Below are 57,671 nucleotides of genomic sequence, written 5' to 3' on the forward strand. Positions count from 1 at the left end.
GCTACACCAAGCTGTCGGGTGAGCTTGACGTTCAGAACCTGATCGAGTTCGGCGATAACATAAGGCTACACCAAGCTGTCGGGTGAGCTTGACGTTCAGAACCTGATCGAGTTCGGCGATAACATAAGGGCTATCCAGAACTACAATAGGGCCATGAATGCGGCCGTTCCGGCAACACCGTCCTTGTCCGCGTCGCGAATGGTCACGTTCAATTCGCCTGACGCATCCAGCGTCGTGCGGGTTTCGCCCTGCTTGTCCTTCTTCTCATAGGAGAAGCCGATGGAGTTCAGCCCGCCGCCGCTCATGCCGATAGAACCGCCGACATTCTTGTATTGGTCGGTGTCCTTCAAGTCAGCCACAGTCAGCGTCTCGGTATCGAGGCTGATATCGCCGTCGGTTGCCTGAAGCAGCGCACCGATCAGCGTCGTATCTTCACCGACCTTGATATCGATGCCCTGGGCCGCAATGATCCCCGAACCGGAAGACCATGCCTTCCAGCCGTCTTCTTTAGACCCGCGAACGCTCCAGTCGGCCGGGTTCACACCAATGGTCAGGCCGAAGGAGAAACCATCACGCCAGCCCTGTGCCTGCGGCGAGACGATGGTGAGATCGCGGCCGACATCGAGGTCTACCGTCCTGCCGATGATGTTGCCACCCAGAAGCGCCGTGTCACGACCGGACGTCAGCGAGACGTTTCCAGCCGCGGTGATAGACGCATTCGTCAGCGTCTCGTCATAACCCTTCGACTTGGCGATATCGAACCCGATTGAGGACAGGGAGAGCTGCAGGCCAAAGGAGGATGACTTGTCCTTCGCGTAGTCGACAAGGGCGGCCAGGAGAATATCGCGACCGGCATCGATGGCGACATCGCCACCGGAGACCATCCGCGTACCCTGGTCAAGGATGACATCCAGCCCGGCCTTCATGACGATATCGCCACCAGCCGTCAGCTCGGATATCTGGCTCTCGGACCAGCGTTGCTCGTTCTTCCAGACGGACAGGTTGATGCCAAAATTCTTGGCCGAGAAGTTGCCGTTTTCATCGGTGAACTGCGACAGCGGGTTGAGACGATCGTTTAGTGCATTTTTGAAGGCATCGGTTGAGATTTGCGTGTCGCCACCGCCACCGGCTTTCGCCGCACCGCCAAAGATTGACGCACCAGTAGTCGCCAGATTGACCACCGCCAGCCCTGCCGCAAGCCCATTATCCGCATTGGCAAGAGCCGCGAGTTTCGCCGTTATCGGATTGATACCAGCAAGACCGGACAGTATCTGGCCACCGGAGCCGCCTCTCAAGGCGGCATCTATGCCCGCAGAACCCGGGAAGCTCAGGCCAATATTGAAACCTTTTTCCGTGAAATAAAGCGCATCCTGCGCCGCCTGCAGCCGGATCGTGTCATCGGTCTTCATCAGAAGGTCGTTGACCGCGGCGATCTTTACGCCCGTGCCGGTGATCGGACCCTTGGCATTGAGCGAGACGTCATTGCCGGAAAGCCGGGTGACGGAGGTATCGACATCGTTCCACGCCTGCTTGACCGAACCCCAGCTTAAGCCGCTGAAGCCCCATTTCTTGTATCTGTTCTCAACTTCCTTGCTGACGGTCCCCATGTCGATCTTGCCGGTGGCGTCGATCGAGAGCTTGTCAAAGGCGCTCACCATTGCACCGTTCAGAATGACATCGCCAGGAGCCGTTCCTTTCGCACACAGGCTGCCACCGTCGCAGACGCCGTATCCCGCAAGGATCGAGACATCGCCAACCAGCGACTGGGCGCTGGCCTCGGCGGTGGTAATCTCGTTGCGCAGAACCGTGATGCCGGAGAAGAAGCCACGCTGCTTGTAATCTTCGGCAACAAAACGGTCTTTCAGCGTCTCGAACGTCACATCCCGCCCGGCGGCCAGCAGCATGTCGGTGACGGATCCCAGCGTGCCGCCGCTATTGACGATATCCCGATCCGCGATGATGGTCAGATCACGCCCGGCCGTGATGGAGGCGATATTATAGTCCGTGCGCAGCGTCCCGCAGGCCTTGCCCACACATCCGTCCTGGGAATCGACGGTACGAATATAACGTTCCGTCTCGTTAATCAGCGAACCGCCGATCCGGAGATCGATATCGCCCGCCGATGCAAGGGTACCGCCGCGGTTCAGGAGATCGCCATCGGTCGCCATGAACAGGGTGCCTGCAGAAATCAGGCCGCTATCCCCGCGCCCGCCCACAAGGGCACGATCTCGTGTATCGAGATCGATCAGGCGTTGGTTGAGGATTGAGGAGGCGGAAATCGAGGCAAGCCCGGAGGCGACGATCGCGCCACTATTGTTGAGCCTCCCCCCAATATCGACAAGGAGATCGTCGGCGGCGATCAGGCCGGCACCGCGTCCGCCCCGCAGAAGCTCATCCTGCGAGGGCAGATAGAGCCTCGGCACCAGCACGGGCTTGCCATCGATGATCCGGGTTTCGTGCCAGACCATCGGCTTTTCGAGCGCTGCACGCTGCGCCTCGGTCAGCGCTACGCCATATTGCGCGCCGGTGCTTGCGGCGAATTCCGCCGCATTGCGGTAAAGTTCTTCGCGCTGCTCTTCCGGAGAAAGTGAGGGATCAACGACCAGATGGGTGCCGGCCTGCTGGCGAGCAGCGTCGGCCAGAGCCTTCGCTTCCGCAACCGGATCCGCAAAGAAGGTAAGCGCCGCGCCGTCGATGCGCGCCGATCCCAGCAGGCGCGCAGCTTCCGCGGAGCCGGTAACACGCACGAGATTGCCAAAATCGGAAGCGTTGACGCTGTAAAGCTTGCGCGCTTCGAAAGCCCCGAGATCGAGAGGTGGAACAGAGACATCGTCCAGCACGAAATTTACGGTGCCCAATTGGCCCGTGGCGGCGCCGATGGCGGAACCCGCATTGCCATTCACACCGCCAGGCAGCGTACCGCTGTAATGGCCGAACCCGGAACCATCGATGCCGCCGGGGGTCCCGAGACCGTTCTGCAACTCGCCCGCCTCGATGGATACAAGGCTACCCGAGAGCGTACCACGATTGGTGATAACGGTACCGCCATCGATCATCAGCGCGGCGCCGGACTTTATCATCGAGCCGACGCCGACAGCGGCTGTTCCGATATATGTCTTGGTATGATTGCCGTAGGGAGCGCTCTCGATGTCGGCCATGCGGTTGCCGATCATGATCACGTCGGGAATATTGTTCGGATCGATCCCAAGGGCGGCCAGATCAAGCAGACTTGCCGCGTCGGCGTACTCAATTAGCTGGACGGCACCGCCGTTGATGACGCCATCCTTGTATCTTTGATTGCCGGAATAGGTGATCGTCACCGGCGACTTACCCTTGGAGATGACGATCATCCGGTTGCCGCCTTCAGCCCGCTCCGCAAGACCGGCATCCTTGAAGACAGCAGCGTTGAACGACGTCACGAGCCATCGCGGATCGGCGCCAACCGGCGCATGGAACTTGCCGGATCCATTGTCCTGGAAATTGCGACCACCGCTCCATTGCACGCGGTAATGATCGACATTGCTGGTGACCATATCGTTGAGGATACGGTTCATGTCTATGGAGAGGTCTTTGACCGCAAGAATGCGACCCTCCCGGTTTTCCAGGGTGTCGCCGGAAATCGCCATATTAGCGCCGGCGCGGATCGTGCCGGGCAATCGAACCCGAACGATTCCGGAAAATTCGTCGCGGGTGGCACTCATCGTACCCCAATATCGGGCAGGCCCACTGGTACGCTGTGTGGCATAGAGAATGCTGAGTTCCCCAAGCTGATAATAGTCCTGCGCACTCTCCGTTCCGTCCAGAGCGGTATTGACCAGTGTCGTAGCCTTGATCTGCATATCGGCACCGCTTTCAATGCGGGCCGACGCATTGATCAGGGTCGCCAGGACCTCGATAGCAAGATTTCCGCCAGCAAATATGCGGCCGCGGCTGTTATCGAGATTGCCGCCAATATCGAGGATCATGTTGCCGCTGGACTTGATTGCGGCATTGCTTCCGGCATTGGCAAGCGATGCGGCCTTGACCTTCAAGCCTGTCCCGGCATGAATCAGTGCTTCGTTTGCAAATAGACCACTCACCACGACATCAAGTGTTCCGGGCGTGAGGATCGAGCCGAGATTATGCAGCTTGCCGGTGACGCTGGCCTCTATCGCGCCGGCTTCGATTTTGCCGGCGGAAGCGTTGACCAGATCGCCCTTGATATCGAGGCCGAGCTTGCCGGCGACGGCAAGCAGACCGGCATTGGTGAAGGAAGAACCCAGGATGAGATCGAGATTGCGCGCCGCGAGACGCGCCGATGGCGATCCTGGAACGTAGGCATAGGTCTGGAGACGCAAATCCCCGCCCGCCTCGATCGAACCACTGTTATCAATCCTTCCCGTCGCTGCGAGCAGGGCGCGGTTGGCCGAAATGATCTGACCAAGATTGGAAAGATTTCCCGAGATAGTTAACGACAGTTCGCCAACGGGAATTGTGCCATTCTCCGTTTGTCGTATCGAACCGGCGTGAATCCGCCCGCCCTGCTGGTTATCGAGCGCCTGCGCCGAAAGAGAGAACCCTTCGGTCCCCTGCAGCAGACCGAAATTCGACAGGGCGATATCTGCGGAAAGCGTAAGTGCCCGCCTGGACAGGATTGTACTCGCCTCGTTGGCAATGCTGCGCGATGCATGAATAACCGTGTTGCCATCGCTTGCGATACTCGAAAGGGCACCGCTATTGACCAGATCCGCCACAGTCAGTTCCAGATCACCTGCGGCATGAATATAGCCGCTATTGGCAAGAAGGCCGGAAACGGTTGCACTTAACGTCGTCTTGGAAAGGAGTTTGCCGAGATTGGCAAGATCGCCAACAATCCTTGCCTCGATTGCCCCAGCAGCAATTTCACCGTTTGCGGCATTTCGGATACCCTGCCCCGCTTGCAAGGTCAGTTCGCCGGTCGCGGCAATCAGACCTGCATTGTGCAACGAGCCCGACAGGATGATGTCTGCCTTTGCTGCGACCAGTTCCGCAGCAGGAGAATTTGAAACGTAGGAAACCGCCTCCAGATGAAGCGTGGATGACCTCGCCTGGACGACACCATCGTTGGTAACATTACCCGAAGAGAGAATGCCGATCGTATCGCCACTTATCATCCGCCCCAGATTGGTGAGATCTCCCGCGTTCAGCTTGATGTCGATCCGTCCGGCCTCAATCCAGCCGGCCTCGATATTGGTCATCGACGCTGCTTTAATTGCCAGGTCGGAACGGCTCAGGAGAAGCCCGGCATTATCAAGGGCTCCCGATGCAGCAATCTCGAAACTGCCGTTGGCCTGGAGGGTACCAAGCACGTTGGAGAGGCTGCGAGCCGTGATCGAAAGATCGGTATTGGCCCCGATCAATGCCTGCGCGCCCGCATTGACAAGATCGCCCGCCACGAGAGTCAGGCTTTCATTGGAACTGATCCTTCCGCTGTTGATAACTGCGTCGCCAGCCCTGATGCTTGCGGTCCCAAGTATGTTGATCATGCCGTTATTGCGAAGATCACCGCCGAGGATCAACTCGGCCTTACCGGCGGCTATTTGAGCGGCGCTGGAACCTGCGACATAGCTCAGTGCATCGAGTTGGACTTGATCCAGCGCGGCAATTTTTCCGTCGTTCGTGATCTTGGCGTCCGATAGCAACCGAAGCGTCGTTTCAGAAAGGAGCCTGCCCAGATTGGTGAGGTCGCTCTTCGTCGTTACGCTGAGTGTGCCGGCCTTGATAACACCGGTGACATCGTTGAACACCTGCACTGCATTGATCGCCAGCTGGCCGCTTGAAAGCAGCACACCGGCATTTCTGAAGTTGCGGACATCAAACTGGTCATTAATCGTCGTGAATTGACCGGTCTCCGAAATGGCCAGATCCCGGAAAACCATGAAAAGCTTGGAATATTCCCCCGTGTCGATCCGGGTGCCGATGGTCAGTTCTTCGGCCGCGTTGATAAAGACCGGAGAGGTCTTTTTGAACTGGGTGCCCGCACCTATCTCGACATTCGTTGCCGTGATCGAGCCCTGCTTTTCCGGTTCGAACCAGGTCGCCGTGAGCGCCACGTCCCTTGCCTTGAGATCGATGTTTGGCGCGACCAGGGTCGTAGTGTCGGCTGCAAGTTTGTTTGCTGCACGCAGGCTCATATCGCCGGCGCTGGCGACAATACCGGACAGAGAGGCGTTGTTGCCCGCATCCACTTTCATCCCGCCACCGGATTTGAGCACAGCGGCTGAAACGATGTCGGCGCTCGCGACGACGGAAAGGCCAAGACCGCCTTCCAGACTTGCCGTACCGAGCAACGACACATCACGCGCGGTGATGGATATTTCGCCTCGGGCCGCAAGATCGCGTGATATCTCAAGCGCAGTTGCCGCACGCAGTTCGGCGTTGCCGGCCACCCCGCCCGATGTGAGTTTGATGTCACCAGAGGATACGAGCGACAGCGCGCCTGGCACGATGGCGCCACTGGCGTCGAGCATGCCCAGAGCCTGCAGGTTACCGGCCAGCGAAATACCCGTATTGAGGTCGCTGGAAAGTGCTGCAATCGATCCAGCGCGCACAACACCGGCTGCGCTCGAAACAATACCCTGCCCAACGGGGTCACCGGCGATAGCGGTCGTCTTGCCTGTAGAACCATCAGTGCGCTTGGAACCGGCCTTAAGGTCGATACGGCCGCGGGCATCTATCAGGCCATCGATCCGGATTGACTTTGCATCGAGACGGATCTCATCCGGCAACTGGCCATTGGCGGCGGATACGCCAGAGCCGGAGATAGTGATGTCGCCTGATCTGGTCTCCAGCCCCACCGTACCCGCATTATAGTCGATGAGCGGTGTTCCGGTGGTCAAAGTCGCGCTGCCGGTGTTGATAAAACCGCAGCCCATGCAATCAATGCCATTGGGATTGGCCACGATGACGTCGGCTTTTGAGCCGAATACTTCCGTCACGCCATTGAGGTTGGAACGCCTGCTACCCGTTACCTCGTTGACGATGATCCTGGCGGAGCGACCACCCCCCAGATTGGGATTGGCTTCAACGTTACCGCCGATGATTGATGTTCCGCCTAGTCCTGAATTGTTCAGGATCAGGCCACGCGTGTCGATATTGTACTCGCGCAACTTGTTATGGCTGACGCCGCCGCTGGAAGGTGTGACGATATTGAGCGTCGGTGTTCCGTTGCCCGAAGACGTTACATTTGGACGAAATTCAATCGGTGCGGTCGGATCTGTGATGACCTGCGCGCTGGCAGGCGCAAACGAACCGGCGATCGTCGTCAGCACAAGGCTGACCGACGTCACCAATGCGGTCGTTTTCTTCACCAACTCGCCCGGTCTGGACTTGTCGATCAGTACTTTGACCATCATCGTTTTCATTCGGGTACTCCCACCAGCAAGGGCAATTGAATTCGTGTTCGCTTGAGACCGGTTCGTCAGCAGTTCTTTATGAGGACAGTCCAGATGTATTGTGTGGTCCAGCCCGGATGACGGTAAACCGGACGGGATGTTTCGCTCATGTCAGCAATGGTCGCCCCCTGCCGGCATTTTTCGAGCACAGCCTTTTTGCAGGACTGCTCCGTCGGCGTGACGATCGAATTGGTACAGGTCGCCGACATGATCTTTTCGCCGTTCAGCGTCGCCACCGGCTGCGGATCGGTCGGCCGGCACCCGGCAGCAAGGACCAATGAAAGAAGAATGGGAACGAAACGCGTCGCCTTCGAATAAGCCATTATTTTATTCCCTGTGCTTGCCGTGCGTGCCGAAAGGCAGTAACCGCCTCCAGGAACGCGCGCGAACGCGACACTTCGCCGGCGATGTCCTCATCGAAACCGCGGACCAGCAATTTGCGATAGATATCCGAGGCATCCCGGTCATTTTTCACCGAGGCAGGCAACGCTGCCTTATGGGCTCGACCGTAGGCCGCCACATCCCGTAAATTGTCGAAGAACCCGGTATATTGGTTCCTGACCGCCGGGCTGTAACCCACCAGGGTGCCGTTCCGCCTGAAATAGGCGCAATCGTCGTTCTCAGGCAGCATTTGCCGGCGCGCGCTTGTCACTCGATTAGCTTCATCAATCATCGCGCAAAATGCCTGCGCGTTGCGCAGATTGGCTTGTTCTATCTTTTCCCGCCTAGCTGCCTGCTCAGCAGACGGGGCAGTGCCTTGACATCCGACAATCCCAACCAAGCTGAATACGATCAATGCCTTGCAGGCCAATGTAACACGCATGGCTCACCTCGCGCCCGAAGCGAGATATTGCTGACCGCGACCCGTTGCTGTCGCCGCGTGAGAGAAAACCGCCGTGTCCGCGACGGCGGCGACCTCGGTTTCCTTGAAACCGCGAAGAACCATCTTCCGGTAAACAATGGCTCCATCATCGGATTTCAGATGAGCCGGTACTTGAGCTTTCTTGGCTCGTTCCTCATTGGTTGCCTTTTCGGCCGCCTGGGCGAGTGCAACGACGCCGCCGATCGGCACGGGGATTCCATTGAAAGCAAAGTTCGGCAATGGCGTCGGACGGCCGTCGAAACCGACGAGCGTGTTGTTCTTGCGCATATAAGCGCAGTCGGGAGCACGTAAGGGGCTCTCCTCCGCCTTGGTTCTGCGCTGATTGAGCAAATCAACCAGTGCGCAATCTGCCTTGGCGACACGATCATTCTCGCGATCATATTCGTCTTTTTTTGCTTGCTCTGCCGGAGAAAGCGGCTTCGTCGTCTGGCAGCCAGCCAACAGCAGTGCTGCCCCCGCAGCAATAACAATAGTCCTGATCTTCATGGTCCCTCTCTAAGTTCGATGTAATTGCTTAATTGGCTTCCGCAGCCTGCGCAGGTTTCCAGTTACGGGCACGCGCCTGCGCATCTTCGATCTCTGCCGATGTCATGTTCGCAGTCAGGCGTTCAAGGGCAGCGCGCGCACCGGGATGCCCGCGTTCATTGGCCAAATTGTAATAAAGGTGAGCACGAACCGGGTCGGCAGCAGCGCCTTCGCCCTTTTCCAGCATCTCTGCAAAACCGTAGAGCGAGACAGGGTTTCCAAGCGATGCGCCCTGTTCGAAAAGCTTCACCGCCTTGGCCGCATCCTGTTCGGTTCCGGTGCCTGTGCGAAGAAGCGCGGCCTCCATATTGCGCCCGCCCGTATGACCACTTTGCGAGGCCTTTTGGTAGTAACCAAAGGCGATCGCGGGATCCTTGGCACGGCCGAGCCCGTCGAGAGCGAGGCCCGCACAATTGAACTGGGCTTCCATGTTGCCCAGATCGGCAGCCTTGCAGATCAGCTCAGAAGCGGCCGCAAAATCCTGACGCACGTTCTCACCGCGCAGATGCATGAGCCCGAGGCGGTTCATTGCCGCCGCCGAACCTCTTTCCGCCGCAGCGATATAGAGGGCTCGCGCTTTCACGGGGTCCGGCGTGAAACCAACACCAAGCTCGACCATGCGTGCCAGATGGAAGCCGGCCTCTCCGTCACCCTTATCGAAACCATCGGCGAACGTTCTTGCCGCATTGGCAAAGTCCTTCTTTTCCAGAAGCGCCTTGCCATCTTCAAGGGGGCCTGCGGATACGGGCATCACCATGCCCAAAGCGCCCACAAAGGCGATAACCGCCATAGAGGTGCGAGTGGGTCGGCGGCGTAGTGTGTTGCGCATGGATTGAACTCCGTGATCGAGATTTTCCGGGTTACGCCCGGTAACAGTTTCATCTTTTTTCGGCGCCGTGAGCATCGAGACGATGGTGAGCAGGAACGGTGATTTCTGGTGATTTCGACCCGCCATCATTTGCCGACCATTCCCGGGAAGAGGCCGATGGAATCGAGGCCGAACGGGTATTGCTCACCTGCCGTTTCCTTGAGAGTTTCGATACCCGACGAGGCAACGACGCCATCTCGCGCCCGCAGCACACCGGCGCTCACCTGAACGGGACGGAAGGCATCGATTGTGATACTGCCCTGCCGCGCATCGAAAACGCCGCCCTCATAGCCAGTGCCGATCCATGCCGTCGAACCACTCCAGAAATTATAGAGGCCAGCCGGTCGCTGCACGACGATGGGGATCGAGCCGCCCTCCAGAACCACCTCGGGCGCGACTGCGTTGATATTGCCGTAGCTGATGATCCGGCCATATCTGTTCAGAATGGAGGATGAGGCACGCAATTCGATATTGCCTTTGGCATTGATGGCACCGCCCGAAACATTCGTCGTGGATGAGCCGGAACCGATACAGGTCAACCTGCAGCGATTGACGAACTGCAGAGAACCGGACAGGCCACCCTCGTTAAGGATGCTCACAGCTTCAATATGGGCCGATCCGAAATCGGCATTGATTGAACTGCCGCGGTTGACGACATCGCCGCCAGCGCTCACGATAACGCTGCTACCGACTATATATGCCTGCTGGGCGGGTAAGCGCGGTTGGCCATAATCTATGCTTATGGTTTCGGTCGTTTCGCGTGATCGCCAGAGCGTGTACCAAAGCCGTTTGCCGTCGTCCTTCTGGTAATGCCAGACGCCCTCGCTGTTCAAAATGTCAGCGATATTCAGGACGTCCCTGCCTGCCTCAACAGTCGTCTGGTTATTCGAAAGAAGCCTGCCGGTGTTATTGATGACGGAGCCCTGGGCACTTACGTGTAGATCGTCCTTCGCGCCGAATACGATCGCGAGCTGATCCGCATTTTCCGTCAGCAGTGTGATATCACCCGCAGCCTTGAGCGTGGCCGCACCTTGAGAATGCGTGTTGCTGTTGTCGCGACGGATGCCGCTCATCAAAACGCCGGTATTTTTGATGTCGCCCGCCTGGGCAAGAAGCGTCAACGCACCGTTGATGGCTTCGATTTTGCTCTGAGGCCGATTTGCGAGCGAGCGGGTCTCTATCGAGCCTGCATCAATATGGATATTGCCCTTCGCTTCAATCGATCCGCTCGTTGTGACCTTGCCGGATACATCGATAACGAAATCACCCAGAGCCGCGAGCCCGGTCCCCGCATGGCTGACACCGGCGCCATTACTGGTGGCACGAATGCGAACCGTGTTGGCCTTCAGCGTTCCGCGCGAGGTAATTTCGACGGCAACGGAATTGTCGTTACCGCCCTCCTCTTCCATCCTCCCCCAGTTTTCCAGGTCAGATTGCGGCAATACCGCTGAATCATACTCGACCGAACTGCCGCCAGCCGTCAGGTTGATGGTGGATCGCAGTTGGCTGGAGCTGTTTTCGACAGGCCCGTCTATGCGGATCCGACCCGCCAGCATCTGCAGGGCGCTCATCGCACCGGACAGGCCACCGGGTCCAACGTTGATGGTACCGTCTGCTGTCTTGAGCACCACATTATCCTGATAGGACGTCGGCGTGATCCGTCGGCTGACGATCGAAGCCTTGCCGGTGGAAAGAACCACCCCACCGGTATTGAGGAACGTTGCGCCATCGACGGAAATGCCGTTTGGATTGGCGATGATGACATGCGCAGGGCCGGTACCTTCCACCTTCAAGGGGCCGTTAAGGTTGGATATGCGCGAGGACGTCACTTCGTTGAGGATCGTGCGTGCATTGGCCGTACTATTGTCGAGATTGACACCGAGAGGACCGACAGAAAATTCCGTGTAGGTATTGTGGCTGATGGTGGATCCAGCACTGCCGACCGGGTCGGCGATATGAACCGTCGTTGCGCCGGTCGCAGCATCGATGCTCGTCGTTGTGCGGGTCCCACCATCAGGAATGACCTGCGCGAATGCCGGCAGAGCGACCCCGCACAGCAGCAAAGACAGGCTGCCTGCGAAAGAATAGCCGATATTCGCCACTTGAAAGATGTTTCTCATCTGGAGACGGGCTCCCCTGCTTTGTTCGTCAGTCCGGTGAACTTGCAGGGTTCGGCCAGATCGGCCTTACCGACGATCCACAGGTAATCGTAAAGCTTGCGCTCTTCGTCACCGATCTTTTCACCTTCGGCAAAAGCACCAATGGTCAGAACCGATACGTCCCCTTGGGCAAGGACGTGATAGAGGGAACGGTCCTTGCGGCCGTGGCCACGGCCGACCTGCAGCAGAACGCCCTGCTTTAACGCGCGGGCCTCCTGCGCGGCGTCAGCCAGGGAGAAGTCCCGAAGGACTTGGCGGTCAGCATTAAGTCCGGCCTGCGTCGTTGAGATCAACCCGCAATGAGCAGCCACCATTGCCTTCGTCCAGCTTTCGCGGACAGCAGTCTCGGCTGCGCCGAGCCGTTTGCGGATTGCCTTTTTCTCGTTTGGCGTCAGTTGGCCCGTGCGTCCATCTTTCTCCGCCAGGTCGCCGCCACGCAATGGAAGCCGAAGGCTGAATGCGCGCTCGATGAGCGGAAGCCAATTGTCGAACGAAGGCCAGCCTCGCGTCCACCATTTCAGTTCCGTACCCAGTCCGGCCGGGGTTTCAGGATGGTTTTCACGATAGCGGGCAATCAGCGTGTCGTCGTCGCGCGAAAGCATCTCCATGACGAGCGTGACCGGGCGCTCATCCTTGGCCATCGCCGAAAGGACGCAGGATGACGCAACCGCCTGTTCCCTGACCCCGTGCCGTTCGCCAAAGAGCAGGTAATCCACCTTGCCGAGGCGACTGGCCAAATCCGCAAATGAAACGGTACGCTTGCCGGATGCGTCTTCGATGCGCCCTGGGCATTCACGGAACTCGCCCGGCGCTGCCGATGCGAATGCGGACATGGATATCCATCCTGCCGTCATCAGACCGATAAACAATGCCGGACGTGTAATTCCCGGATATATCTTATTGATTGGTCTCATGGGGAGACCGCATCCAGCGCGTCTATGCCGGCGCTGATCCCATTGAGCGAAACCTTGAGCGGAATGGTGGTTGCCTTGGTATCCTTGAGGCCGACCGCAAGGACGTTCCCCTTGCGCAGTGCAGCAAGCAACTGACCATTCAGGGCAAAACCGGCATGGCATCCGGATATGTTGCAGGTCTCGAAGATAACCCGCTGTGTCTGCCCGTTATCGATTTTCAATTCCAGACCGGCCGGCAGGTAGACATTCAACGGGGTCGAAATGATTGCGACGCGCTGTTTTCCCTGCCTCGCAATATTGAATAGAAAGACGATATCCTTCCCGCCGTTTACGGCCTGTGCCTGTTGCAAACGGCACGTCGATCTATCGGCTTTCTGGGCGCCGGCCTCCGCCTGCGGTTTGCAGACCAGCTCCCAGTCGCCGTAACGTCTGGCCTCTCTGGCCCATGCGGTCGTTGCCTCCGAGGCATTTTCCCCGACGACAGCCGTTTGATTGCCGCCGTCATCCGCAATGGCGTTTGGCGCAGAACCAGCCAGCAGCAATCCGCCCAGCGCCAGTATCGGCAAAGCCCGTCCCAGCAGCGAACCCAGTCCGCAACGCGGCGAGAATTTACCTACATTATCAACAGTGTCTCTTGACCGAAGATCGAACAGATACGGCATGGCTCAAAAAACCTTCAATCGGAGTGTCATGAACAGCTCACCCTTTTCCGCGCTGACGCGCCGGCTGCGGGTGTCTTCGGCCACGCGCCACGCATAGCCCATATCGAAAGAAAGCCGCGGGCCGCCGTATCGCAGACCCACACCACTTCCGACCCGGTATCCCGTGGCGTCATTGGCGACGTCGCGACCAAGGCCGGCGTCGATGAAGAGGTAGGGATTGAGACGGGAAAGGGTTGTTCGCGCCCATTCCGATGACGGCGCAGCGATCTGCGCGGCGCCATCAGTCCCGGGCTGCGCGTTTGAACCACCTTTGCCCAGCAGCAGATCGACCGGCATGGCGAATGCGACCTCGTTTCGCCACACGGCACCCCGATCAGCCTTGAAGCTTCCGTTGGAGAACCCACGTACCGATCCGCGCGAACCGATCGTCATCTGGTCATCGGAATAAAGTGCGGTTTCCGACCATTGCGACGACAGGCTCGAGGAAAGCGAGGCGCGCCCGGGAAAGACATAAGACCCCGACAGGGACGCATCCAGTTTCGTAAACTGGTTGTGGGGCGTGGAGGCATTGATACCATCGGCGTCTTCGCGCGCGTTGAAGAGCGACAGGCCCTGGCCGACACCGATCCGGCCCAACAGGGTGCCACGCTCGAAGAAACGGCTGTAGGTCAAACCAGCCTGCGCCGGAGAGACACGCTGGTCGGTCAAGGCGACGCCGTTGATGTAGCGGTTCTGCTCCCGATGGGTGACCGTGAAGTCGGCGACGAGCCGTTCAGTACGCGAAGCATGGACGATCCAGTCTGCGCCCGCACTGACGTTCCAGGTTGTCATGAACATCTCGGAAAGCGGGCCGAGGTCGATCATGTTTTCGGACCAGTCACCCTTCAACCTCATCGTGACACGCCCGACAGGGACGGCAACGTCACCGCTCAACTCATTGGTCTCGATACCGCTTTTGAGCGTTAGCCCCCATATGTCGTTTATGCCTATGAGGTTGTCTTTTTCCGCAGTGATCCCGAAGCGCAGCTTGTCGACGCCTTCGATCGATTCCGTGTCGTAACCACCATAAAGCCGGAACGCGTCGTTGATGCGGTTCGTAATTTGCACATCGGAGGTCGCCGGTCTCTTGCCCGGTACGAGTTCGGCTTTGGCCTTATTGGACGGAACCCTGTTGAGGCCGTCCAGCGTGTCCTGCAAGCGATCGACATGGAGCACATCGTCCTTCGCAACCGTGCCGGTGATTGCGATCCGGGCGGATGGTGGCAGCAACGTCAGGCGCTCGAGATCGTCATCAAGGCCCTCCAACCAGGCGTCCGCCTGCTGTACGAACTCGGCAACAGACCCCGATCTTGCGACCTTCCCGCTCAGTTTTGCCATCCGGGGAAAGAACCACTGATAGGGTTCCCGCTCCTCTTCATAGATAACAGCGTCGATCCGCCCCGGCACAACACGCACGACGAGCGCCCTGCTTGCGGCAATATCCTGCTCCGGTAACCAGGCCTGCGTTGTGGCATAGCCCTTGTCGGCAAAAAGACCGTTGACGGCCTTGAGCAATCCGCCGACTCTTTCATTGTTCTGGCAGGACAATGCGAAGGGCTTTGTCACATCCTCCACCGCTTCGCTGCCGATGAGTTCGTGTCCGCCTTCGATGCGGATCGTGTCGACCGCAAAACAGGGCGAAGTATCACCCGCTCCATCCTCAGACGAGGGGCCCGGAAATGTTCTGATCGTCAAAGCAGGTTCCTGCGACGCGGCAAAATCCTGATTTGCCTGAATCGCATTTGTCTCCACCGACGACCTTTCGTTGAGGCCATCTCGCGACTTCGCCGTTTGTGGAGCAAGGCAAAGGACTGCACAAAGAACGATGACCGACCTCCGCGATGAGGAAATGACGGCAACGAGACCGTCAATTTTCTCCCCACCGAAACCCGCGACGGTGAATGATCTGGCACTTTCCAAAACCAGAAAACGCGCGTTGGCCAGATATCTGGTCATCGACAAACTTCAACCCCCTGTTGCCCTAGGGGACGCATTAATCAATGGCGAGTATTTTGCAAGACAACTCTTACGCGCTTAGCCGAATAATCAGAATTGCGTTACCAATTTGCATCAGCTGGTACACTCAGCCTTTCGGAGCCCGAGGCAGGACCGACAATCACCTGAAGCAACAAGACGTCTTCAAAGGCAAGGCTGAGCGTCGCAGTTACGGTTAAGTATATGCTATTGCTACTTCTATCACCAAATAGAAAACTGTCTGCCAAAGCAAATTCTGTTTTCCGGCGAAATAAAGAAACGAAGCGCTGTCTTTGATTCACAATCATTGCCGGGGTGAAAAATCCCGAAACACGGCAGATTCAGCACAATGCTCCAAAGGTCGAATGACGGAACAAAAGCGAGAAAAAACGATCTTTGCGTGTAATTTTTGTGAGGAGCCCGACGAAGAAATAAACAGCAAGTGCCAATGCGACAAGACGTCTCAAAAAGGGACACTTCATTTTTGATGCCGCAGTAAACGGATAATGGAAATTAAGGAATGTGCGCACAGACGTCGCTCGACATTTCCCGGCGAACGCAACAGCGCGCCCCGTCCTGCCTCATGGTTAAATCGCGTACCATTGCCTCTTGACCTCAACTTCGGTTGAGATTGTAGGACTTCAAGACGGCCTTAAACCATTTGAATGGAGAACGTCTTGGCCCCGTATTTTCGCTATTCAGAACCGAAATACTCCTGCGGAACACGCCTCATTGGAGCTTTTGTTTTACAGCTAGCCAGCACAGGATTACTGGCGTCCATCTTTTGTCTGTTGGATTCGCTTACGGCGAAGCCAACGGTAATTCTCGGCCAGTTTATTCCCTGTTTGGCGGGGGTTGTCGCCGGTTTTCATTTCGTGGCTTTTCGTCGGCCAGCCACCGACGGCCAGCTTAACCTCATCGCGACATTGCTCTTGGCATTTGGCGCCTTCTATTGGCTGGTGTCCTGTTCATTGCCTGACCTTCTGCTGGCAAAATTGATATCCGGATTTGGACTGGGTGTAGTTGCCGCAAAAACTTTCCAACGCCGGTTTCTTGAAAAACCAGTGTTTCCCCGTATCCATTAGGACGGGTATCCGAGAGTGGAACTATGTTGCAAAGCATCATCCCATCGTTTTGGAAAATCTCCATGCTCATTCTGATGGTTTCTGCGACCCGCGCCCGGTCGAGGCAAGGCCCATCCTGCAGAACACTCAAGATGTTCCAAGCATCCAGAGCAAGGAACATGTCTTGAGGCAACTAGAAAGCCTTGCGTGGCAAAAACCCCGGAAACCACTGTGGGATTGACACCCGTCGGATCGACAGGGGGTCATGCAAAGTTTTGGTTGACCTCTTTGACGGCAAGGCCAAAATTGAAAGCCAAGACGGAGGAAACATCATGGACCAACCACGCCGATGGCGTCATATGGCAGGCGCGCCGAAAAATGGAGATCGCATTCTCGTCACGATCCGCTCGTCAGAACAAGGGCCGTCCCAGGTCGACCTTGCATACTGGTCGAAGGGTGACCAGTACGGGTCAGAAGGCTGGCGTGCTTCCGACTCGTCGCCAGGGCGGATCATCGAGTACTCGGAGCCTGAATTGAAATGTTGGATGCCTATGCCCTCAGCCGATATCGATGGCCTATCGATGCCCACTCCCTGGGAAGGCGACGACGCCCGGGAGCTTGATGGGTCCGGAATCTGATGTGCGATCCTGTTTTCTGCAGCCTTGAGAATGGCTTGTGTGATCTCGTTAATGTTGAAACTGTAGGGCGTACCGTGTATGCCGTCGCTCTCCGGTGCGTGTAAGGGCACCGATCTCGACAGGTTGCTGACGGTCGCGTGTCACTGTCGCCCGCGGCATGGGTAGGCATACGCCATGTTTCAGCAAAGGTTGTATACTGCAATGCTGACTGGTTCAGGCTGATACCCAGAAAATAACAAGCCATCGAACTTGCGCCAATCAAAAGTTGCATAAATGATTGACTCTTTGGGCGACGTGGGCAAGCTTCAGTGAGAAAATGACGGGGAACATAACAAATCATCATGTCGCCAGATCGCTTCAATGAATGCCTGCGGGTAATCCGCTGGACGCCAATCAATATCGCCTCTGCCCTGCAATGCGAGCTCTCCTGGATCGAAGCGCTCGAAGCCGGCAATGAAGCCGTTCCTGATGGGCTCGCAACATGGCTGGAAACGCTGGCCCAAGCCCATGAGGCGCTGCCACCGCCATCGACCTACCGGGGAAAACGGTCGTCGTTCTGACGCGGGTAACAGCTGAAAAACCTCACCAACAATCGGATCATAGCAATGAAATCTCTTATCGCCGCCCTTGGCCTCATCGCCTTCTCAAGCCCTGCCTTCGCAGCGTCCTGCGAGAAGAACTTCACCGTTTCGGGCGTGCCGATGGTGACTGCCGTTTCCTACAAATCATGGCAGGAGCTGCCAAAAGCCAAGGCACCCGCGGTTCTTCAGAAGCTTGCCCAGGCAGTCGCGGCGGAAGGTTTCTCCGGCATCCAGATCAACAAGGCACTTTCGTCGATCGATGCCCATCAGGAAACCAGCGGCAGCGGCAGAATTCAAACGCTGCGGGTGGTGGCACGACAGAAAGGCAATGCTGTCCGGATCGATGCTGTTTTCAATATCCAGGCAGGACAGATCGCCGACAAGAACGTCATTCGCGAGGGCATCTGCAATATCATAAAGGGCGTGTAAGGCAATGCTCAACCCCATCTGACGCAGGTGGGGTAATACTTTTATGCACCTTGGACAGGCCTTTGCGATGGTATTTTTGACAAGGCTGAATTTATCACCAGCCGCGGAGTAGCCTCCCGGACCCTAGGTTCTGCGGCAACCTCCCGGAAGTCAGATTGGATGACTTCCGGATGGCGCAACAGTGACGGTGAGATGTGTCCGGAGAAGAAGCGGAGTTCTGGCGTCATCGGAAATGCGGTGCCAAACATTTTCGCCAGATCAGCAGCAGGTGAAACCGCCATCGATCGGTAACGAAACGCCCGTAATCATCGAGGCCGCGTCGCTGAGCAAAAAGACGATGGGGGCGGCGATTTCCGCTTCGCGCGCCCATCGGCCGAGTGGCATCTGCTTCAGGAATGGCTCGGCCACATGTGGCTGGCTCCAGTGGCCCGAGGAGATCGGCGTCATGACGACGGTTGGATTGACGCTGTTGACACGGATATTGTAGCGGCCGAGCTCCAGCGCCGAGCAGCGGGTGATATTGTCGAGAGCCGCCTTGGAGGAGCCATAGGAGATATGGCCCGGCAGTGCCACAAGGGCTGCCTGGCTGGACACATTGACGATGGCGCCGCCCTTGCCGAGCCTGACCATGGACTGGCTGGCATATTTCGTCACCAATAACGCGCCACGCGCATTTATGGTGATGACCTTGTCGAAAATGGCGATATCCGTGTCCATCGGCGTGGCGATCTCGCCGCCAAAACCGCCACAATTGACGACGCCCCACAGATCCAGCCCCTCCAGCGCAGCGCGAATTTCGTCGTCTCTGGCAAGATCGAAGGTCAATGTGCGGCAACCGGTTTCCTTCGCGATGGTCTCGAGCGCATCCTCCGAGCGCCCTGCCGCGATGACATCGGCATTGGCGCGCACAAGATGGCGTACCGTTTCCCCGCCAATCCCGCCGCTGCCGCCCGTCACAAGGATCGTTCTGCCCTGAAAATCCGTCATTTCCCGTCTTCCTCCCTCATGGTGCCGGACATGCCGCACCCCTTCCACAAAGTTTCAGTTGATCCGCACACGCGGAGGTTCATTCTCCTGCGGTGTCTTCATATCTCGCGATACTCTCTGCCCATCGGCATCGAACAGATGGCAGGCGGCGGCGGGGAATGACGCGGCCATACGGTCACCCGCCCGCGCCATACGGCCAAGACTGTCCCTTATGATGATCGTTTCCTCGCCTTCGCGGACATGGATGAAAGTATCGCTGCCGAGAAGCTCCACCATCGTGGCTTTCAGTGGATAGGACCGCCCGCCCTGCCCCTCACCAATTACGATATGCTCGGGCCGGATGCCGAGGGTTACGGTGTCGCCAGGTTCAAGCGGTCTTGAAACGGCAATATCGAGGGAGGGCCCGGCCGCGAGAGACACGGTGGCAATGCCTTCTGCGACCGAGATGACGCGCGCCTTCAAAAGGTTCATGGCGGGCGAACCGATGAAACCGGCAACGAAGAGATTGGCGGGACGCTGGTAAAGCGCGAGCGGCGAGCCGATCTGCTCGATGCGCCCGCCATTCATGACGACGATCTTGTCGGCAAGCGTCATCGCTTCCACCTGATCGTGCGTGACATAGATCATCGTGCAGCCGAGTTCCGCCTTCAGCCGCGCGATCTCCACCCGCATGCCGACGCGCAGGGCCGCATCGAGGTTGGAAAGCGGTTCATCGAGCAGGAACAGCTTCGGCTTGCGCGTCATCGCCCGGCCGATCGCGACGCGCTGGCGCTGCCCACCGGACAGTTCGCGCGGCTTGCGTTTCAGATAGTTCGAAAGCTTCAGTTTCCCGGCCGCGCGGCCAACCCTTTCAGCGATTTCCGCCGCCGGGGTCCGGGCAATTTCCAGCCCGAAGCCGATATTGCGGCCAACATTCATATGCGGATAAAGCGCATAGGACTGGAAGACCATCGCCACGCCGCGTTCTGGTGGCTCGGCATCGCTCATATCCGCGCCATCCACCAGCACGCGGCCGGAACTGATCGGCTCCAGCCCGGCGATGATGCGCAGCAGCGTGGATTTTCCGCAGCCGGAAGGGCCGACCAGCACACAGAACTCGCCATCCTCTATGGTCAGCGACAATTCGGGAATGACCGTCAGGCTGCCGAAAGCCTTGGTGATTTTATCGATCGAAAGCGTTGCCATGGATCTAGCCTTTCACCGCACCGGCAGTCAGGCCACGCACGAAGGCGCGCTGCACCAGCACATAAAGAAGAATGAGGGGAAGCGCGATCAGCGTCAGCACCGCAAACAACGCACCGGGATTGGCCATGTAGAGGCCGGAATATTGCATCGGCACGATGGTGAGCGTCTTCATCTCGCTTTTCGTCAGCACGATCAGCGCCAGGAAAAACTCGTTCCAGGTAACAATGAACTGCCAGATGGTGACGAACACCAATGCCGGACGCACCAATGGCAGCGCCACATGCCAGTAGGTCTGCCACGCGTTGCAACCATCCACCTTGGCCGCCTCGAACAGTTCACGCGGCGCGTCTTCCATGAAGGATTTCAGGATGACCATGGCAAAGGGCACGCCGAGTGCAGCATAGGGCAATATGAGGCCGATATAGGTGTTCACCCAGCCGAAATTCTTCAGGAGAATGGCAAGCGGCAACACCATCGAGGCAAGCGGCACCATCAGCGTGGTCAGAAGCATGGTGTAGATAAAGAGTGTGCCCTTCAGCCGTAGAATGGCGATGGAGAAGGCAAAAAGCGAGGATACGGCAACCACGATCACCACCGTCGCGACAGTGACGATCAGGCTGTTTAAAAAAATACCACCGAGCGGATTGTCGCGGATGACGGTGATGAAATTGTCGAAGGTCACCGGCCATGTGAAGAGCGTAGCATCGAAAGCCTGCGCCGGCGTTCGCAGGCCCACGGACAGCATGTAGACCTGCGGGACCATCCAGATACCGAGCACAATGAACAGCACAGCATGAATGAGAAGACCGCGTGCACGGTTGCGGGCAAAAGCCGTCATGACCGATCCTTTCCGGCGGGTGTCAGCCGCGCGCCGAGCGCCGCGATCTGTAACAGCGAGAGGCCAAGCGCCACGACAAGCACGATTACCGAAAGCGCCGCACCACTGCCGGTATCGCCCAGCACAAAGCTCTGCTTGAAGATGAAGGTGCCAAAGACCTCGCTTGCCCGGTTGGGCCCGCCGCCGGTCATCAGATGCACGATTGGAAAGGTCTGAAGGGTGCCGATGACGCCGAGAAGCAGCAGCGATTTTGTGGCGGGCGCCAGCATGGGAACCACGACATGGGCGGCGAGTTTAAAACCCTTGGCGCCATCGATACGCGCCGCATCCAGCACTTCAGACGGCATGTTGGCGATGCCGGCAATATACATCAGCATGGAAAACCCGGTCCATTGCCAGATGTTGACGACGATGAGGGCATAGATCGCCGTTTTTGGATCGCCGATCGGCGAGGTCGACATGACGATGCCGGCATATTTCAGATATTCCTGCGCGATGCCGTAATAGGGCGCGTAAATCTGCACCCAGACGAGGCTGACCACCGAAACCGAGGTGACGACGGGCAGGAAGAACATGGTGCGGAAAAAACCGCGCAGCCGGTCCGTGTGCCGTTCGATGAACCAGGCGAGCAGCCCGCCCACCAGCATCTGGACCGGAATGGTGATGAACCCCCAGAGCGCCATGTTGCGCACGACAATCCAGAAGGCAGGGTCACCGACAATGGCGGCGTAGTTCGAAAACCCCGCAAAGCTGTGTGCCTCGCCGGATGCCGCATAAAAACTCTGTCCCGTCACCCAGAGGATAGGATAGGCAATGAAAACAACAAACAGCAGAACGGCAGGAAGAGCGAAGACATAGAGCATGGGCGTCCTCGAAACTCGGCTGCGTTCAATGACGACCGGAGTAGCGCCGGCCCTTAAAACTTCTGCGCGCATGGGTTCTCACCGTTGACAATCACGCCGCCATCAAACGAAGCGGCATCAGAAGGTGTTGAAGCGCACCCGGGAGGTCCTGTCGTGTTGATGCGCTTCAACCCGCCGGGCGCATTTGGCAGCGCCCGGCATCTTGCGGCTGCGTCTCACTTTGACGCGAGCGCTTTTTTCGTCGCCTCGTCCACCTTGGCCAGCGCGGCCTCGGGCTCGATGCTGCCGGCGGCGACACCCGCAAGGGCATTGTCCAGCGCCTCGGCGACGGCCGGCGACGAAAAGCGCTGGTTTTCAGCCTTTGGCAGATCGGCCATGAACCGCGCCGACAATTGCTTGACGTGGTCGGTAATATCGCCCTTCGGCGCATGGCCTTCGAAGGCCGGCAGATCGTTAAGGTCGTTCAGCGCTTCCTGCAAACCGACACCGTTGGTCAGTTCGGCAAGGAAGGTCCATGCGGCATCGTTCTTGCCGCCATTCTTCGTCAGGCCGTAACCGATGTCGATGCCGCCAACCGCTGGGCTCGCCTTGTTGCCGTCTTTGACGGGAGGCATGTAGAAAAAGTCGAACCCCTCCATGTTCTGCACATATTCGGAGAGCGGCGGCGGGAACTTGCTTTCCTGCATCCACCAGGAGCCAAGCGCCATCATGCCCACCTTACCCTGTGCGAAAAGCTGCGCGCCGGTCGGATAGGCATGCGCGCCAAGCGCGCCTTGCTGGAAGATGCCGTCATCGAAGAGGCCCTTCCACGCCTTCATGGCGGCCACCAGTTCCGGCGCGGTCCAGGGCGTTTCACCCGCCTGCGCCTTATCGACGATGCCCGGTGAAAACTGGTTGGCGAGCATCAGGAAGACGTTTTCGTTTTGCCAGCCGTCAGCCGCCCCCTGGAACATCGGGATGAGGCCGTTATCGCTCAGTGTCTTGGCCGCGGCCTTCAGTTCCTCATAGGTTTTCGGCACTGCGATATTGTGTTTCTCGAAGAGCTTGCGGTTGTACCAGATGCACAAAACCTGCGATTCCTGCGGAATGATATAGAAATTCTTGTCACCCGCGGGATTGCCCATCAACATCTGCTTGCGGTTGACGGGGAAGATCTTCTCCTCCCAGTTTGCGCCCCATTGTTTGGCGGCGCGTTCGTTCACCGGCTCCAGATTATCGCGATATTGCTGCGTGAGTGAGCCCGGTTGCAGACCGATGATATCAGGCAGGCTCCCGGATGCCGCCGCCGCCTTGAGCGCCGTGATATATTCCGGCGAATAGTTGTAATAGGTGTAGTTCACCTTGACGTCTGGGTGGGCCTTCTCGAAGGCAGCGATCGATTTCTTCATCGTGCTTTGCACGAACCAAGACCATACGGTCACTTCTTTCTGCGCAGCACTCGCCGCAGCAGCGGACAGAACGGCAGTCAGAACTGTCGTTGCAAGAAACAACGTCTTCCTCATCATATTCCTCCCTTTATTATTTAAAGACGCGTCGTTTAAAGACGTCGGCGGACCGGCGGCCCGATTCTATCGCGGCTCTCCCCAGAGCCGCGTTCACTCAAAACCCCTGCAGGTATCAGGCCGCCTTGGCCGCGGCCGCCTTTAATACGTCCTCTGTAATCACGCGGTCGTCGGCAAGCGGGCGTACGGGGGAAAGCCCCAGGGTCTGCAACTCGCCATGATAGGCGCGCACCGCCTCTTCCGGCTTCAGGGCGCCATCGGCTACGGCACGCATCAGCACAATCAGATTGAGCGGTGCTTCGGCCAGATTGATCTTGCGGCCAAACAGCGCCAGGCGCGCGCCATAACGCTCCGACTGCGCCACAAGCTCAAACGTATCGCGGGTGGTGCCCGCACCGCCGCCCAGCACGCCAACAATCAGCTCGGAATCGAACGAGGCAAGTTCTTCCAGCGCCTTCGGTCCGTTATATGGCATCTTGAGAAACAGCGGCCGCTCGGCTCGCGGTACGCTCGCCAGCGACTTTATGATGTGGTCGTTGACGAATTCACCTGTCTGTTCGCGGGTAAGGCCGATATCCACGTTCGGATTGAAGACCTCATAGAAATATTTGAAATTGTGCTTCGATGCTTCGGCGCGGAATTCAGCAAAAGCTTTCAGCGTGCATATGTCGCGGTCGAGATCATTCGTGAAGCATACCGAGTAAAGGCAGAGATCCGTGCCCGAAGTCGGATAGTTGGCGATAGCGCGGGCAAGGCCTGTATCCCGAAACGGGACGGAAGGCGACTGTGTGTAACTGCCATGCCGCACGCCGCCCCAGCACATGCTTTCGAGATTGCCGCGGATGGCGGGTTTCACCTCGCTGCCGGAAAACGCGCCGCGTTCGTCCAGCAGATCAAGATTGGACTGCGACACGAGCATGATGTCGACCACGTCCTGATCGATGATCTCCTCGATCTGGGCGATGAATTCCTGCCGCGTGCGACGGCGGGGCGGCTTTACGGAATAATCGAAACCAGTGGCGGAGACACCCGCACCGACATCGCTGTCCTTGGCGTCGGCAATGATAAAATCGGTCGGCTTGTAGCGGCCTGCGCGAATATTCGCCAGTTTTCTATCGAGTCTCGTAACCATCTTAGCCCTCAATGAATGTTGGAGTTCGGCTGCCAGCGCTTCGATTGCGACCGCAGACTTGCACTCATAAACGGCTACTTCCCATACTCTGTCAATAGCTATCTTTTTCTCTCCAGCTGGAGGCGAACAAGATCATATTTTCCACTAAAGGATAAAATCCAGAATTTTCAAATTTCATATTTAAAATAAATAAATCAATGACTTGCCATTCCAATACGACATACACCGGACCTCCTTGCCTGCCCACCGCCAAAACATCGAAGCCACAAGCAGCCACTCATTCATACACTTGAAATCTCTTTGTTTTCCGACAAAAAAAGCCACTTAATCCTCAGTCAAGACATTCGCATCCGCAAAATATGTGCTGCGGCGCTTTAAAAATGCGCTGCATCGCGCAAATTCGAGCAATTTCTTGATTTCCGCGCAAAATCACGTTGACGATTTGAGAGATAATGGTAGGAATTGACACTATCGCCGCGTGAGGAGGAGATACTCGGCTATGGGTGACGTATTTACAGGCGACTGGGGGGAGCGTTATGCCGCGCTCGCGGAGCCGCGCTCAGGACCGATCGGAACATCGGCACTTTCGCGCGCGGGGCTGTTCTTGTGCGGCATGTCGACATGCGTCGATGCCCGCGTCGACATGCACGATATGCAGCCACTTCTCGATGCTCCAGCCGAAACGCCGGCAGGTCTGTTCGCCGCCATGTTACTGGCGCGCGCTGCAAAGGGTATCGGCGGTGAAGTGCGCGCCGACTGGGTGGACGGCCCGCAATGGCTGCGCGACCACCTGAACGTTCGTTATGCGCTCGGCGGCACGGGTCCCCAGGCCGCCTGGGTGCTTTCACGACTTGGCGTCGCATCTCTGGTGGCGCTGGAGGACCGCCATGAGCAGCAGCTTCGCCAGATCCCGCCGGGTGTTTTATTGGCCGAGGGCAGCGCACTGAAAACGGCGGCGGAAGTGATGCCGACGGAACGGCATATTCCCGAGATATTCATTTTCGAATTCACCGCGGGCAAGCCAATCGGTGCGCTCATCCCCAATCGTTCGACGCGCATCATCGTGCGTTTCTGTGATCGCGGCATACAGCATGATAGGGCATTCGAGGCTGTGTCAAGAATGCGCGCTTCCACCGCAGCAGCCGGCCTTCTGTCCGGCCTCAACGACGAGGCCGCGGAAAATGTCGGCGCCGCGAGCCGCCATGTCTTTGCGCTCAGCCGCGACTGGATGGATGCGGGTTTGAAGACGGTGCATTTCGAGCTTGCCGGTTATGCCTCGCAGGACGCCGTAAGCGAGCTTCTTGATCACGCCAGGGGCGCTATCAGTTCACTGGGCATGAGCCATTCCGAATTGCTGGCGATGGATGCCACCGCCCAGCACCCGATGGAGGCGCTGATCGCTCTCGGAGATCGGCTGGGCATAGACCGCGTCTGTGTGCACGCCGACACCTGGGCGGCAGCTGTGACACGCAACGACCCCGACGAGGAGGAACTGGCGCTGATGGCGGGATGCGCCATCGCAAGCGCGCGGGCTGCCAATGGTGAACCGGTAAACGCCATCCGCACCGACGCACTGGCGCAATTTCACTCATTGCCATTCGACAATCGCATGCGGAAAGGACGCTGGACCTTCGTGGCCTGCGCCTCGCCCTATGTTGAAAAACCCGCCACCACGCTTGGCCTCGGCGACAGTTTCACGGCCGGATGCCTTCTCGTTCTCGGAAACCCCGGCGTCGCAACCGCCCCCGCCGCCCTCAAACACGCCTGAAGGAAAACACCATGTTTCTCGAACGATTTCGCCTGGACGGAAAAACCGCCTTCATCACCGGCGGTGGGCGCGGCATTGGCCTTGCAACGGCGCAGGCTCTGGCGGAAGCGGGAGCGCGTGTCATCATCTCCGACATGAATGCCGAGGTACTGGAGGCGGGGCTCGCAGAACTGAAAGCACATGGCCATGCGGCGGAGGCCGTACAGCTGGATGTGACGGATGCAAAAGCCGTTGCCGAGGCGGCGCGGGCCGCCAATGACAGCTTCGGTGCCGTCGATATCCTGATCGCCAATGCCGGCATCGCCTGGCCGGACACGCCGGGCGAAGAGATGAGCGACGAGGTTTGGCTGAAGGTGGTGAATGTCGATCTCAACGGCACCTATTGGTCATGCCGTGAATTCGCCCGGCCGATGCTGGCGCGCGGACGGGGCTCGATCGTCACCCTTGGTTCGATGTCCGGCCTGATTTCCAACAAGCCGCAGCGGCAGGTGCATTACAACACGGCCAAGGCGGCGGTTCACCACATGACGCGGTGCCTTGCAGGCGAATGGGCCGAGCGCGGTGTTCGGGTCAATTGCGTTGCGCCCACTTATGTCGATACCGTCATGTCCCGCGGCGGCTTTTCGGACAAGACCCTGATGCCGGTCTGGATGGAGATGACGCCGATGAAGCGCGTCGCAAGACCTGACGAGATCGCCGCACCTATCCTGTTTCTGGCTTCGGACGCCGCGAGTGCCATGACAGGCACAATCGTTGCAGTGGATTGCGGATACACGATTTGGTAGAGCTTGACGGACATTGAACAGAATCGGCGCGTCGTTTACGCGCCGCAAACCGGGTGATGCATGGAGTCTTCGAGCAAGCGAGTTGATATGGTTCCCGCCAAAAGACGGGCGCTCATTCTGGAGCATCTGCGCATCAATGGCGCGGCAGGCATTCAGGAGCTCGCGGATACGATCGGCGGATCACAATCAACGGTACGGCGTGATCTCGAACATCTGGTGGAAAAAGGCTATCTCGAGCGTACGCACGGCGGCGCGCATCTGTTGCAGCCGATGCGCGCGACGTTCGAACGGGAGATGACGGTGAATGCCGCGCTTCAGCATGCCGAAAAGGTGGCGATCGGCCGCGAGGCGGCGGAGCGACTGAGCGCAGGCGACAGCGTTATCTTTGACAGTTCCTCGACGGTCATGGAAGCGGTGCGAGCCGCTGCCGAACGCGACCTTCCGTTGACGGTGGTGACCAACAGTCTGCAGATCGCCGATTTCGCCGCGGATATCAAATCCTGGCGTACCATCCTGCCGGGCGGCACTGTGCGGCCCGGGCATCGCCACCTTGCGGGCGAACCAGGCGAGAGCTTCATCAAGTCGCTGCATGCCGATATCTGCATGACGGGAGCCTCGGCCGTCACGGGCACCTTGCTGACGGAAACCTCTCTGGAAGTAGCGTCACTCAAGCGCGCCATGATCGCCTCGGCCCGCAGGACCGTGCTTCTGGTCGACAGCTCGAAATTCACGGCGCCCGGTTTCTGCACGCTTTCGGATATTTCAGAGATCGACGAGGTCATCACCGATACCGGCATTTCGCAGGATGCATTGACATCGCTCAGGGCCACCGAGCGCAAGGTAACGCTGGTTTCGCTCCCAGCCCCTGCACCGCTGACCTGACGAACCACTTTTTTGATCGTTAAATTCACTGCACCGCCTCAGGCCATTACGCTTGCTGTTGCGAATGCGGTTTTTGCCGGGTGGCGAACAGATGAAGAGAGCGCATGGCTCGCTGGAGTTCCTCGTCTGCCGCAAGCCGGCGATATTCGGCATAAAGCGTTTCATATTGCTTCGAATGGCGCAGGTTCGGCACAAATTCGCGAAGGTTGCGTGCACCGAGCCTTTCGGCGCCTTCGGCAAAAGAGCCGACGATTCCGGACGCCACGGCCCCATGAATTGCCGCACCGAGCGCCGTCGGGTTCTCGACGTCAGGAACCTCGATCGTTCGCCCGAAGACGTCCGCCATGGTCTGCACCAGAAACGGATTGCTGCGCGTCAAACCGCTCGTCATCACGATGCGGCTGATTGGCACGCCCCCCGCTACCGCCATATCCAGGATGGATCGGGTTCCGAAACACAATGCCTCGATCAGCGCTCGGTAGATTCCGGCGGAGGTCGATTTCAGGCTGAGGCCCACCAACAATCCCGACAGCATGGAATCGGCCAGCGGAATGCGGTTTCCGGCGAACCAGTCGAGCGCCAGAACCCCGCCCCCGCCCGGGCCGACCGCCTGTGCCGCCTCATTATGCAGGGCGAAGTTGCGGGACAGGTCTTCATCGCGCGGGAAGGTCTTCACATACCAGGCCAGCATATCACCAAACGCCGCCTGCCCCGCCTCGTAACACCATAATTCCGGCAAGGCCGCACCGTAGGCAGCCCCTTCGAGCCCCGGCGGAAGGCCACGTTCCTCGCCATCCAGGATGAGAAAACCCGCAGATGTTCCTAGCGCGCCGACAAACACGCCGGGGCCCACGGCGTTGACCGCCGGCAGCACGACATGGCTGTCGATAACCGATACAGCAACAATGGCATCTCCGGTAATCCCGGTGCGGCGGCGCCACTCCGGAGTCAGGGAGCCGGCCGAGCTGCCGACCTGAAGCGGTTGCGAAAGCCTTTCTGCCAGCCCTGGCACGACATGCACTGGATAACCGGCCTGCCGCGAGAACTGGGCCTTGTAGGAGGCGAAATCGAGGCTGCGCGCTTCGTTGCCGGTCAACTGCCAGACCAGCCAGTCGCCCGCCTCGATGAAGCGCCCCGTTTCCGACCACAGCGCCGGTGCCTCGGCGCGCATCTGCGCTGCCTTGGCCAACATCCACTCGCCGGAGAGCTTCCCTCCGAAGTTCAGAAGATACGCACCGCCTTCGGCATTGATCGCATCGGCATGCGCCTGTGCCGAATGTTTCCAGAGCTTCACATAGGCATGCGGCTCATCCGGATAAATCACCGAAAGCGCCGTACCGTCGGCGCATGCCGGCATGGGGGACGAGGCGGTGAAATCAATACCGATCCCTGAAACATTGCGGCCATTGCCGAGCGCCGAGAGAATGATTCCGGCAGCTTCCGTATAATCATCCGCGACCTGAAGCACAAAATTGGCCGGCAGGCTTCTACCGCGCAGGGAATGCGTCAGAATGCCGTTGCGATACGGATGGACATGGTGGCCTTCCTGCATGCCGGTCCGCGCATTGACGAGAATGCCCCGCGCCGATTCAGAGCCGAAATCCATGCCGATGATGTAAGTATCAGTCATGACTTCACGCCCTCTGGCAGCTGCTGGCAAGTGTGGTCTGGGCCTCATTCAGGGGCATGGGATCTCGCAATTCTAAGGAACAGAAACATTGCCGTTCTTCACGCCGTGGGGTTGGCAGCGGCAGGAGCAAGCCGGCCCGACCGTTCGAAATCCGCAGCACTCACGGCGCCGGTCATGATCGCCACGGCATCCGACATGGTGACATCTCCGGGTTTGACGACAGCAGCCCGCCTGCCGAGCCTGTGAATGTGGATACGGTCAGCAATTTCAAACACATGCGGCATGTTGTGACTGATGAGTACAATCGACAGGCCCTTGTCGCGAATGCCGAGGATCATATCGAGGACCCTGCGCGATTCCTTGACGCCGAGCGCTGCGGTCGGCTCGTCGAGAATAACGACGCGGCCACCGAACGCACAGGCACGCGCAACCGCAATACCCTGCCGCTGCCCGCCGGACAGCGTTTCGACGCTCTGGTGAATATCCTGTACTGTCATCAAACCAAGGCTCGAGAGATGCCGCCGCGCCTCGCTTGCCATGCGGTTGCGGTCCAGCAGACGGAACAACGATCCGCTGATGCCGGCTGCACGTATTTCCCGCCCGAGGAACAGATTGTCTGCAATGGAAAGCGCCGGCGAAAGAGCGAGGTTCTGAAACACGGTTTCGATGCCGGCGGAGCGCGCATCCATCGGGGTTCTGAAGTTGACCCGTTTGCCTTCCAGCCGGATTTCGCCGCTGTCGGTGATCACAGCGCCGGCAAGCGCCTTGATGAGGGTGGATTTGCCAGCACCGTTGTCTCCGATGACGGCCAGGATTTCGCCGCGGCGCAATTCAAAGTCCGCACCGTTGAGGGCAACGACATTACCGTATCGCTTGGTCAGGCCGCGACCCTCGAGTGCAAGTTCGCGTGTCATGCCGAAACCCTCCGCAGCCACTGGTCAACGCCGACGGCCGCCACGATCAGAATGCCGACAGCGAATTCCTGCCACAGCGCGTCGAGACCCGCGAGCGCCAGGCCGTTGCGAAAGACACCCACGATCAGTGCGCCGATCAGCGTGCCGATGATGGTGCCACGCCCGCCGAACAGCGATGTCCCACCGATCACCGTCGCGGTGATCGAATCCAGATTGGCTGTCGAGCCGGAGGTGGGGCTGATGGCGCCGACCCGGCCAATCAAGGCCCAGGCGCCAATCGCCGAGATGAGACCCGCACAGGCATAGACTGCCAGCAGCACACGGCGCGTATCAATACCCGCAAGCGTCGCCGCATCCGGGTCGTCACCCGTTGCATAGACATGTCGGCCGAAGGCGGTGCGGTTGAGCACATACCAGGCGAGAGCCGCAAGAGCGAGCATCAGGACCGTTCCGAGCGTAATGCGTGCGCCGCCCAACTGGATTGCAGCACCCATCCACTGCAGGATCGGAGCGGCCTCAGCCACCTCCTGGCTGCGGATGGTCTGGCTACCTGAATACCAGAGGTTCAGCGCCCCGAAGACGCTCCAGCTCCCCAACGTCACGATGAACGGCGGAAGACGCACATAGGTTATGAGAAATCCATTGATGAGGCCGCAACCCAGCCCACCGCCAAGGCCGATAAGAAAGGCGAGTTCCGGTGGCAACCCAGCCGTAATGGCGAGCCGACCCATGAGCGTCGAGGTCAATACCATGATCGCGCCGACGGACAGGTCGATGCCCGCCGTCAGGATCACCAGCGTCTGGGCAATGCCGATAATGCCGATGATGGTAACCTGCTGAAGGATGAGTGAAAGATTGAAGGGCTGAAAGAACCGCGAACCGACGATGATGGAAAACACCCCGACGCTGGCCGCCAGAACGATAAACGGCACCACCGTCGGATTGCCGTGCAGAAAACGTTGCAGCCTGCGAAGCGGGCTCGTGTCCTGATCCTCGAACACGGCATGAGATGGTTCACTTCCTGTCGAACCGGCCTCAAAGCCTGCCGGACCAGTCGGAGCGTGATTGCTGGGTTCAGTCATTGAGATACACCCCTAGCAGGCCTGCGGCTTCAACCCGGATAACGGATCGGTTGCCATAAAATACGATTTAGGATTCAACATGTTGGAGCGCCTTTCTCACGTCCGCAGCGAAGTGCGGCGTTCGATCAGGAAACCCGCCTGACCAGAAGTGACGCCCCGGCGTAAAGAGGACGGGGCGTCAAAGGCTGCTCAGCCCCAGCAGGCCTTCAGTGCTTCATCGGAGGTGATCGAGTCAACGCCGGCAACCGGCTTGTCGGTGACGAGCGTGACGCCGGTATTGAAGAACGGCAGACCGGGGCTGGCCTCCGGCTTCTTACCGGATTTTACATATTCGACGATCGCCTCGACGCCCAGAGAAGCCATTTTGAGCGGATATTGCATCGACGTCGCGCCGATCACGCCCGCCTTCACGTTTTTAACGCCGGGGCAACCGCCATCCACCGAAGTGATGATGACAGAGTCCTGCTTACCGGTTGCCTTCAGCGCTTCATATGCACCGGCGGCGGTCGGCTCGTTGATGGTGTAGACGACATTCAGATCACTGTCTTTCTGGAGGAGCGTTTCCATGCCGGTGCGGCCGCCCTCTTCCGATCCCTGCCCCCATTGGTGACCCACGATGCGCTTGTCGTCCTCATCAAGGTAACGTGTCACGTCCTTGGGATCGATGCCGAAGCCCTTCATGAAGCCCTGATCGCGGGCGACATCCACCGTTGGCTGATTTTCGAGTGCATCGATAAAGGCGACCTTTGCCTTGGAAGCATCACCCACAGTTTTGGCGGCCCAGGAGCCGATCAGTTCGCCCGCCTTGAAGTTGTCGGTCGCGAACGTCGCATCCGCAGCATCGGCAGGTTCAAGCGGCGTATCAAGCGCGATAACGAGGATACCCGCCTTGCGGGCCTGCTCCACCACCGGCACCACGGCCTTGGTGTCGCTCGCCACCATCAGAATACCCTTTGCACCGGCGGAGATGAGGTTTTCGACGGCAGCGACCTGACTTTCGTTATCACCATCAAACTTGCCAGCGAAACTCTGGATCTTCACGCCGCCCAGTTCCTTGGCCTTCAAGGTCGCGCCTTCGCGAATCTTGGCAAAAAACGGATTGGCTTCGGTTTTGGTGATGACGCCGATCAGGATGTCTTCAGCCTGCGCGTTCAAGGGAACGAACGCAAGGCTCACACCAAAGGCAAGCGCCGCCGCACCAAGACGTCCGGACATGGCAAAACTGCCCGCAGAAGCGGGTTTTTCAAAAAACTTCATTTGAAATCCTCCCAGATTACCAAGCGCTCCCTCCCGGTCGGAGGACGTAATCCGTCTTGGCACGATTATTAGTTACCTCAATTATGAATACTGTCAACATTATCTGTTCACTCTTTTGTATTTTTTTATACATATATCTGAAGCCATATCTAAAATTTTGGATTATAAGGGGATTTTCTACGAAATCTTGGTGAACGGTCTCGTCAGGCACGCGACCACATGCCAGACACTTGGAGACGCTGTGAAGAACGGGAATTCGCAATGACGAGCACAACTTCCGGACAAGGATCACCCCCGCGCGAATGGCAGGGCGACCTCAACTCGATCAAGGCAAGTGCGGCGCTGCTGTCGCTGGTCGGTTCTGGCCGCGCCCGTTCGCGCGGTGCACTGACCGAGCTTTCCGGTCTCTCGCGCGCGACTGTACACCAGAAACTCGCAGGCCTGATCGATGCAGGATTGATCCGTGAGACCGAGGAAACGCTTCCGAGCGGCGGACGCCCGACACGCGCCCTCGATCTCAACCGAGACTTTGCTGTGGTTCTGTCCGCCGATATCGGTGAGCAGCATATCCGTGTCGCCGTCACCGACCTGCAGCCACGCATCTTGGTAGAGATTTCGGAAACCTTCGATATTCTGCGCGGCCCGGCGGTGGTTCTCAACTGGATCGAAGAGCAATTCGAAGCGCTTCTGGCTAAAATCGGCAAGACAACGGGTGACGTGCTGGGCATCGGCATCGGCCTGCCCGCCCCTGTCGATTACGCCAATGGTCGGGTCGTCGGCCCCTCCGTCATGGTCGGGTGGGACAATTTTGAAATCCGCCAGCATCTTGAAGAGAAATTCGGTGTTCCCGTTTATGCTGAAAACGACGTCAATCTGCTGGCATTGAGCGACCATCGGCAGCGACGCGCGAATGTCAGCGAAATGGTGTTCGTCAAGGTTGGAACAGGCATCGGCAGCGGCATCATCACGGAAGGCCGTCTTTATCGCGGCGCGCAAGGTGCGGCGGGCGATATCGGCCATATCCAGTTCGCGCGCGAGCCCGCGCCACTCTGCCGCTGCGGCAAGATCGGCTGCGTCGAGGCGCGTGCCGCCGGCTGGGCCATAGCCCGCGAGTTGCGCAGGGAGGGCATCGAGGCCCATACCGCCCGCGACGTGACCCGACTTGTCGAGCTTGGACAGCCGCTTGCCATTCACCTTGTCAGGGAATCCGGCCGCATTCTTGGCGAGGTGATGACAAGCCTCGTGAGCATCCTGAACCCGCAGATGATCGTCATCGGCGGCACGCTGGCTATTGCCAACGACCATCTTCTGGCCGGCATACGCGAACTGGTCTACAAACGCTCGCTTCCGCTGGCGACAAGGGAACTGGAACTGGTGATCTCACCGCTGGACCCGGACGCCGGCATCATGGGCGCCGCCATTCTCGTGGTTGAGGAACAGATGAAGGCGCAAAACGTCGAAATGGTGATGTTGCGTCACAGTGCGCATCCGGCGCTCAGATGAAGGGACAGATTTGCGCTCAGTCCGGGCTTTGCTGCCACATGCCGAACAACAGTGGCTCGCCCGACACGACTTGTTTAATTGGTCAGCGCCGTGAAACAGGTATCGAAAAACTCCAAACCATGTGACCAAAGCCGATCAGCACTGACACGTTAAAGCCAGTCCAGCGCCTTTGCTGCTCGAATGGCTTCGGAGCGCCGGTTACAATCGAGCTTCCGGAAAAGGTTGCCCAGGTGAAACTTTACCGTCACTTCCGAAATGTTCAGCGTCTGGGCGATCTTCTTGTTCGACATACCACTGGCAAGCAGTTGCAGCATCTGCGCTTCCCGCTGGGACAGTCCGCCATGCAGGGCGCGCGCCTGCGGCGAGTTCACCGAGTCGGCGAATATCGACAGCGCGGTGCGGACATCGGAAGAGGTCTCGATGAAACTGCGGATGCGACGATTGTTCAAGAGCGGCGACAGGAACACACGCTCCTCCGACAACACACCTCTGCAGCCGAGGCGCGTCGCGGATTCAAGGGCTGTAAGAATATGCGCGCGGGCAGCGGCATTGTCGCGGCGTTGATGCGCCGCATAGCTCTGCCAGATCCTGAGCGCTACTTTTTCCCGGTTGGTAACCTTGGGATTGGCGATCATCGCGTCTATCTGGCGAGAGAGATAGGCACGCGGCGTAAAGAGATGCACGGCATCGCGCAGCCACGCCATGACATAGGCGATTTCGTCACGGCGCGTCAGCCTCGACAGATCTTCATGCGCACTTTCCACCCAATTTCGGCCCATCGGCATGCGGATTGCCGAAAGAGTAGCGGCGGCATCCGCCCAGCGATTGGCGTTCTGGTAGGCGATGGCAGTCCTGATCTCCATCATCGCATGAAACTGAAGCCCCTCCGACAGATGGATCCAAAGGCCGTCCAGAAAACCCGCGCGGACAGTCATCGGGAAATGGTCGATGAGCACCTGCGAGGCATAAAACAGCGCAAACTGCATCAGGCTCGGCCAGATTTCGGCGGCGGCGAATTGATCGAATTCGTGCTCAACGAAATGCAGCAGGTCGCGCGGCTTTCCCGCCTCATAGGCGAGGCAAGCCTCCGCAAGTCGCAACATCCGGAACTCCTGAGCGGCATCATGCGGCACCTGTTCCAGCCTTGCGCGCGCCTCCTGCGCCGCGCGGCGAGCCAGAAGCACGTCGCCGCTCATCAGCCGCAGGACGATCTGGTGCAGATGGATGAAGAATTCGAGCAAAGGCTGCCCGCCCATCTTGCGCAGATAGACGAGGGCGCGGGCGGCAGCGGCCTCCGCCTCGCGAAAATTGCGGCGGCGGATTTCGAATTCTAGCAACGCATTATAATAGGCCGCCCACTTGCCGTGATCGTCCAACGGATAATCAGCCATGAATTCGCCGAGGCGCGTTATCATCGCGTCGTTGGGCGTCAAATCCTCGGCGATCATCAGGTTTAACCGGAAGGTTCGGGCGGCGAAAGAAAACCGCGAGTCCCGGGAAAGCACTTTCAGTGGATCGAGATAGTCCGACCCGAGGCTTTTGCCGACCAGATGCCGCACGCGCTGCAACTCCCCCTGTTTCAGCAGGGCGCGGGTCACGGCAAAAAGCACGGTTTCATTCGTCGCGATCATATCCTGTGAAAACCGCATGATGATCTCACGAAATCTGTCGACGCTGCTTCGGTAGATCAGTTCACGGCCGTGCGCCCGTTCAAGCATTTGTGCGGCGTGAGTCTCATGGCCCCGGTCGAGCAGCATCGCCATCGCCGCAAGCGAGTTCCCTGCCCTTTCAAAGGCCGAGGCTACCTCCACCACGGCGCTGCTGGCCTGCAAGGTAGCAAGACGGTCGCCTGCCGCCAGGGTCAAAAGCCGTAAGAGCGTGGGATGTCGTTCGGGATGTCCGGTGAGGAAAGGTGGAAGCAATTCCCTCCACTCCGCCTTGGGTTCCGCAGACGGATTTTCTAGCCAGAAGCAGAGCTCGACTGTCTGGGCGGGAGAAAGATGCGGCAGATAGTTCTCGCGCAGATATTCTATGCAGAGCGTTTCATCCGGGTGCCGGGCCAACGCCAGGAAAGCCGGCCATCCCGCAAAATCCTCAAGCGCGATGCGCCGCTGTTCGAATGGCAGGCTCTCGGCCTCATCCTTCCCCAGCGCCAGTTCATCCGGCCCTATGGTGAGCGCGCCACGATGCAGGATCTGTCGCGCTAGACCGCTGATCCGTTGATCGGGGCGGCAGGCGATAACCACAAAACGCACCGATTCCAGAATGCCGGCAGGCATACGCGCTGCCCGTGCAAAGACCGGCACGTCCCACAGAAGGCAGCCATCCGCCACCTCGTCGATTCGCGGCTGGTGCGTGCGGCATATGCTGGTGCCCAGCTCTTTCGCAACCATCTCCAGCAGCACGCTTTTTCCCGCTCCTGCCGGCGCACGCAGAAAAACGACACCGGCGGTTTGGCGGGCGATGTGACGGCAAAGGCGGGTGCGGGGCAAAAACATCATTCACGAGGGATAGGAGGTTTAACCACGAAAACCTATACCAATCTTTCAAAAAACTATACCTTTTCGAGATTGTTGAAATGCGTTGACGATGAAAACTTGTGCTCAGCCAACCGATGCACAAGGAACGTTCCCGATGCAGCAACATCCGCTGATCGCGATTTTGAACAGGCTCGGCACCTTCGTGCTGGTCATGATTGCCCTGTCCGTCATGATTTTCGTGCTCGCCCGCGTGGTGCCGGGAGATCCCGCCCGCATGGCGCTGGGGCCGGCAGCAACGCAGGAACAGGTGGATGCTCTGCGCGGACAGATGGGTCTCGATAAGCCGCTCGCCGTCCAGTATCTCGATTATATCGGCAATGCGCTGCATGGCGATCTGGGCTTCTCGCTGGTATCGCAGCGCCCCGTCACCACCGATCTGGCGCAGACCGTTCCCGCCACCGTGGAGCTGGTGCTGGTCTCGGTCATCTTCATGTTCGCCGTCGCCATACCCCTCGGCGTCATCACCGCGCATTACCGCGACCGGCCGCTGGACCATATCGGTCGCATCCTGTCGCTCACCGGGGTGACGATCCCGAGCTTCCTTTTCGCCATCACGCTGCAATTGCTGGCCGCCCGGTTTCTCTCCGGCTGGCCGATCATTGGCAGGCTGGATCACTCGCTCGGCTGGCAGGGCGGCCCGACGGGCTTCATCCTGATCGATGGCATACTGGCCGGACGTTTCGATGTGGTGCTCGATGCGCTGAAACACCTTGCGCTGCCGGCTTTTGCGCTTTCCATGGCAGGTATCGGCCAGATCACCCGCATCACACGTTCCTCGATGATTGAAAACCAGCGCAAGGACCATGTGCTGACCCTGCAAAGCTTCGGCGTGCCGGAGCGGGTGATCATCTTCCGTTACCTGCTGAAGCTCTCCTCCATCGCGCCACTGACGATCATGGGTCTCGAATTTGCGTCGCTGATCGGCAATGCCTTCGTGATCGAGATGGTCTTCGCCTGGGGTGGTTTCGCCTCCTACGGGTTGAACGCCATCCTGCAGAAAGACCTCAATGCCGTGACCGCCGTGGTGCTGGTGGCCGGCCTGTTCTTCATCGTTGCGAGCCTGATCGTGGATGTCCTGATCTCGATCATCGACCCGCGCCTGCGCCGCAAGGAGGCTCGCTGATGGCTGCTATGAAAATGCTCGGACCCACCGATCGCGGCCTCAGCGCCGGTTATATGATGTGGTATCGCTTCAGCCGCAATCCGGCGGCGGTCATCGGCTCGCTGATCCTGCTATCGGTGCTGGTGCTGGCGGTCTTCGCGCCCTGGCTTACGCCTTATCCCAAACATATCGGCGCGGTCGTCGATTTCCGCGCCCGCCATATGCCGCCGGATCTGGAGCACTGGTTTGGCACCGACAAGGCGGGCCGCGATATCTTTTCCCGTACCATCTTCGGGCTGCGGGTCTCGCTGCTTCTCGTCATCGGCGTGCTCGGCATTTCGGTGCCGGTCGGAACCGTGCTTGGCCTCATCGCCGGTTATTTCGGTGGCTGGACTGAAAAGCTCATCAGCGGTCTGACGAATGTGATGCTGGCCATGCCGCCGCTCGTCATGGCGCTCGCGGTTTCCAACCTGCTGGAACCGACGTTGATGAACGCCATGATCGCGATCACGCTGCTGTGGTGGACCTGGCACGCGCGGCTGATCTATTCGGTATCGAAGTCCATCGCCTCGGAAGACTATATCGAGGCGGCGCGTCTTGCCGGTGCCGGCCCGCTGCACATTCTCTTTCGCGAAATCCTGCCCAATTGCGTCTCGGTCATATCGGTCAAGACCACGCTCGATGCCGCCTTCGTCATCCTGTTCGGCGCGACGCTGAGCTTCCTCGGTTTCGGCGTCAAGCCGCCGACCCCCGACCTTGGATCGATGGTTGCCGACGGGCGCCAGTTCATGCCGGATTTCTGGTGGGAAGTACTATGCCCCGGTGCGGCCGTGCTTTACGTGACGCTGGGTTTCAACCTGCTGGGCGACGGCCTGCGCGACATGTTCGACGTGGAAAGCTAAGCCATGACTGAACCGCTTCTCAAAGTCGAAAACCTCAACGTCACCTTCGCCAATTACGGCCGCACGCGGCAGGTTCTGCGCGATGTCGCCTTCACCGTTGCCGCCGGCGAGCGCGTGGCGCTGATCGGTGAAACCGGATCGGGCAAGTCCGTCACCGCCAAGGCGATCATCGGCACTTTGCCGAAGAATGCCGCGATCACCTCCGGCGCGATCGTCATCGATGGCCGGGATGTGCTGTCCATGCCGCGCAAGGAGCGCGAGGCGCTGAAGGGCACGGCGTTTTCGCTGATCATGCAGGATCCGCTATCGTCCTTCAACCCGGTCTTCAAGATCGGCACGCATCTCGATGATGTCATGCGTTTTGCCGACAAGCGCGACGGCGTCAACTCGTCGAAGGCGGAGCGCCGCAACCGCATCGCTGCGGTGCTGCGCCGGGTACAGCTCGCCGATACCGAACGGGTGATGAATGCCTATCCGTCCGAGCTTTCGGGCGGCATGCGTCAGCGCGTGCTGATCGGACTTGCCCTGCTGCACCAGCCGAAGCTCCTGATCGCCGATGAGCCCGGCACGGCGCTCGACGTGACGACGCAGGATGAAATCCTCAACCTCATCAACCAGCTGGTCGCCGAAGAAAACATGGCGCTGCTGATGATCACCCACAATCTCGGTGTCGTGCGCAAGGTGGCGGACCGGGTCGTGGTCATGCATCACGGCGATATCGTCGAGACCGGTCCATGCACGCAAATCCTGCATACCCCCGCCGAAGATTACACGCGGTCGCTGCTGGATGCCGTGCCGCCGCTTTATGGCCCACGAGTCACCGATCTGGCGCAAAGCAAGCGCTCGCCCATCGTGACGATTGAAGGGCTGAACAAGATTTACGGCAGACGCAACGGTTATCACGCCGTGCGGGATGTGAACCTGACCCTGAAGGAAGGCGAGGTTTTCGGCCTGGCGGGTGAATCCGGCTCCGGCAAGACCTCGGTTGCGCGCATGATCATGGGCCTTTCGCGTCCCACGTCTGGCAATCTTGTCATTGATGCCCCGGCGCCTGCGCGCGGCAAGAGGCTGACGCAGATCGTCTATCAGAATCCGGGCACCTCGCTCAATCCGAAGCGCACGGTGAAACAGACGCTTGCCCTGCCGCTGAAATCCATCGGCATGGATGGGCAGGCGCGTGAAAGCCGCATGCAGGAACTGATGGGGCTGGTGCGGCTGCCGCAATCCTATCTCGGCAAATATCCGCATGAGCTTTCCGGCGGCCAGAAGCAGCGCGTGGCGATTGCCCGGGCGCTGGCTGCGGAGCCGAAAATCCTCATCCTCGACGAGCCGACGGCAGCGCTCGATGTCTCCGTGCAGAAGACGGTGATCGACCTCCTGTTGCAGCTGCGCGAAGAGCTTGGCCTGACCTATCTGATGATCTCGCACGACCTGTCGCTGATGCGCAATTTTTGCTCGCGCATCGCCATCATGCTGCGCGGCGAGATTGTCGAGGAGGGTGTGACGTCGGCGGTCTTTGCCGAGCCGTCGCATCCCTATACCCGCGCCCTGATCGCGGCCATCCCCGTCGTCACCGACGAGGAAGAACGTCTTAAACCCACCGTGACCGAGGAGGAGCGCATGCGCTTCCTCGTAAAAACGACCGATTGATGAAAGAGGAGCCTGACGTGTATCGCGTTGGAATTGACGTCGGCGGCACGAATACCGATGCCGTTGTGTTGCAGGATAAAACCGTTCTGGCGGGGGTGAAGGCCTCCACGACAGAGGATGTGACGTCAGGCGTCATCGAAGCCCTTGAAAAGGTCATCGAGGCGTCGGGCATAGACAGGGCCCGCATCGGCGCCGTGATGATCGGCACCACGCATTTTACCAATGCGGTGATCGAGCGCCGGCATATGGACGAGGTGGCCGCCATCCGGCTCGGCCTGCCCTCCGGCGCTGGCCTGCCGCCCATGGTCGACTGGCCGGATGACCTCCGGGAAATCGTCGGCAATCACGGTTATCAGGTGCGCGGCGGTTACGAATTCGACGGTCGCGAAATTTCGCCGCTCGATGAGGACGAGATCGTTCGCATCGCCGCCGATATTCGCGCCAAGAGCCTGAAGGCCGCTGCCGTCACCTGCGTTTTCAGCGGCATCAACGATGCGATGGAGCTGCGAGCGAAGGAAATCCTTCAGGAACGCTGCCCTGGTCTGCCGGTGGTGATGTCCAAGGATATAGGTCGCCATGGCCTCCTTGCACGGGAAAGTGCTGCAATCATGAATGCCAGCCTGCTATCGCTTGCCGACCGAACGGTTGCGGCTTTCGGCGAAGCGCTGAAGGCTGCGGGCATCACCTGCCCTTTCTATATCACCCAGAACGACGGTACACTGATGGCCGCTGATGTGGTGCGCGGTTTCCCCGTGCTCACCTTCGCGTCCGGTCCGACGAACTCCATGCGTGGTGCGGCCTTCCTCACCGGTCTCAAGGATGCCGTCGTCGTGGATGTCGGCGGCACCACGTCGGACGTCGGCTCGCTTTCCCACGGTTTCCCGCGTCAGGCCTCGACCACGGTGGATATTGGCGGCGTGCGCACCAATTTCCGCATGCCTGACGTTTTCTCCATCGGTCTCGGCGGCGGTTCCCTCGTGGTCAATGGCGACCATGGCCTGACTGTCGGCCCGAAATCCGTCGGTTACCGCGTCCGCCGCGAGGCGCTCTGCTTCGGTGGCTCGACCCTGACGGCGACCGATATCGCGGTTGCCTCCGGCAAGGCCAACGTTGGCGAAAAAAAGCTGGTCTCCAGCCTTGATAAAAAGCTCGTGGACGCTGCCGTCAGCAAGATCAACGACATGCTTGAAGCCTGCGTGGAGCGCAGCCGCATCTCGTCGTCACCGGTGCCGGTTATCGCCGTTGGCGGCGGTTCCATCCTGATGCCGGATCGCATCGGTGATCTTGAGGTCATCCGGCCTGAGAATTTTTCGGTGGCCAATGCCGTTGGCGCGGCCATTGCGCAGATCAGCGGTGAGACCGACCGGGTCTTCTCACTCGTCGATGGACGCACGCGCGAAAGCGCACTGGCTGAGGCAGAAGCGGAGGCCCGCGAAAAGGCGGTTGCCGCCGGTGCGGTTGCCGAAACGCTCGAAGTGATCGAGCGCGAGGACATGCCGCTGGCTTACCTGCCCGGCAATGCCACCCGCATTCATGTGAAAGTTGTTGGAGAAATGGGAGCCAATCATGGCTGAGACACGCAAGCTGAAATATGACGACGCGGCATTGCGGACGCTGACCCGTGAAGATCTCGACGCGCTGGAAATCGGTGCCGGTATTCTCGGCACGGGTGGCGGCGGCAATCCCTATCTCGGCAAGCTGCTGGCGCTGGAGGCCATGAAAGCCGGTTACGAGATGAAGATCCTCGCAACCGATGCCATCGAGCCGGATGCGCTCTGCATGTCCATCGGCGGCATCGGCGCGCCCGTCGTCGGCGTCGAGCGCATTCGCGAAGGGCGCGAAGGCCTGCGCTGCCTGCGGGCGATGGAAGAGCTGATCCGCACGCCCGTCGACGCCATCGTCTGCGAGGAAATCGGCGGTTCCAATTCCATGAACCCGCTGGTGACGGCGGCGCTCGGCGGCCTGCCGATCCTCGATTGCGACGGCATGGGCCGGGCATTTCCGGAAATGCAGATGACCACATTCTCCATCTACGGCCATAGTTCCACGCCATCGGTGATGTGCGATCTGCACGGCAATGCCGTCATTTTCAGCCACGCCGTTTCCGAAGTCTGGCATGAGCGCATGGCGCGCGCCTGCGTCGTCTCGCAGGGCGGCGGCGCAATGCTGGCGACCGCGCCGATGCAGGCGCACTACGTGCACCAATATGGCATTCCGAAAACCTATACCAAGGCGATCGCCATCGGTGAGGCGGTGATCCGTGCCCGCAAACAGCAGGAAGACCCTATTGCCGCAGTCTGCGCGCTCGAAGGCGGGCGGAGAATCTTCAACGGCAAGATCACCGATCTGAAGCGCCATCTTCGCGGCGGTTTCGCAATCGGCGATCTCACGCTGTCAGGCTTCGACGACTGCGCCGGACAGACGGCGGGCGTCGCCATCCAGAACGAATTCCTGCTGTTTTCCCGTGACGGCAAGGTGGAAGTGACGGTGCCTGATTTGATCGTCCTGCTCGATGTCGACACCGGTTATCCGATCACCACCGAAGTGCTGCGCTATGGCCAGCGTGTGGCCGTCATCGCCATCCCCTGCCACGACCTGCTGCGCAGCGCCCGCGCTCTAGAGGTCGTCGGGCCGGCGGCCTTCGGTTACCCGGACATTCCTTTCTCACCGCTGCCCGTTCCGGTCAGCAAGACTGCCTAACCATAAGCGGGCCGATGACCCGCAATAAAGAGGAGAACGATAATGAAAATGCCTGTACTTTCTTCCCGTCTCGCCGCACTGGCGCTCGGCACGGCGCTCGCGTTGCCGCTTATCTCTTCCGCAGCTCTTGCGGAAGACAAGGTGTCGGTCGCGGTCAACACCATGCAGATATTCAGCTCGCTCGACCCGGCGAAAGTGACTGACTACACCGGTTACATGGCCATCGTGAACATGTATGACGGTCTGACCACCGTGAACGCCAAGGGCGAAATCGTGCCGCATCTGGCGAAATCCTGGGAGATTTCCGACGACGGCCTGACCTACACCTTCCACCTGCGCAACGATGCGAAATTCCAGGACGGAACGGCGGTAAAGGCTGCCGATCTTGCCTGGTCGATCCAGCGCCTGCTCGGCATCAACAAGGGCCCGTCGAACCTCATCGTCGGCGTGCTCAAGCCCGAAAACGTCACTGCCCCTGACGATGCGACGCTGGTGATGAAGATCGAGCGCCAGTTCTCGCCCTTCATGGCGGCGACGCCCTTGATGATGGCGATGAACAAGACGCTGATCGAAGCCAATGCCAAGCCCGAAGACAAGTGGGGTGAGGCCTATGTCGGCGAACATTCCGCCGGCTCCGGCCCCTACAAGCTCGTCAGCTACAATCGTTCCGCCGATATGGTCATTGCCCGCAATGCCGATTATTTCCTCGGCTGGACCAAGGGCAAGCCGATCGACGAAGTGCGCTTCGTGCAGACCAGCGACGACGCCACCGTCAAGGCGCTGGCGGAAAAGGGTGAACTCGGCCTTTCCTCGCACGGGCTTGGCAATGACACCTATGAATCCATCGGCCGGATGAAGGGTTACAAGCTGATCCAGACCCGCACCGCCGGCGGTTTCGTCATCAAGCTCAACACCAAGGTCTATCCGACCGACGACGTCCACGTCCGCCGCGCGATCGCCTATGCGACCGACTACAAGACGATCCAGGAAGTGATCTATCCGGGCTTCGATATGAAGGGCCCGCTCTCTGACGCGTTCAAGGACGCGCATAATGGGGATATCCAGCCCGGTGTCTACGATCTGGAAAAGGCCAAGGAAGAGCTGGCGAAGTCGAAATATGCCGGTCAGAAGATCACGCTCGTCAACAGCTATGTCGCGTCGCTCGCCTTCGAGGCGGAAGTGGCGTTGCTTCTGCAATCGAGCCTCGAGCAGATCGGCATCACGCTCGATATCAAGCCGGAGCCTTGGAACCGTATCGTCGAGCTTTCTTCCAAGCCCGAAACGACGCCTGCATCGACGCAGGTGAACATCTCGCCGACCTATCCGTCGCCGGATTCGATGTTCTACAACCAGTATCATTCCAAGGCGTCCGGTACCTGGATGTCGATGGAATGGTTGCAGAATGCGGAGATCGACGGGCTGATCGACAAGGTCCGCGCCACAACCGATGTCAACGAGCAGAACGCCACCTACAAGGAGCTGCAGACGAAGATCGTTGACCTTCAGCCTGACGTCTGGGCGGTTGCGCCGAACCGCCGTTATGCGGCGAACAAGTGCCTTCAGGGTTACGAGTTCATTCCCATGCAAAGCTGGGACCTGAACTTCTCCAACTTCCATTGGGACTGCAAGGCGGAGTGAGTTCCGCCTGATGAAAACCGGCCCCGCCACAAAGGCGGGGTTGGCCAGACTTGGAACTTCAAAGGGAAGGAGCATCGCCTGCAGCCGGAAAGGCTGTGGCATGCCCGAGGATGACGCATGATCCAGGAATTTTCCGAAGACGATATCGAACCTTTGGCCACCGGCGCCTGGATTCTGGGAACCGGCGGTGGCGGCAATCCCTATATCTCGACGCTCAATCTGCGTCGTCTTTATGCGGAGGGCAGACGGGTAAAAGTCATGGATCCCATGGCGCTCGCCGATGACGATATGGTCGCCGTCGTCTCCAAGATGGGGGCGCCGCTTGTCGGTCAGGAGCGGCTGGGGGATCCCGTGCATCTCGCCCGTGCCGTCGAGGTGATGGAGGATTATCTCGGCAAGCCGTTCCGGGCGATCATGAGCGTGGAGATCGGCGGCTCCAATGCGCTGTCGTCTTTCCTCGCCGCCGCCGTGCTCGACCGGCCGGTCGTTAATGCCGATGCCATGGGACGCGCCTATCCGGAAGCGCAGATGACATCCTTCGCCATCGGCAACCTGCCTATGTTCCCGCTGTCGCTGGTCGATGTGCGCGACAATGAGGTGATCGTGACGCGGGCTGCTTCGTGGAAATGGATGGAGCGCATCTCGCGCAAGGTCTGCACCGAAGTCGGCTCCACGGCCGCCACCTGCAAGGCGCCGCGCACCGGCAAGGAAGTGAAGGAATGGGGCATTCACTACACCGTCACCAAAGCGACTGACCTTGGGCGCGCGGTGATGGAGGCGCGTGCGCGCCATGACGATCCGGTTCAGGCGGTTCTTAACCACGAGGGCGGCAAGCAGCTGTTCCGGGGCAAGGTGGTGGATGTGGCGCGTGAGACCACCGGTGGTTTCCTGCGCGGCAGCACGACCATTGAAGGCATCGATGCCGACCGCGGTTCGCGCATGGAGCTGGCCTTCCAGAACGAATGGGCGGTCGCCTTCCGCGATGGCCAGCCTGTCGCCATGACGCCGGACCTGCTTTGCCTTCTCGACACTGTCTCGGGCGGCGCCATCGGCACGGAATCCGTGCGTTACGGCCAGCGTGTCACGGTTGTCGCCCTGCCCGCGCCGGAACTTTTGACGACGCCTGCCGGCATCGCCGCCGTCGGCCCGCGCGCCTTCGGTTATGACATTGACTTCAGATCGGTATTCCCATGAAACGCATCGGTATTGACGTTGGCGGCACCAATACGGATGCCGTTCTGATCGATGGAGACACCATCGTCGCTTCCATCAAGGTCCCGACCACGCAGGATGTCCTGTCTGGTGTGAAGGCGGCTCTCGCTCATGTGGCGGGCTATGTCGGCGCGGCCGACCGGCCGATCAATGCTGTGATGATCGGCACCACGCACTTTACCAATGCCGTGGTGGAACGCGCCCGGCTTGAGCGGGTTGCGGCGATCCGCATTGCATTGCCAACGGGTTCTTCGCTGCCGCCCATGTGTGACTGGCCCGGGGATCTTCGCGACGCCGTCGATCCACTGATCTTCATGGTCCATGGCGGCCATGAATATGACGGCAGCCCGCTGGTGCCCATGGTTCCCGATGAAGTCCGTGAAGCGGCGATGAAAATCCGCGATGCGGGCATCACCTCCATCGCCATTTCGGCAACCTTCTCGCCGCTGACGACGGAGTGCGAGGTGAAGGCGGCGGAGATCGTGCGTTCGGTGATACCTGATGCACGCATCACGCTCTCCCATACGCTTGGCCGCATCGGACTTCTGGAACGCGAGAACGTCGCTCTTCTGAACGCAGCGCTGCAAACGCTCGGGAAGACCACGGTTCAGGCATTTTCGGATGCTCTGCGCGAAGCGGGCGTGAAGGCGCCCTTCTATCTGACCCAGAATGACGGCACCGTGGCGCTTGCGGATGTCGCCGCCACCAACCCCGTGCACAGTTTCGCCTCCGGCCCGACCAATTCGATGCGCGGTGCGGCCTTCCTCACCGGTCTTTCCGATGCGATGGTGGTGGATGTCGGCGGCACCACCTCCGATATCGGCTGCCTTGTCGGCGGGTTTCCGCGCGAGGCGAACAATATTGTTCATATTGGCGGGGTACGCACACTCTTCCGCATGCCCGATCTTCTGCCGATTGCGCTCGGCGGCGGCACCATCGTCGACCCTGAGACGGGCAAGATCGGTCCGCGCTCGGTCGGTTATCGCATCTTGAAGGAAGCCCGTGTTTTCGGCGGCGAGACACTGACGACATCGGATATTGCGGTGGCCACCGGCCTTATCGAGATGGGCGACCGCGATCGCGTAAAAGGCCTCGATCCGGCTTTAGTGCAGGCCACACTCCAGCGCATCCGTGACATGGTGGCGGACAGTTTCGATCAAATGAAGACCTCGGCCGAAGATGTTCCGCTGGTTGCCGTCGGCGGCGGGGCGTTCCTGATCCCCGAGACGGTCCCGGGCGCGTCGGAAGTGCTACGCGTGGAAAATGCCGGTGTTGCCAATGCGCTGGGCGCGGCCATGGCGCAGGTTTCCGGCGAGGTCGATCAGGTCTTTTCCGGCCTGAGCCGCGATGAGGCTCTTGCGAAAGCCGAGACCGAGGCGCAGAACGCGGCGGTTGCATCTGGCGCGGAGCGGGCAAGCCTCAAGACGCTTGAGGTGGAGGACATCCCGATTGCCTATCTGCCTGGCGGTGCGCGGCGGGTTCGCGTGCGGGTCATCGGCGATATCGCCTTTCATTGATTGTAAGAGGCACTGCCTGTGGCAGGGCGACGAGGGAGTGAGCATATGACGAAGATCGCACTGGCCATTCACGGTGGTTGTGGCGTGATGCCGGAAGACAGCATGACCGCCCAGGAATGGGCTGCGGCCCGCGATGATCTGGCAGCGGCGTTGCGCGCCGGTTATGACGTGCTGAAGGCGGGCGGTACCGCGCTCGAAGCCGTCGAGGCGGCGGTCGTCGTCATGGAGGACAGCCCGCATTTTAATGCAGGCCACGGAGCGGCGCTGAACGAAAACGGCATTCACGAGCTCGATGCCTCGATCATGGACGGGGCCACGCTGGCGGTAGGCGCGATCAGCGCATCCCGCGCCATTCGCAATCCTGTGAAGGCGGCTCGCGCGCTGATGGTGGATGAACGTGCCGTCTATCTGACGGGAGAGGCCGCGGATCGCTTTGCCGAAGAAAAGGATCTGGCCACAGAACCTCAATTTTATTTCACGACGCAAAAACGCCTCGAGGCGCTGGCGGCCATGAAGCGCCATGCAGCCACGGGTACGGAAGCGACGGAAAACGAAAAGCATGGAACAGTGGGTGCGGTTGCACTCGATGCGGCGGGGCACCTTGCCGCGGCCACCTCCACCGGCGGCTATACCAACAAGCCGGACGGCCGGGTGGGTGACAGCCCGGTAATCGGTGCGGGAACCTATGCGCGGGACGGAGCCTGCGCGGTTTCCGGCACTGGCAAGGGTGAGTTTTTCATCCGTTACGTCGTTGGCCATGAGATCGCGTCCCGCGTCGCCTATCTCGGGCAGGACCTGCAGACCGCTGCTGGCAATCTCGTGCACAAGGATCTGGCTCCCCATGATATAGGTGCGGGGCTAGTGGCGATCGATGCGGAAGGCGGCATCGCCGCTCCATACAATACACCGGGCATGTTCCGCGGCTGGGTGACGGCGTCTGGAGAAGCGTTTGTGGCCACCCACGACGCAGCATATGAGATTGGACTCTAGGTCAAAAAACCTCGGATCGACTCACTTGCGCTTCACCATTCTGCGAAGCATGGAACCCGCCCTCGCTTTCCGTGGAATGAGTTCAATGTCGCTGACGAGCTTTGCGCCGCCTTCCCGGCGTTCCAGTGTAATTTTTCGGCTATGAAAGGCTTCCAGTTCGGCACGGTGCGCCACGCTTATGATCGTGGCATCGGGAAGTTCTTCGATCACCGTCTGCATCATCCTGTCCTGACTTTTCTCGTCAAGAGCGGCCGTCGCCTCGTCCATGACGATGATATCGGGCGCGTTCAGCAACAGGCGCGCGAAAGTCAGCCGTTGTTTTTCGCCGCCCGACAATGTCTGGTCCCAGGGCGCCTCATCTTCGATCTTGCCCTTGAGCTGACCGAGGCCGACCTTGTCGAGCGCAGCGCCAATCTCTTCCGACGTCCAGCTTTCGGCTGGTTGCGGATAGCAGACGGCGCGACGAAGGGTGCCAGCGGGGATATATGGCCTTTGCGGCAGCATGAACAACCGGCTGTCGGCGCGAAAGTTGACGCTCCCTCCACCCCAGGGCCAAAGACCTGAAATAGCCCGGACCAGCGTGCTCTTGCCCGAGCCCGACTCTCCAGACACCAGCACTCTCTCTCCGGCGCCAATTTCGACGTCCGTCTCCTTGACGACGGCCGTGCCGTCACCCAGAGAAACGGAAACATCCTTGAGACTGAGCATTGTTTCCCCTTCCGTCTCACCGCGCACGATACGGCCGACCGCATCGCTTTTTTCAGCCCGTTCGAGACCATCGAGCGACATCATCAGCGAGGCAACACGTCGGGCACAGGCATTCCAGTCGGCGAGACGCGGATAGTTGTCGACCAGCCAGCCAAAGGCGGACTGGACAATCGTGAAAGCGGAAGCCGCCTGCATGACTTCACCGAGCGACATGCTTCCATCGAGAAACTTCGGAGCACACAGGAGAAGCGGCACGACGGGCGCGATCAGCATCGATCCGTTCGAGACGACCGTTGTCCGCATGTATTGTTGCGCCATGAGGCGCCACTGCCGCCGGACATTGCCGAACCTCTTGTCGAGATCGCTTCTTTCTTCCTCCTCGCCGCCAAGCAGGGCGATGCTCTCGCCATTTTCCCTGACGCGCGTGAGCGTATAGCGGAATTCCGCCTCGACCTGGTTTTTGACTTCGGAAACCTTGACGAAATTGCGGGCGATGAAGGCAATGGATGTGGAGGTGATGGCCGCATAGATAACGGCCGCGACGACAAGAAAGCCCGGGATCGTGATCCACACGCCGCCGATCGACAGCGTCAGAGCACCGCCAATCGTCCACAGGACAACGATGAAGGTGGAGGCAGACACGAAGGCCGCGATGACACCGGACACAAAGTCCACCGGTGCCTCCGTCGCAATCCGCATATCCTCCGAGAGCCGTGCTTCGGGATTCTGGTGGTCACCATCGATCAGGTTCAGCTGGTAGTAGCGGCCATTTGCAATCCACCTACCAAGGAGCGCCTTTGTGAGCCAGGAACGCCAGCGCCGTTGAATACGCATTCTCACATAGACCTGTGAGGTGACGATGAAGACGCTGCCCAGCACAAGTGGGGGAAAAATCGAGGCGAGGAAATAGACCGTCGATGCGTCCCGCTTTTCGATGGCATCGAAAATGCCGCGGTTCCACACGTTGATACCATACTGGAAGGCGACATTTATGCCGATCATCGCCAATAGTCCGAGCGTGAACGGCCATGCAAGCGCATCGCCGCGACGACTCCAGAACCCGCGTGCGCTGATCCAGAAGCGTTTCAGCAGATATTTCCTGCGAACCTCCTCCGCCTGCTCCGGGGTCAAGTCCGAAGCGGGTTCCATCTCCTCCGGCGGAGGCGGCTCATCGGTGTCAGGAGCATCCTGTTGGGATGCGGTTTGGGTGCCAGTCTCGTCGGCACCAACGACCGGTTTCGGTCCTGCGTCTTTGTCACTCATGGGCGCTAAACGAACGATGCCTCGAAAGGTTTCACGGCTTCGTGATGCCGCGTGAAATATAGTGCCGGGGTGGCGCAGAGCTTTTCAAAAGCCTCCGGATTCACGACTTTCCAGTCTATCGCGCGACAGATCAAATCGATGGTTAACCGCTTGCTGATTTCCCGTTTGACGATATGTCCTAGAACAACGAGACTCTGGAATTGGACCCACCGCCGGGTTTTTTAAAAAACCGCGCGGCAAGCAGACGGCGCCATTATGCGACTTAGCACCATCACGAACCTGGCTTATGCCGTGACCCTGATACTCACAACCGTATCGGCGACCACATTCATTCTGTCAGCCAGAAGCGCTTCTCAAGAGAGGGCGGCAATTCAGGATCATCTCGACGTGAGCGATCTTGCTGAGGAACTGGCGATCATCGCGGATGAGCGCACCGAGGAGGCACGGCTGTACGTCATGCGCGGCGAGGAGCAGCATCTGGCAAAATTCTATGTCGACGAAGACCAGGAAAAGCACCTTGAAAACAGCCTGGATAAACTCGCCGCGCGCGGTGTTTCACCGCAAGAGGCAGGATTATTTCAGAATATAAAAAAGAGCGCCGATGCACTGGATACGATGGAGCGCGAGGCCATAGGTTTCTATCGCGCCGGGCGCCAGAACGATGCACAACAGGTCCTGTTCGGTAATGAGTATTATCAACTCCATACGGGGCTGCTGAATGACGTCGCGACGCTGAGAGACACTGTTGCTGCCCGCACGCAGGCAACCGTCGACCAGGCCAAAAGCCGAAGCGATTTCTACGGATCGATCGCCAAGGTGATGCTTGCCCTGACCGCCCTGATGTTTGTGGCCGTGCTCTACTTCGTCCTGACCAGACGCGTTGCCGCCCCGCTGATCAGAATGAGCAATATCGTCATGCGCCTTGCCCGGCAGGATTACAGTATCGAGGTGCCCGATGAGGGGCGTCGCGACGAAATTGGGGAAATGAACCAGGCTATCAGGATCTTCCGCAGCAACGGGCTGGAGCGGGAACGGCTCGACGCGGAGCACCGCCGGAACCAGCGCATCAAGGACCTGATCCTGCAGATGATGCATCGCATTCAGGCATGTCAGAATCAGGATGAATTATCCGACGTCGTGTCGAAATTCATGCCGCAGATCTTCCCCGACATTGCCGGCCGCCTGCTTGTGCTCAAGGAAAACAGTTCGCTTCTCCAATCGACCGGACAATGGTCCGACCCTTCGTTTTCCGCCCCGGAATTTTTGATCGACGATTGCTGGGCTCTGCGTCGCGGACGTCCGCACGCCAGCAATCCTGATGGCGACGACGTCGTCTGCCATCATCTTCATGGGAGTTTTGGGACCGGCCTGTGCATACCGCTGACTGCGCTCGGCGAAACCGTTGGCTTGCTATATCTCGAAATTCCACAGAGGAACGACACGCTGGAGACGGAACGGCTGTATCTGGAACTTCTCGCCGAGAATATCGGCCTTGCCGTCGCAAACCTCCAGCTTCGCAAGCGGCTGGTTGGCATGGCAAGGCAGGACGCCTTGACCGGTCTGCTAAACCGCCGGTCACTCGACGAGGCGCTGAACCGGCACATCGAGAAGCCAACCGGTTCGCTTGCCTGCCTGATGCTGGACATCGACCATTTCAAGCGCTTCAACGACCGCTTCGGCCATGATGCCGGAGACGCAGTGATGCAATATGTCGCCCAGGTGCTTTCGGAAGCAATTGGCGATCAGGGCGCGCTGTTCCGGTTCGGCGGCGAGGAATTCACCGTGCTGATACCAGATGCAGGCATCGAGGATGCAACCAGGCTTGCGGAGAAACTCCGGCACGCCGTCGAGCGGGCACCCTTCACCTACAGAGGCCGCCTGCTCGACCCGGTTACCATATCCATCGGCATCGCAACGGCACCGAGCGCAGGAACTGTGAGCAGCGTATTGGAACGGGCGGACGCCGCACTGCTTAGCGCCAAACAGACCGGCCGGAACAAATGGGTATCGTCCGATTCCATGTGAATTCGCGAGATGCCGATTGACCTGTTTCGACGCCCCCTGCCGGCTGTAATTTCTGCGACAAAGCGGATTTCCACCAGTTCGTGGCTGCTCGCCCTCCCGGGGCGTTTCGAAACTCATCAAACGCGTCGCTAAACGCTGTCTGAAATCAGCGAGCGAAAGCGTTCAGCCATTTCGGGATTTGCGGGATTGTAAACCATCATGTTGAGATCGGAGCGTCCCTCGACTGAAAAGCTTGAGAATTCCAGCGCGATGGTTCCAAGGACCGGGTGGTGGAGGCGTTTGACGCCGTCATGCATGCTCGTGACCTCGTTGTCATCCCACATGGCCTTGAATTCAGGGCTGGCGGCCGAAAGCTCCTCGACCAGTTGCTGTATACCCGCCCCCGCGCCGGCGCGTGCGGCATCCGCCCTGAATGCACCGACAACATAACGGGCGACATTGCGCCAGTCCTCCTGGGCGGAGCGCACCCGTTCATCGGAGAATACCAGACGCAGGATATTGCGGTTCTCCCTGGCCAGCTTGCTGTAATCCGTGAGGATGACGGCGGCGGCGCGGTTCCATGCCAGCACATCCCATGTCGCCGTTCTGATGATGGCGGGGCTGAACGGCATGGCATCCAGCACACCCTGCAACCGAGGCGTTATCGTCTCTGACTGGCGGTAACGCTGCTCGGGCGGATGCCCGAAGGCCAGGATGTGCAGGTGATCGCGCTCGGGATCGGTCAACATCAAGCCTTTCGCGATCCGATCGAGCACATCCACCGAAGGCAAGCCGCCGCGACCCTGCTCGAGCCAGGTGTACCAGGTTGGGCTGATATTGGCGCGCTGGGCGACCTCCTCCCGGCGCAGGCCCGGCGTGCGGCGGCGGCCGATGGGAAAACCGAAAGTCGTGGGATCGAGCCGCATGCGGCGATCACGCAGGAAAGTGCTGAGCGCATTGTCGGTCATTGCTTTCCGCATCCTGTTGGTAATTATACCATGATAACGTCACTACTTTAACAGGACAATTATTCATGGGATCACCTCCCCCGTCAACGCGGGAGATGTGTATGCGTGTTTTTCTGACAGGTGCCACGGGGTTCATCGGATCCCGGATTCGTCGTGAATTGCTGGCCGGTGGACATGAGGTGATCGGCCTTACCCGCTCGGACGCCGGAGCAAGAGAGTTACAGGCGGCCGGGGCCTCGGCCCATATTGCAACGCTGGAAGATGCAGCATTGCTTGCTCGCGGCGCCGAGAATGCAGACGCCGTCATCCATACGGCTTTTGACCATGATTTCGCGAATTTCGCAGCCAATTGCGGAAAGGATAGCCGTGTGATCGCGGCACTCGGCTCCGTTCTGGCGGGTTCCGACAGGCCGCTGCTCATCACGTCAGGGGTCGGCATGGGCGATCCCGGCAATGGCGAACCCGCACGTGAAGATGTGTTCGACACGCATCACTTCAATCCGCGCATAGCCTCGGAACTGGCAGGCCAGGAGCAATTGCAGGCGGGCATCAATCTAGGTGTCGTCAGGCTTCCGCAGGTGCACGACACGGTAAAACAGGGGCTCATCTCGCCCTATATCGAAATGTCGCGCGGCAAGGGTGTCGTCGCCTATGTCGAAGAGGGCGCTAATCGCTGGTCGGCAGGTCATGTGGAAGATGTGGCGAAGCTCTACGTTAAGGCGATGGTTCGGGCCGAACGGGGTGCGCGGTATAATGCCGTGGCCGAGGAAGGCGTCGTCGTGCGTGACATTGCCGAGGTCGTTGCGCATGGCCTTGGGCTGCCCCTCGTTTCTATAGGGAAGGAAGAGGCCGCCGGCCATTTCGGCTGGTTCGCCCTGTTCGCGGCGATGGATCTCCGGGCGTCCAGCGCCTTGACGCGGGAAAAACTGGGCTGGACGACGAATGGGCCGGGCCTGATCGAGGATCTCCGGGCCGTGGATTATTCGGTGATCTAGGGAATGTCGGCGGCAGGCGTTCCCGTCGGTTCAGGAACGCCTGCCGTTTGAGGATCAGCTACGGCGAAAACGGGCCACGACGACGTAGAAGACGGGAACGAAGAGCACCGCCAGCACGGTCGCCGAGATCATGCCGCCGAAAAGACCGGTGCCGATGGCGTTCTGCGTTTCAGAACTTGCTCCCTTGGCGATCACCAGCGGCACGATGCCGAGGGTGAAGGCGAGCGAGGTCATCACGATCGGCCGCAGACGCAGGCGTGAAGCGGTGATGACCGCATCCATGAGCCCCTGCCCCTCCTGCTGGCGTTTTCGGGCGAACTCCACGATCAGCACGGCATTTTTCGCCGAAAGCCCGATAAGCGTTATCAGGCCGACCTTGAAGAAGACGTCGTTTTCCAGACCGCGCAGATGCACGGCAATGACAGCGCCGATAACACCGAGCGGCACGACGAGCATGACGGAAAGCGGCACCGTCCAGCTCTCGTAAAGCGCAGCCAGAACGAGGAAAACGATGAGGAACGAGAACGCCATCAGCATCGGCGCCTGCGCACCGGATTGCCGTTCCTGCAGCGACTGGCCGGTCCATTCGACCGCAAAACCCTTGGGCAGCTTGGCTGCGAGCTGTTCCATTTCCTCCATGGCCTTGCCGCTGGAGACGCCCGATGCGGCCGCACCGGAAATACTGGCAGAGGGATAACCGTTATAGCGGGTGAATTGCAGTGGCATTGTCGACCATTCCGGCTCCACGATTTCCGAAAGGCGCACCATCTTACCGGCATCGTTGCGAACGTGGAGGTTGAGCACGTCATCCACCTGCATCCGGCTTGCGGCCTTGGCCTGCACGATCACCTGCTGGAGGCGGCCGTCACGCGGGAAATCGTTGACATAGGTCGAGCCGATGGCCCCACCCAGCGTATCGGCGATGGTCGAATAGGAAACGCCAAGCGCACTGGCTTTCTGACGGTCCACATTCAGGGTGACGCTCGTGCCGCTGGGCAGGCCATCGACGCGGACATCCGACACAAGCTTGCTTTCCGCTGCAAGCCGGGTCAGTTGCGCGACAGCCTCGGCAAGTGCCTTCTCACCGTGATTGGCGCGATCCTGAAGCCGCAGGGCAAAACCGGATGTCGTGCCGAGTTCGTCGATTGCGGGTGGCTTGAGGCTGAAAATCTGCCCTTCGTCTGCGGCGGCCATCGCCTCTGTCGCGGCGCTCACTTCCTCATCCACGCTCGTCTTGCGCTCACCCCACTCCTTCAATGTGGTGAAGGACATGGCGGTGTTCGGCCCGGAACCGGAGAAACCGAAGCCCATGATCGTCAGATTATTGGCAATATCCGGCCTCGTCTTGACGTGGTTCTCGAAGAGGTCGACGACGACGCGTGTGCGCTCGGCGGTAGCATTCGCCGGCAGGGTGAAGGATGTCATGAAGGAGCCCTGATCTTCATCCGGCACGAAAGCCGTAGAGAGCGTGCCATAGCCATAGGCGACCGCTGCGATGATAGCGACGTAGACGACCATCGCCCGTCCGGTCTTGCGAATGAGGATGGCGACCCAGCCGGCATAACGTGCCGTCAGTCGCTCGAAGGCGCGGTTGAACCAGCCGAAGAAGCCTTTTTTCTGATGGTGATCGTGACTGATCGGCTTCAGCAGGGTCGCGCATAGTGCCGGCGTGAGGCTGAGCGCCAGGAATGCCGAGAACAGGATCGATACGGCCATCGACACGGTAAACTGCCGGTAGATCGCACCCACCGAACCGGAGGCCATGCCCATGGGCAGGAAAACCGCCGTCAGGACAAGCGTGATGCCGATGACGGCGCCGGATATCTCCGTCATTGCCTTGCGGGTCGCATCGAGCGGCGAAAGCCCCTCCGTCGCCATCAGACGCTCGACATTTTCGACCACGACGATGGCATCATCGACAATGATGCCGATTGCGAGAACCATGCCAAACATGGTCAACGCGTTGATCGAATAACCGATTGCCAGCATCACCGCGAATGTACCGAGAAGAGCAATAGGCGCGACGATGGCCGGAATGAGCGTGTAACGCAGGTTCTGCAGGAACAGCAGCATGATCAGGAAAACCAGAGCCATGGCTTCGGCAAGCGTCTGAACGACCTTCTGGATCGAAACCTTCACGAAAGGCGCGGTATCGTAGGAAATGGCATATTCCATTCCCTCCGGCATGGTCGTTGAAAGCTCGGCCAGACGTTCGCGCACACCGGTGGAGGTGCTCACCGCATTGGCGCCGGGCATCATCTGAATGGCAGCTGCCGTCGCCGGCTTGCCGCCATCGAGGATGGAAAAGCTTGATGTCTGCGAGCCGACCTCGATTGTCGCCACGTCGCCCAATGTCAGCCGGGAACCGTCGGGATTGGAGCGGAGAATGATCTGCGCGAACTGATCCGGCGTCTGCAACTGGCCGCTGACATTGAGCGGCACGCTGACCTTCTGGCCCGGCACGGTGGGGGATTCACCAAGACGGCCGGGGGCGACCTGGATATTTTGCTGCTGGATCGCCTGCGTCGCCTCGGCCATCGAGATGGAATGTGCAACAAGGCGGACCGGATCGAGCCAGATGCGCATCGCCGCTTCCGAACCGAAGGATTGCACGCGGCCGACGCCGGCGACGCGCTTCAGTTCCGGCGCAACGTTGCGCACGAGATAATCGTCTAGGGCGAGCGCATCGAGCGAACCGTCCTTCGATTTCAGCGACACGATCATCAGGAATCCCGACGATGCCGATTCCACGGTCAGGCCGGCGCGGCGAACCTGTTCCGGCAAGCGCGGCTCCACGGCCTTCAGCCGGTTCTGCACATCCACCTGGGCAAGTTCGGGATTGGTGCCCGGCTTGAAGGTGACGGTGATGGTGGCGGAACCGGAGGAATCGGCCGATGAATCGAAATAGAGGATGTTTTTCGCACTCGAAAGTTCGCGTTCGATCAGGCTGGTCACGCTGTCATTGATCGTCTGCGGCGTCGCGCCGGTATAGGTGGCGTAGATCGA

General features: G+C 59.4%; 42 protein-coding genes (1 of these 42 running past the window's edge). 19 read left to right on the top strand and 23 right to left on the bottom strand.

What is annotated here, in order from left to right; genetic code table 11:
• Positions 1-140 precede the first annotated feature (140 nt).
• From O8B93_RS09740 to O8B93_RS09780, 9 genes are all read right to left on the bottom strand, one after another.
• On the bottom strand, positions 141-7,382 hold the full coding sequence (locus O8B93_RS09740; RefSeq protein WP_269709604.1) for a two-partner secretion domain-containing protein: 7,242 nt from the start codon (positions 7,380-7,382) through the stop codon (positions 141-143).
• A gap of 56 nt (positions 7,383-7,438) precedes the next feature.
• Entirely contained in the window at positions 7,439-7,735 is a 297-nt protein-coding gene (locus tag O8B93_RS09745) for a hypothetical protein (protein WP_269709605.1), read from the bottom strand.
• Positions 7,735-8,235, bottom strand: a complete 501-nt coding sequence (locus O8B93_RS09750; protein ID WP_269709606.1) for a hypothetical protein — start codon at positions 8,233-8,235, stop codon at positions 7,735-7,737. Before O8B93_RS09750 ends, O8B93_RS09745 begins: the two co-directional genes overlap by 1 nt.
• Before the next feature lie 3 nt (positions 8,236-8,238).
• A complete protein-coding gene (locus tag O8B93_RS09755; RefSeq protein ID WP_269709607.1) occupies positions 8,239-8,781 on the bottom strand; it encodes a hypothetical protein in 543 nt (180 codons plus the stop codon).
• Between the two features lie 28 nt (positions 8,782-8,809).
• Positions 8,810-9,778, bottom strand: coding sequence for a tetratricopeptide repeat protein (locus O8B93_RS09760; RefSeq protein WP_269709608.1), 969 nt, complete (start codon positions 9,776-9,778; stop codon positions 8,810-8,812).
• On the bottom strand, positions 9,775-11,808 hold the full coding sequence (locus O8B93_RS09765; protein WP_269709609.1) for a filamentous hemagglutinin N-terminal domain-containing protein: 2,034 nt from the start codon (positions 11,806-11,808) through the stop codon (positions 9,775-9,777). The genes O8B93_RS09760 and O8B93_RS09765 overlap by 4 nt, the downstream gene beginning before the upstream one ends.
• The gene (locus O8B93_RS09770; RefSeq protein WP_269709610.1) at positions 11,805-12,680 is read right to left on the bottom strand and encodes a ChaN family lipoprotein; all 876 of its coding nucleotides are present in this window, start codon (positions 12,678-12,680) and stop codon (positions 11,805-11,807) included. Before O8B93_RS09770 ends, O8B93_RS09765 begins: the two co-directional genes overlap by 4 nt.
• A 77-nt stretch (positions 12,681-12,757) precedes the next feature.
• Positions 12,758-13,327 (bottom strand): invasion associated locus B family protein, encoded by a 570-nt coding sequence (locus tag O8B93_RS09775; protein WP_269709611.1) that lies wholly within the window; start codon positions 13,325-13,327, stop codon positions 12,758-12,760.
• Between the two features lie 99 nt (positions 13,328-13,426).
• Positions 13,427-15,418: a ShlB/FhaC/HecB family hemolysin secretion/activation protein gene (locus O8B93_RS09780; protein ID WP_269709612.1), complete on the bottom strand. Its 1,992-nt coding sequence runs from the start codon at positions 15,416-15,418 to the stop codon at positions 13,427-13,429.
• A 695-nt stretch (positions 15,419-16,113) separates the two neighbouring features.
• Here O8B93_RS09780 and O8B93_RS09785 point away from each other — a divergent pair.
• The 4 genes from O8B93_RS09785 to O8B93_RS09800 all read left to right on the top strand — a co-directional run bounded on the left by O8B93_RS09785 (position 16,114) and on the right by O8B93_RS09800 (position 18,148).
• Positions 16,114-16,521 (top strand): hypothetical protein, encoded by a 408-nt coding sequence (locus tag O8B93_RS09785; protein WP_269709613.1) that lies wholly within the window; start codon positions 16,114-16,116, stop codon positions 16,519-16,521.
• 311 nt (positions 16,522-16,832) lie between these two features.
• Positions 16,833-17,138, top strand: coding sequence for a hypothetical protein (locus tag O8B93_RS09790; protein WP_269709614.1), 306 nt, complete (start codon positions 16,833-16,835; stop codon positions 17,136-17,138).
• Between the two features lie 341 nt (positions 17,139-17,479).
• Positions 17,480-17,698, top strand: a complete 219-nt coding sequence (locus O8B93_RS09795) for a hypothetical protein (protein ID WP_003521599.1) — start codon at positions 17,480-17,482, stop codon at positions 17,696-17,698.
• Positions 17,699-17,743: 45 nt separating this feature from the next.
• Positions 17,744-18,148: a hypothetical protein gene (locus tag O8B93_RS09800; RefSeq protein WP_269709615.1), complete on the top strand. Its 405-nt coding sequence runs from the start codon at positions 17,744-17,746 to the stop codon at positions 18,146-18,148.
• A 258-nt stretch (positions 18,149-18,406) separates the two neighbouring features.
• On the opposite strand, the gene O8B93_RS09805 is transcribed toward O8B93_RS09800, so the two are convergent.
• From O8B93_RS09805 to O8B93_RS09830, 6 genes are all read right to left on the bottom strand, one after another.
• Positions 18,407-19,135 carry an SDR family oxidoreductase gene (locus O8B93_RS09805; RefSeq protein ID WP_269709616.1) on the bottom strand — a complete coding sequence of 243 codons (729 nt, stop codon included), beginning with the start codon at positions 19,133-19,135 and terminating at the stop codon, positions 18,407-18,409.
• Between the two features lie 54 nt (positions 19,136-19,189).
• Positions 19,190-20,320, bottom strand: coding sequence for an ABC transporter ATP-binding protein (locus tag O8B93_RS09810; protein WP_269709617.1), 1,131 nt, complete (start codon positions 20,318-20,320; stop codon positions 19,190-19,192).
• A gap of 4 nt (positions 20,321-20,324) precedes the next feature.
• A complete protein-coding gene (locus O8B93_RS09815; protein WP_269709618.1) occupies positions 20,325-21,158 on the bottom strand; it encodes a carbohydrate ABC transporter permease in 834 nt (277 codons plus the stop codon).
• On the bottom strand, positions 21,155-22,021 hold the full coding sequence (locus O8B93_RS09820) for a carbohydrate ABC transporter permease (RefSeq protein ID WP_269709619.1): 867 nt from the start codon (positions 22,019-22,021) through the stop codon (positions 21,155-21,157). Before O8B93_RS09820 ends, O8B93_RS09815 begins: the two co-directional genes overlap by 4 nt.
• 215 nt (positions 22,022-22,236) lie before the next feature.
• Positions 22,237-23,523 (bottom strand): ABC transporter substrate-binding protein, encoded by a 1,287-nt coding sequence (locus tag O8B93_RS09825; RefSeq protein WP_269709620.1) that lies wholly within the window; start codon positions 23,521-23,523, stop codon positions 22,237-22,239.
• A gap of 115 nt (positions 23,524-23,638) precedes the next feature.
• Entirely contained in the window at positions 23,639-24,655 is a 1,017-nt protein-coding gene (locus tag O8B93_RS09830) for a hypothetical protein (protein WP_269709621.1), read from the bottom strand.
• A 499-nt stretch (positions 24,656-25,154) separates the two neighbouring features.
• Between O8B93_RS09830 and O8B93_RS09835 the strand changes: the two genes are divergently transcribed.
• Genes O8B93_RS09835 through O8B93_RS09845 form a run of 3 tightly spaced genes read left to right on the top strand, consistent with a single transcriptional unit; the run spans position 25,155 to position 28,090 of the window.
• The gene (locus O8B93_RS09835; protein ID WP_269709622.1) at positions 25,155-26,423 is read left to right on the top strand and encodes an ADP-dependent glucokinase/phosphofructokinase; all 1,269 of its coding nucleotides are present in this window, start codon (positions 25,155-25,157) and stop codon (positions 26,421-26,423) included.
• A gap of 11 nt (positions 26,424-26,434) precedes the next feature.
• The gene (locus O8B93_RS09840) at positions 26,435-27,208 is read left to right on the top strand and encodes an SDR family NAD(P)-dependent oxidoreductase (RefSeq protein ID WP_269709623.1); all 774 of its coding nucleotides are present in this window, start codon (positions 26,435-26,437) and stop codon (positions 27,206-27,208) included.
• 60 nt (positions 27,209-27,268) lie between these two features.
• Complete coding sequence (locus O8B93_RS09845; protein ID WP_269709624.1) at positions 27,269-28,090, top strand: DeoR/GlpR family DNA-binding transcription regulator; 822 nt, start codon at positions 27,269-27,271, stop codon at positions 28,088-28,090.
• Positions 28,091-28,136: 46 nt separating this feature from the next.
• Here the strand turns inward: O8B93_RS09845 and O8B93_RS09850 are convergent, their stop codons facing one another.
• From O8B93_RS09850 to O8B93_RS09865, 4 genes are all read right to left on the bottom strand, one after another.
• Positions 28,137-29,720 carry an FGGY-family carbohydrate kinase gene (locus O8B93_RS09850; protein WP_269709625.1) on the bottom strand — a complete coding sequence of 528 codons (1,584 nt, stop codon included), beginning with the start codon at positions 29,718-29,720 and terminating at the stop codon, positions 28,137-28,139.
• Between the two features lie 98 nt (positions 29,721-29,818).
• Positions 29,819-30,634 (bottom strand): ATP-binding cassette domain-containing protein, encoded by an 816-nt coding sequence (locus O8B93_RS09855; RefSeq protein WP_269709626.1) that lies wholly within the window; start codon positions 30,632-30,634, stop codon positions 29,819-29,821.
• Positions 30,631-31,716 carry an ABC transporter permease gene (locus tag O8B93_RS09860; RefSeq protein ID WP_269709627.1) on the bottom strand — a complete coding sequence of 362 codons (1,086 nt, stop codon included), beginning with the start codon at positions 31,714-31,716 and terminating at the stop codon, positions 30,631-30,633. The genes O8B93_RS09855 and O8B93_RS09860 overlap by 4 nt, the downstream gene beginning before the upstream one ends.
• Before the next feature lie 189 nt (positions 31,717-31,905).
• Positions 31,906-32,973: a substrate-binding domain-containing protein gene (locus O8B93_RS09865; RefSeq protein ID WP_269709628.1), complete on the bottom strand. Its 1,068-nt coding sequence runs from the start codon at positions 32,971-32,973 to the stop codon at positions 31,906-31,908.
• A 261-nt stretch (positions 32,974-33,234) separates the two neighbouring features.
• Here O8B93_RS09865 and O8B93_RS09870 point away from each other — a divergent pair, with 261 nt between their 5' ends.
• Positions 33,235-34,476 carry an ROK family transcriptional regulator gene (locus tag O8B93_RS09870; protein ID WP_269709629.1) on the top strand — a complete coding sequence of 414 codons (1,242 nt, stop codon included), beginning with the start codon at positions 33,235-33,237 and terminating at the stop codon, positions 34,474-34,476.
• Between the two features lie 149 nt (positions 34,477-34,625).
• On the opposite strand, the gene O8B93_RS09875 is transcribed toward O8B93_RS09870, so the two are convergent.
• Positions 34,626-36,977 (bottom strand): helix-turn-helix transcriptional regulator, encoded by a 2,352-nt coding sequence (locus O8B93_RS09875; RefSeq protein WP_269709630.1) that lies wholly within the window; start codon positions 36,975-36,977, stop codon positions 34,626-34,628.
• 133 nt (positions 36,978-37,110) lie between these two features.
• Here O8B93_RS09875 and O8B93_RS09880 point away from each other — a divergent pair, with 133 nt between their 5' ends.
• The 9 genes from O8B93_RS09880 (at position 37,111) to O8B93_RS09920 (ending at position 48,727) form a co-directional block, all read left to right on the top strand.
• The gene (locus O8B93_RS09880; protein ID WP_269709631.1) at positions 37,111-38,139 is read left to right on the top strand and encodes an ABC transporter permease; all 1,029 of its coding nucleotides are present in this window, start codon (positions 37,111-37,113) and stop codon (positions 38,137-38,139) included.
• Complete coding sequence (locus O8B93_RS09885; protein ID WP_269709632.1) at positions 38,139-39,020, top strand: ABC transporter permease; 882 nt, start codon at positions 38,139-38,141, stop codon at positions 39,018-39,020. Before O8B93_RS09880 ends, O8B93_RS09885 begins: the two co-directional genes overlap by 1 nt.
• Positions 39,021-39,023: 3 nt before the next feature.
• Positions 39,024-40,670: a nickel ABC transporter ATP-binding protein NikE gene (gene nikE / locus O8B93_RS09890; protein ID WP_269709633.1), complete on the top strand. Its 1,647-nt coding sequence runs from the start codon at positions 39,024-39,026 to the stop codon at positions 40,668-40,670.
• Between the two features lie 17 nt (positions 40,671-40,687).
• Positions 40,688-42,244, top strand: coding sequence for a hydantoinase/oxoprolinase family protein (locus O8B93_RS09895; RefSeq protein WP_269709634.1), 1,557 nt, complete (start codon positions 40,688-40,690; stop codon positions 42,242-42,244).
• A complete protein-coding gene (locus O8B93_RS09900) occupies positions 42,237-43,370 on the top strand; it encodes a DUF917 domain-containing protein (RefSeq protein WP_269709635.1) in 1,134 nt (377 codons plus the stop codon). Before O8B93_RS09895 ends, O8B93_RS09900 begins: the two co-directional genes overlap by 8 nt.
• Positions 43,371-43,412: 42 nt before the next feature.
• Positions 43,413-45,008, top strand: coding sequence for an ABC transporter substrate-binding protein (locus tag O8B93_RS09905; RefSeq protein ID WP_269709636.1), 1,596 nt, complete (start codon positions 43,413-43,415; stop codon positions 45,006-45,008).
• A gap of 117 nt (positions 45,009-45,125) precedes the next feature.
• The gene (locus O8B93_RS09910) at positions 45,126-46,202 is read left to right on the top strand and encodes a DUF917 domain-containing protein (RefSeq protein ID WP_269709637.1); all 1,077 of its coding nucleotides are present in this window, start codon (positions 45,126-45,128) and stop codon (positions 46,200-46,202) included.
• On the top strand, positions 46,199-47,737 hold the full coding sequence (locus tag O8B93_RS09915; RefSeq protein ID WP_269709638.1) for a hydantoinase/oxoprolinase family protein: 1,539 nt from the start codon (positions 46,199-46,201) through the stop codon (positions 47,735-47,737). The genes O8B93_RS09910 and O8B93_RS09915 overlap by 4 nt, the downstream gene beginning before the upstream one ends.
• A gap of 45 nt (positions 47,738-47,782) precedes the next feature.
• Positions 47,783-48,727, top strand: coding sequence for an isoaspartyl peptidase/L-asparaginase family protein (locus tag O8B93_RS09920; RefSeq protein ID WP_269709639.1), 945 nt, complete (start codon positions 47,783-47,785; stop codon positions 48,725-48,727).
• A 21-nt stretch (positions 48,728-48,748) separates the two neighbouring features.
• Here O8B93_RS09920 and O8B93_RS09925 read toward each other — a convergent pair whose 3' ends face one another.
• Positions 48,749-50,698 carry an ABC transporter ATP-binding protein/permease gene (locus O8B93_RS09925; protein ID WP_269709640.1) on the bottom strand — a complete coding sequence of 650 codons (1,950 nt, stop codon included), beginning with the start codon at positions 50,696-50,698 and terminating at the stop codon, positions 48,749-48,751.
• 255 nt (positions 50,699-50,953) lie between these two features.
• On the opposite strand from O8B93_RS09925, the gene O8B93_RS09930 reads away from it, so the two are divergent.
• Positions 50,954-52,723 carry a diguanylate cyclase gene (locus O8B93_RS09930; protein WP_269709641.1) on the top strand — a complete coding sequence of 590 codons (1,770 nt, stop codon included), beginning with the start codon at positions 50,954-50,956 and terminating at the stop codon, positions 52,721-52,723.
• Between the two features lie 128 nt (positions 52,724-52,851).
• Here O8B93_RS09930 and O8B93_RS09935 read toward each other — a convergent pair whose 3' ends face one another.
• Positions 52,852-53,670 carry a helix-turn-helix transcriptional regulator gene (locus tag O8B93_RS09935; protein ID WP_269709642.1) on the bottom strand — a complete coding sequence of 273 codons (819 nt, stop codon included), beginning with the start codon at positions 53,668-53,670 and terminating at the stop codon, positions 52,852-52,854.
• A gap of 101 nt (positions 53,671-53,771) precedes the next feature.
• Between O8B93_RS09935 and O8B93_RS09940 the strand changes: the two genes are divergently transcribed.
• Positions 53,772-54,665 carry an SDR family oxidoreductase gene (locus O8B93_RS09940; RefSeq protein WP_269709643.1) on the top strand — a complete coding sequence of 298 codons (894 nt, stop codon included), beginning with the start codon at positions 53,772-53,774 and terminating at the stop codon, positions 54,663-54,665.
• Between the two features lie 54 nt (positions 54,666-54,719).
• Here O8B93_RS09940 and O8B93_RS09945 read toward each other — a convergent pair whose 3' ends face one another.
• Positions 54,720-57,671 carry the 3' portion of a multidrug efflux RND transporter permease subunit gene (locus O8B93_RS09945; RefSeq protein WP_269709644.1) on the bottom strand. It continues 129 nt past the right edge of the window, so only the last 2,952 of its 3,081 coding nucleotides appear in the window; its start codon lies beyond the right edge, outside the window — the gene reads right to left on this strand; its stop codon occupies positions 54,720-54,722.

The sequence above is a fragment of the Martinezella rhizogenes genome (assembly GCF_027460065.1).
Taxonomy (GTDB): domain Bacteria; phylum Pseudomonadota; class Alphaproteobacteria; order Rhizobiales; family Rhizobiaceae; genus Agrobacterium; species Agrobacterium rhizogenes_C.

What these genes read in the sequence shown, in the direction of transcription:
- O8B93_RS09740 (WP_269709604.1), bottom strand. Translation starts at nt 7,382, where the DNA reads ATGAAAACGATGATGGTCAAAGTACTGATCGACAAGTCCAGACCGGGC.
- O8B93_RS09745 (WP_269709605.1), bottom strand. Translation starts at nt 7,735, where the DNA reads ATGGCTTATTCGAAGGCGACGCGTTTCGTTCCCATTCTTCTTTCATTG.
- O8B93_RS09750 (WP_269709606.1), bottom strand. Translation starts at nt 8,235, where the DNA reads ATGCGTGTTACATTGGCCTGCAAGGCATTGATCGTATTCAGCTTGGTT.
- O8B93_RS09755 (WP_269709607.1), bottom strand. Translation starts at nt 8,781, where the DNA reads ATGAAGATCAGGACTATTGTTATTGCTGCGGGGGCAGCACTGCTGTTG.
- O8B93_RS09760 (WP_269709608.1), bottom strand. Translation starts at nt 9,778, where the DNA reads ATGATGGCGGGTCGAAATCACCAGAAATCACCGTTCCTGCTCACCATC.
- O8B93_RS09765 (WP_269709609.1), bottom strand. Translation starts at nt 11,808, where the DNA reads ATGAGAAACATCTTTCAAGTGGCGAATATCGGCTATTCTTTCGCAGGC.
- O8B93_RS09770 (WP_269709610.1), bottom strand. Translation starts at nt 12,680, where the DNA reads ATGTCCGCATTCGCATCGGCAGCGCCGGGCGAGTTCCGTGAATGCCCA.
- O8B93_RS09780 (WP_269709612.1), bottom strand. Translation starts at nt 15,418, where the DNA reads ATGACCAGATATCTGGCCAACGCGCGTTTTCTGGTTTTGGAAAGTGCC.
- O8B93_RS09790 (WP_269709614.1), top strand. Translation starts at nt 16,833, where the DNA reads ATGGACCAACCACGCCGATGGCGTCATATGGCAGGCGCGCCGAAAAAT.
- O8B93_RS09795 (WP_003521599.1), top strand. Translation starts at nt 17,480, where the DNA reads ATGTCGCCAGATCGCTTCAATGAATGCCTGCGGGTAATCCGCTGGACG.
- O8B93_RS09800 (WP_269709615.1), top strand. Translation starts at nt 17,744, where the DNA reads ATGAAATCTCTTATCGCCGCCCTTGGCCTCATCGCCTTCTCAAGCCCT.
- O8B93_RS09805 (WP_269709616.1), bottom strand. Translation starts at nt 19,135, where the DNA reads ATGACGGATTTTCAGGGCAGAACGATCCTTGTGACGGGCGGCAGCGGC.
- O8B93_RS09810 (WP_269709617.1), bottom strand. Translation starts at nt 20,320, where the DNA reads ATGGCAACGCTTTCGATCGATAAAATCACCAAGGCTTTCGGCAGCCTG.
- O8B93_RS09815 (WP_269709618.1), bottom strand. Translation starts at nt 21,158, where the DNA reads ATGACGGCTTTTGCCCGCAACCGTGCACGCGGTCTTCTCATTCATGCT.
- O8B93_RS09820 (WP_269709619.1), bottom strand. Translation starts at nt 22,021, where the DNA reads ATGCTCTATGTCTTCGCTCTTCCTGCCGTTCTGCTGTTTGTTGTTTTC.
- O8B93_RS09825 (WP_269709620.1), bottom strand. Translation starts at nt 23,523, where the DNA reads ATGAGGAAGACGTTGTTTCTTGCAACGACAGTTCTGACTGCCGTTCTG.
- O8B93_RS09830 (WP_269709621.1), bottom strand. Translation starts at nt 24,655, where the DNA reads ATGGTTACGAGACTCGATAGAAAACTGGCGAATATTCGCGCAGGCCGC.
- O8B93_RS09835 (WP_269709622.1), top strand. Translation starts at nt 25,155, where the DNA reads ATGGGTGACGTATTTACAGGCGACTGGGGGGAGCGTTATGCCGCGCTC.
- O8B93_RS09840 (WP_269709623.1), top strand. Translation starts at nt 26,435, where the DNA reads ATGTTTCTCGAACGATTTCGCCTGGACGGAAAAACCGCCTTCATCACC.
- O8B93_RS09845 (WP_269709624.1), top strand. Translation starts at nt 27,269, where the DNA reads ATGGAGTCTTCGAGCAAGCGAGTTGATATGGTTCCCGCCAAAAGACGG.
- O8B93_RS09850 (WP_269709625.1), bottom strand. Translation starts at nt 29,720, where the DNA reads ATGACTGATACTTACATCATCGGCATGGATTTCGGCTCTGAATCGGCG.
- O8B93_RS09855 (WP_269709626.1), bottom strand. Translation starts at nt 30,634, where the DNA reads ATGACACGCGAACTTGCACTCGAGGGTCGCGGCCTGACCAAGCGATAC.
- O8B93_RS09860 (WP_269709627.1), bottom strand. Translation starts at nt 31,716, where the DNA reads ATGACTGAACCCAGCAATCACGCTCCGACTGGTCCGGCAGGCTTTGAG.
- O8B93_RS09865 (WP_269709628.1), bottom strand. Translation starts at nt 32,973, where the DNA reads ATGAAGTTTTTTGAAAAACCCGCTTCTGCGGGCAGTTTTGCCATGTCC.
- O8B93_RS09870 (WP_269709629.1), top strand. Translation starts at nt 33,235, where the DNA reads ATGACGAGCACAACTTCCGGACAAGGATCACCCCCGCGCGAATGGCAG.
- O8B93_RS09875 (WP_269709630.1), bottom strand. Translation starts at nt 36,977, where the DNA reads ATGATGTTTTTGCCCCGCACCCGCCTTTGCCGTCACATCGCCCGCCAA.
- O8B93_RS09880 (WP_269709631.1), top strand. Translation starts at nt 37,111, where the DNA reads ATGCAGCAACATCCGCTGATCGCGATTTTGAACAGGCTCGGCACCTTC.
- O8B93_RS09885 (WP_269709632.1), top strand. Translation starts at nt 38,139, where the DNA reads ATGGCTGCTATGAAAATGCTCGGACCCACCGATCGCGGCCTCAGCGCC.
- nikE (WP_269709633.1), top strand. Translation starts at nt 39,024, where the DNA reads ATGACTGAACCGCTTCTCAAAGTCGAAAACCTCAACGTCACCTTCGCC.
- O8B93_RS09900 (WP_269709635.1), top strand. Translation starts at nt 42,237, where the DNA reads ATGGCTGAGACACGCAAGCTGAAATATGACGACGCGGCATTGCGGACG.
- O8B93_RS09905 (WP_269709636.1), top strand. Translation starts at nt 43,413, where the DNA reads ATGAAAATGCCTGTACTTTCTTCCCGTCTCGCCGCACTGGCGCTCGGC.
- O8B93_RS09910 (WP_269709637.1), top strand. Translation starts at nt 45,126, where the DNA reads ATGATCCAGGAATTTTCCGAAGACGATATCGAACCTTTGGCCACCGGC.
- O8B93_RS09915 (WP_269709638.1), top strand. Translation starts at nt 46,199, where the DNA reads ATGAAACGCATCGGTATTGACGTTGGCGGCACCAATACGGATGCCGTT.
- O8B93_RS09920 (WP_269709639.1), top strand. Translation starts at nt 47,783, where the DNA reads ATGACGAAGATCGCACTGGCCATTCACGGTGGTTGTGGCGTGATGCCG.
- O8B93_RS09925 (WP_269709640.1), bottom strand. Translation starts at nt 50,698, where the DNA reads ATGAGTGACAAAGACGCAGGACCGAAACCGGTCGTTGGTGCCGACGAG.
- O8B93_RS09930 (WP_269709641.1), top strand. Translation starts at nt 50,954, where the DNA reads ATGCGACTTAGCACCATCACGAACCTGGCTTATGCCGTGACCCTGATA.
- O8B93_RS09935 (WP_269709642.1), bottom strand. Translation starts at nt 53,670, where the DNA reads ATGACCGACAATGCGCTCAGCACTTTCCTGCGTGATCGCCGCATGCGG.
- O8B93_RS09940 (WP_269709643.1), top strand. Translation starts at nt 53,772, where the DNA reads ATGCGTGTTTTTCTGACAGGTGCCACGGGGTTCATCGGATCCCGGATT.